Origin of the sequence: Streptomyces sp. NPDC088732 (assembly GCF_044751205.1) — a bacterium.
Classification (GTDB): domain Bacteria; phylum Actinomycetota; class Actinomycetes; order Streptomycetales; family Streptomycetaceae; genus Actinacidiphila.
The window spans coordinates 166,153-220,930 of the sequence record NZ_JBIVLI010000014.1 but is presented as its reverse complement, the minus strand read 5'-3'; the positions used below and the strand labels follow the sequence as shown (position 1 = coordinate 220,930).

Sequence of the window (54,778 nt, the reverse complement as noted above, 5' to 3'; positions counted from 1 at the left end):
CGGGGTCGAAGCCCTTCAGTCCGGCCAGGTAGAGGATCATGATGTAGCCGGTGTGCCGCCAGGCCGAGGCGACCAGCACGGACCACAGGTTGAGGTCCGGGTCCCCGAGCCAGTCGATGTGGTGGCCGGGGGCCGCGGCGTTGATGATCCCGTCGAGCAGCCCGGTGTCGGGGTTGTAGATGATCTCCCAGATCAGGCCGACCACGGCCAGGGAGAGCACCATCGGCAGGAAGATCGCGGTCTGGTAGACCCGGGTGAAGCGCAGTTTCCGGTCCAGCTGGTAGGCGAGGAAGATGCCGAACGGGGTCGGCAGCAGCGCCGTGAACAGCAGCCAGGTCACGTTGTGCCGCACCGCGGGCCAGAACGGCGGGTAGTTGGTGAAGATCTGCCGGTAGTTCTCCAGCCCGGTCCAGTGGATGTCGGACAGCGCGATGCCGTCCCAGCTGGTGAACGACAGGCCCATGGAGGCCAGCGCGGGCAGCCAGACGAAGAACAGCAGCGCGACCAGCGGGATGCCCACGGCGACGGTCAGGAAGAGGCGGTCGCCGGGGCCCAGCCGGCGGGCACGGGACCTTGCGCGCGCGGGGGGACGCGAGGAGGGCTGCGCAGAGGGGGGAGCGGACGGCACGGTGTTCCTTCCGGTCCGGGTCAGGCGGTGAAGAAGCGGGACCGCTGCGACTCGATCTGCTTCAGCAGGGACGAGGCGTCGTCGGGGTGGCCCAGCCACTGCGTGAGCCCGGGCAGCACGACCGTGGAGACGAAGCCGGGGTCGCTGTCGCGGTCCGCGAACTGCGTGATGTGCTTGGCGGAGGCGATGAGTTCGGCGGACTTCTTCTGCAGCGGGTTGTACGAGCCGGTGTCCGCCTTCGCGTGCACGGCGACGTTGCTCGGGTCCACGCCCATGTAGAGGTTCTCGGCGCCGGCGCTGCCCAGGAACTCCAGCAGCTTCTTCGCGCCGGCCTCGTTCTTCGGCTTGCGGCTGAGCATGAAGCCGTCGGTGGGCGCCTCGACGGCGTCCTGGCCCTGCGCCGGGTCGATCTCGGGGAAGGGGAAGAAGTCGATGTCGTCGCGGAGCTTCTCGTCGGAGATCTGCTGCCCGACGAAGAGCCCGATGATCGCCATGCCGGACTTCTTGTCCAGCAGCGACTGGGCGGCGTCCTGCCAGGAGCGGCCCGCCGCACCCTGCTGGTAGTACGGGGCGATCTCGCGCCACAGGTCGAAGACGGCGACGGTGCGGCGGTCGGTCCAGGCGACCTCGCCGCGCATCAGCTGCATGTGGAAGTCGTAGCCGTTGGCCCGCAGGTCGAGGTAGTCGAAGGCGCCCAGGATGCTCCAGGCGTCGCCGCCGCCGTAGCCGGAGGCGATGGGCGACAGGCCGTCCTTCTTCATCCGCTTGGCCAGCGCGGTGAACTCCGACCAGGTGCGGGGGGCGGTGTAACCGCGCTCCTGGAACAGGCTCTTGCGGTAGAAGACGGCCCACGGGTAGTTGTACAGCGGTACGAAGTAGTACTTGCCGTCCTCGCCGCGCGACAGCTGCTTGGTCGCGTCGCTGAAGCCGTCGCCTATCTTCTCCCACACGTCGTCCAGCGGCGTGCACAGGCCCTTCTTGGCGAAGTACTGCATCCGGTACCCGGCGAACCAGGTGAAGACGTCGTCCGGCGTGCCCTGGAGGTAGGTGGAGATGCTCTTCTGGAAGCTGTCGTGGTCCACGGTGTTGGTCTTCACCGTCAGACCGCTGTCCTTGGTGAAGGCCTTGGTCACCGCCGCGTAGGCGGACTTGGGCGTGGCGTCGGCGCCGTTGGACCCGAAGGTCACCGTCTTGGGGTCGGCGCCCGCTCCCCCGCCGCAGGCGGTGAGCAGCGGCGCGGCCAGGGCGGCCGCCCCGAGGCCGAGCATCCCGCCGACCACGCGGCGGCGGCCGGGCTGGGAAGCGGTGGGGGAAGTGCGGCTCTGCAGCGTCATCGCTACTCCTTTGGCGTGTCTGATCTGATGAAGGACTGGATCGCGGTGGCCGCGGCCCCGCGCGCCCACTCGTCGAAGGGCAGCGGTCGGGTCTGCAGGTCGCACTGCGCGGCCGTACCGAAGGCGGAGGCGGTGAAGGCGTCGCGGATCTGGTCGGCGAACAGGTCGTAGGCCGCCAGGCCCTCGCCGGAGATGATCACGCGTTCCGGGCCCAGCAGGTTGGCCACGGCGCCGATGGCCCGGCCGATCGCCTCACCCGCCCGCGCGTACACCGCGCGGGCCCCGGGGTCGCCCCGGTGGGCGAGTTCGAGGGCTTCGGCGGCGTCGGCCACCTCGACCCCGGTCGCCGCGCGCACGTCCCGGACGATCGCGGGATCGGCGGCGATGGCCTCCACGCAGCCGCGGTTGCCGCAGTGGCACAGCGGTCCCGCGGGGTCGATGGCCAGGTGGCCGATCTCGCCGGCCACACCGTAGGCGCCGGAGACCACGGTGCCGTTGACGACCAGGCCGCAGCCGATGCCGGCGCCCACGGTGACGACGGCGAAACCGGTGAGCCCGACGCCCGCCCCGAACCACTGCTCGGCGACGGTGAGGGCCCGTACGTCGTTTTCGACGGTGACCGGCAGGCCGGTCACCGTCGCCACGATCTCGGCCAGGGGGATATCCCGCCACTCCAGGAACGGCGACCAGCGCACGACCCCGGCCACCCGGTCGACGTCGCCCGAGACGGCCACGCCCAAGCCGCGGACCTGAACGCCGAAACCGTCCGCCTCGGTGCGCAGTTCCTGCACCAGGCCTGCGAGTTCGGCCAGCACAGAGCCGGGATCACGGCTGGTGAGCGGCACGTGCCGGGCGACCCGGATGCGGCAGCACAGGTCGGTGAGGACGCCGATGATCTCGTCACCGGTCACCTTGACGCCGATGAACAGCGCCCGTCCGGCGTCCACACGGACCTGGTTGGCGGGCCGCCCGAGTGCGGTACGGGCTGCCCCGTCCGCCTCGTCCACCAGGTAGCCGGCCTCGATGAGGGGCCGGACCGCCTTGGTGACCGCGGCGGCGGACAGCCCGGCGCGGCGGGCGATGTCGGCCCGGGTCAGGGGCCCGTGCGACAGCACGATGGTGAAGATCTGCGAGGCGGCCGGGGTTTGCGCCGGTATCGCCTCGCCGGGTGGGGTCGAGCGCATGGCCGGGAACCTAGGTCTGTTCTTTTCTGCTGTCAATGAAAGAAACGAGGTTGGTCGGAAGCTGCGGTTTTGAACCTGCCCCGGCTTGCAAAGGACAGCACCTGGTGGGTGTTGACATCTGATCAAAGGTCACGATTGGCTTTCGCCATTCGCCTCGTGGCGTCGACCGAACGTGAGGACCCATGGCCCTGATCTCCTTCGCCCCGCACACCGGGGTCTGGCTGCTCTCCACCGCGCGCACGTCGTACGCGCTGCGGACCGACGAGACCGGGGCACCGTGTCACGTCGCCTGGGGACCGCGGCTGACTCTCGCGGAGGCGGCGGAACTGGCCGTTCCCCTCGCTCCGCCGGCCAGCAGCTTCGAAGGGCGCCCCGCGGTGGGCGAGGAGCTTCCCGTCGACGGCGGCGCACGCTACGGGGTGCCGTCCCTCCAGGTCCGCCTCGCCGACGGCTCGCGCGCCTTCGAGTGGGAGCCGGCCGGCCACCGGCTCGACGAATCGACGCCCGGCACGGCCGAGTTGGCGCTCGCCTACCGCGACCGCGGGTACCCGCTGGAGGTGACGCTCCACTACCGGGTCCACGAGGACACCGATGTCGTCGAGCGCTGGACCGTCCTGCGCAACGCCGGCGACCAGGAACTCGCCCTGCCGCGCGCCGACTCCGCCGCCTGGACGCTGCCCGCGCTGCCCGGCCACCGGCTCAGCCACGTCACCGGCCAGTGGTCCGCGGAGAACGGGCTGCACCGCGAGCCGCTCCCGGCCGGCGAGACCGTCCTCACCAGCCGGCGCGGCGTCACCAGCCACCACGCGAACCCGTGGGTCATGCTCGACGCGGGCGACGCGACGGAGGATCAGGGCCGGGTGTGGAGCGCCGCCCTGGCGTGGAGCGGCAGTTGGCGCATCACCGCGCAGCGCACCCCCGACGGCCGGGCGGGCTTCACCGGCGGCGCGGGCCACGACGGCGCGAGCCTGCGGCTGGCACCCGGCGAGGAGTTCACCACCCCCGTCATGGCCGGGCTCTTCAGCGAGGGCGGTTTCGGCGCGGCGAGCCGCGCCTGGCACGCGTACACCCTCGCGCACGTCCTGCCCCGGCCGCGCGAGACGGCGCCCGTGCTCTACAACTCCTGGGAGGCGACGGGCTTCGACGTCGAACCGGCCGCGCAGGCCGCGCTCGCCGCGCGCGCCGCGGCGCTCGGCGTCGAGCTGTACGTGGTCGACGACGGCTGGTTCGGCGGACGCCGCCACGACCGCGCGGGACTGGGCGACTGGACGCCCTCACCGGACCGCTTCCCGGACGGGCTCGGCCCGCTGGTCGGCGAAGTGCACCGGCTCGGCATGAAGTTCGGCCTCTGGGTGGAACCGGAGATGGTCAATGCCGACAGCGACCTGTACCGCGAGCACCCGGACTGGGTGCTGCACGTCCCCGGCCGTACGCGGACCGAGCTGCGCAATCAGCTGGTGCTCAACTTCGCCCGCAGCGACGTCGCCGACTGGGCGTACGGCTGGCTGACCCGCCTGGTCGCCGAGCACGGCATCGACTTCCTCAAGTGGGACATGAACCGCGCCTTCAGCGAGGCGGGCTGGCCGGAACGCGACGGCGGCGCCGACCGCCTGTGGACCGGTTACGTGCACCACCTCTACGGCGTCCTCGACCGGCTCCGGGCAGACCACCCGAATCTGCGCATCGAGGCGTGCAGCGGCGGCGGCGGCCGCGTCGACCTCGGCATCCTGGCCCGCACCGACCAGGCGTGGACCTCGGACAACACCGACGCCGCCGACCGCACCCGCATCCAGCACGGCCACACCCAGGTCTACCCCGCCCGCACCATGGCCGCCTGGGTCACCGACGTCCCGAACCAGCTCACCGGCCGTACGGTCCCGCTGCGCTTCCGCTTCCACGTGGCGATGGCCGGCCTGCTGGGCATCGGCGGCGACCTGAGCCGCTGGCCGGAGGACGACCTCGCCGAGGCGGCGGAGCTGGTCGCGGAGTACAAGACGGTCCGTCACATCGTCCAGCACGGGATCCTGCACCGCCCGGCCGGACCGGACGGCAACGGACCGACCGTCGTCCAGTACGCCTCCCCGGACGGCGAGGAGGCGCTGCTGCTGGCCTGGCGCCCGCCGCTCCCCCACGGCACGCCCCAGCGCCCCGTGCGACTCGCCGGCCTCACCCCCGGCGCCCGCTACCGCGACGCCCGCACCGGCGCCGTCCACCACGCCGCGGTCCTGACGGGGTACGGGCTCCCGCTGGGCCTTCCCGCGCGGGACTGGGCGAGCACCGCGGTGCACCTGGTACGCGTACCGGAGGGCGGGACCGCCTGACCGGCCCCGCCCTCCGGTACGCCCGTGAGCCCGCCCCGGACCCGGTCCCCGGGGCGCGGCGCACGGTCAGTTCTTGACCGCGAGCACCCATTCGTCGACGGAGACGACGGCCGCCTGCCGCGGGAAGACCTTCTCCGTCAGCACGCGGTGCACCTCCGGGTCCGCGTCGAGGCAGCCGTCGGACAGCACGGTGAGGCCGAAGTCCAGGTCGGCGGCCTGGCGGAGGGTGGACAGCACGACCCCGCTGGTGGCGATGCCGCTCAGGACGAGGCTGTCGATACCGCGGGCGCGCAGGACCATGTCGAGGTCGCTGCCGGCGAAGGCGCTGACGCGCTTCTTGGTGACGACCAGGTCGCCGGGCTCGGGGGCGACGGCGGGGTGGATCTGCGCCGCGGGGTCGCTCTCGGCGAACGCGCCGGTCCCGGCGAGCGCGCTGAAGGTCTTGTTGCGGGGGCTGACCTCGGGGTGCCCGTCGCGGAAGCCGATGACGACGTACAGGACCGGGATGCCGGAGGCGTGGGCCGCGTCGACGGCGCCGCGCAGGCGCGGCAGGTAGTCGCTGTCGGTGGCGAAGCGGTCGACGATGCCCCGCTGGACGTCCATCACGAGGAGTGCGCTGTGCGCCATGCTTCTGTTTCCTGTCCTTCGTCGGTGCCGGCCGGTGTGCCCGGTGCGGCCTTGTGGTGCTTGCCGCGGAGCGCCGAGGCGGCGGCGGCGATCAGGGACATCGCCGTGGCGGCGGTGAAGACCGTGACGAGCCCGTGGTGGAAGGGCCCGGAGACCAGTTCGGGGAAGAACCCGGTGCCGGTCAGGGCGTCGACGTTGGGCCGGGGCAGGGAGTGCAGCACGCCGCTGGGCCCGAGCAGGTGGCTGATGGGGTTGTTGCCGAGGAAGGTGGCGAACAGCGTGCTGACCGGAGGCAGTCCGGCCACCTGGCTCGCGGTGCCCGCGGGCACGCCCTGGCTCCGCAGACCGCTCTCCAGCGCACCGGGCAGCGAGCCGGCCAGGCCGGAGATCATGAGGGAGAAGGACAGCCCGATGGACAGGGCGGTGCCCGAGTTCTGGAACGTCGAGCGCATGCCGGAGGCGACCCCGCGCTGGTCCGGCGCCACACTGCCCATGATCGCGGAGGTGTTGGGCGCCGAGAACATGCCCTGCCCGATGCCGCTGAGCAGCAGCAGGCCCGCGAAGGCCGGATAGGGGAAGTTCACGGGCAGCATGAGCAGCCCGACGAATCCGGCGGCGACCAGCAGCAGTCCGGTCGTGGAGAACAGCCGCGCGCCGAAGCGGTCCGACAGGTAGCCGGAGGCGGGGCCGGCGATGAGGAACCCGACGGTGAGCGGCAGCATGAAGATGCCCGCCCACAGCGGGGTGTCCTCGAAGGCGTAGCCGTGCAGCGGCAGCCAGATGCCCTGCAACCAGATGATCAGCATGAACTGCAGCCCGCCGCGGGCCACGGAGATGAGCAGCGCCGCCAGGTTGCCGGCCGCGAAGGCCCGGATACGGAAGAGGCCGAGACGGAACATGGGTTCGGCGATGCGGGTCTCGACCACGCAGAACACCAGCAGCAGCGCGACCCCGGCCGCCAGGCCGCCGAACACCCAGGGGTTGGTCCAGCCGGTGGGGTGACCCCCGTAGGGCTGGATGCCGTAGGTGATCGCGGCGAGCAGCCCGCCCGCCCCGGCGGTGAAGGTGATGTTGCCGATCCAGTCGATGCGGCCGGGTCTGCGGACGCCGGTCTCGCGGAGGCTGCGGTACGACCAGACGGTGCCCACGATGCCGATGGGGACGCTGATCCAGAACACCGCGCGCCAGTGGATCGTGGCCAGCAGCCCGCCCGCGAGCAGTCCGAGGAACTGCCCTGCCAGGGCGGTGATCTGGTTGATGCCGAGCGCCATCCCGCGCTGTCTGGAGGGGAAGGCGTCGGTGAGGATGGCCGCGGAGTTGGCCGTGAGCATCGCACCGCCGACGGCCTGCACGACGCGGAAGCCGATCAGCCACAGCGCACCCGAGCCGCCCTTGAACGGGTCGAGCGACAGCGCGAGCGAGGCGCAGGCGAAGATCGCGAAGCCCATGTTGTACATGCGGACGCGGCCGAACATGTCGCCGAGCCGGCCGAGCGCGACCACCAGGACCGCGGACACCAGCAGGTAGCCCAGGATCATCCAGAGCAGGTAGCCGATGTTGCCGGGCGCCAGCGGGTCCAGGCCGATGCCGCGGAAGATCGCCGGGAGCGAGATGATCACGATCGAGCCGTCGATGGTCGCGATCAGGACGCCCAGCGTGGTGTTGGAGAGCGCGACCCACTTGTAGCGGCCGTCGTCCTCCGGCCGTCCGGTGCCTTCGGGGCGGGCCGTCGTGCCCGCCGCCGCGCCCTTCACAGCCGCTCCGAGAGCCGGTCCAGCAGCGGCAGCACGGCCAGCAGCCGGTGCCGTTCGTCGTCGGTGAACTCGGCCCGGATGACCGCGCCCAGTCGCTGCACGGACTCCGAGCGCCGGTCGGCGAGCACCTTGCGGCCGGCGTCCGTCACCGTCACCACCGCGCGGCGGCCGTCGGCGGCGTCCGGGCGGCGGCTGACCAGTCCCCGTTCCTCCAGGCCCGCGAGGGTCGTGGCCATGGCCTGCGGGCGTACGCGCTCCAGTTCGGCGAGCGACCCGGGGGAATCCGGTCCCTCGCGGTCCAGCCGGGCCAGCACGGACACCTCGGAGAGCGTCACGTCCCCCACGGCGTGTGCCTGTCGCAGTCGGCGGGCGATCCGGCCCACGGCCAGCCGGAGTGCCGCTCCGACCTCCGTGGGGTCGTCCGCCACCGGCGGAATGTCATCCATGATTAATTACAATAGCTTAATCAATTGCCCGTAACTACCCCGCGCCGACGGGCCGGGGCGGGCGCGGACACCGGGCGGCCGTCACCCCGGTCCTGACGTCCGGGTGGTCGCCGGGACAGGTGCGCCCTACGTTGGAGGTGGGAGCGGCGCCGCTCAGGCGCTGCTGCGACGCCGCTCCACGGCCTCGCAGTCCACCGATGGTGAGGTACCCCATGAAGATCCAAGGGTCGGCCGCTCTGGTCACCGGCGCCAACCGCGGACTCGGAGAGCAGTTCGTACGGGCGCTCCTGGAGGCGGGAGCGGCCAAGGTCTACGCCGGGGCGCGCGATCCCGGGAAGGTCACCGTGCCCGGGACGGTTCCGGTCGCCCTGGACATCACCGACCAGGAGTCCGTGCAGGCGGCGGCCGAGCAGGCCCAGGACGTGACGCTCCTCGTCAACAACGCGGGGTCGACGACCCGGGCGCATGTGCTCACCTCCGACCTGGACTCGTTCCGCAAGGAGTTCGAGACGCACGTCCTCGGCACCCTCGCGATGTGCCGGGCCTTCGCGCCGGTCCTCGGCCGCAACGGCGGTGGCGCGATCGTCAACGTCCTGTCCGTGCTGTCCTGGGTGTCGGTCCCGGCCAGCGCCGGATACGCCGCCGCCAAGTCCGCCGAGTGGTCCGTGACCAACGCCCTGCGGGTGGCGCTGGCCGAACAGGGCACGCAGGTCACCGCCGTGCACGTCAGCTACCTCGCGACGGAGATGGCCGCCCGGATCCCCGGGCCCAAGGCCGATCCCGCCGTGGTGGCCCGAACGGCCGTCGACGGGGTCGACGCGGGACTGGACGAGGTGCTCGCCGACGACGTCAGCCGGCAGGTCGAGGCGGCGCTGGCCGCCGGACCCGAGGCGCTGTACCCCCAACTGTCCGGCGGGCCCCCGCTGGTCTGACCGCCCGGCTCGGCCGGTTCAGTGGGGAAGGAGCTGCTGGCCGCCGTCGATGTCGTAAGTCGCGCCCGTGAGCGCGTCATTGGCCATGATGTGCAGCGCCAGGGAGGCGACGTCGCCCGGGCCGACGACCCGCCGGATGGGCAGCCTGGAACGCAACTCCTCCCGCCGCGCGTCGAGTTGATCGCCCAGCAGTGAGGCCGACAGCGGTGTGTCCACGAATCCCGCCGCGATGGCGTTGACACGGACCGGCGCGATCTCCAGCGCGAGATTGGCGACGAGGGCGGGCAGCGCCGCCGTCATGGCACCGACGACGGACATGCCGATGCCGGGGCGCCGGGCGCCGGTGCCGCCCATGAACAGCAGCGTTCCCCCGGCCCTGACCTTCCGGCGGCCGTGCAGGGCGACCGCGAGCGTCATCCCCAGGCGGTCGCTGAACTGCCGGCGGGCCGCGGTGAGGTCCATGCCGCCGAGCGGCATGTAGGCGGGACTGCCGGCGGTGACCATCACGTGGTCGACCGGCTCCCGCAACGCCTCGAAGAACTCCTCGACGCGGTCGGTGTCGTTGGCGTCGAACGCCGCCGTCGCCTGCGGCCGGAGCTCGACCGCGGCCCGCTCCAGCCGTTCCGGGTCGCGCGCGACGAGGATCAGCCCGCCGCCCGCCGCCCGTACCTGGCGCGCTGTCTCCAGTCCGATGCCCGCGCTCGCGCCGATCACCACGACCGTACGGCCGGCAAGGCCCGAGGGACCGTGCGGACCGGACACGCCGGGCGCCGCGGTCATCGCGCGACCTCACGGCCGTGGTCGCCGCCGCCTTCGCGGACGCGGTGCGGCTCGCTGCTCATCCGTGCCTCCCCGGGGTCGGCTTCCGCTCCATCGTCCCGCCTCGGCCGGCCGATCGCCCGTCGGCCGCCCGCGGCGCAAGGGGCGGTGTCGGTCCCCCCGACTATCGTCACCGCCCGTGACCGAGAGTTCCCACCTGGACGCCGTGCGCACCTCGTACGACACCGTCGCCGCCGACTACGCCCGGTTCTTCGGCGCCGCGCTCGCCGAACCCCCGCTCGACCACGCGATGCCGGCCGCGTTCGCCGACCTCGTCCGCGCCGGCGGCTCCGGCCCCGTCGCCGACCTCGGCTGCGGACCGGGCCGGGTCACGGCGCACCTCGCCTCGCTCGGGCTCGACGCGTTCGGCGTCGACCTGTCGCCGGGCATGGTGGAGGTGGCCCGCCGCACCTACCCCGGTCTGCGGTTCGAGGTGGGCGCGATGCCGGCGCTCGACCTGCCCGACGGCGGGCTCGGCGGCGTCCTGTCCTGGTACTCCACGGTGCACACCCCGCTGCGGGAGCTGCCGGCCGTCGTCGCCGAGTACCACCGTGTCCTGGCGCCCGGCGGCCACCTGCTCCTCGCCTTCAAGGCCGGCGACGGGCACGTCCGGCTGGAGCACGCCTACGGCCACCCCGTCACGCTGGACGTCCACCGCCACCCGCCGGACCGCGTCGCCGCGCTGCTGGCCGAAGCGGGATTCACCGAGACCGCGTGCCTGGTGCGGGCGGCACGCGGCGACGAGCGGACGCCGCAGGCGTTCCTGCTGGTCCGCAGGGCCGACGGCTTATCACACACGGTGGCATCGGTGGCACACGAATCCACGTGGACGCCCGGCGGTCCGCTGTCATATGTTCCTGCCTGCCCGCCCGCGGCGGGCGCACCACTCGCACACGATCCCTTGGGGGGGATTTCGTCATGTCCATCAGCCCTGCCGGTCCGCCGGGCGGTGTCCCGCACTACCCGTCCGGCCTGACACCGACGCCGCCACCGCAGACTGTTCCCGGCGTGCTCCGGTCGCCGCTCGGCCTGGCGAACGCGGTCACCGCGCTGCTGGCGCTGGTGCTGGCGTGCGACGTGTTCTCGATCGCCGCCGACATCAACCTCTGGTCGGTCGCCGGCTCGGTCGTGGCGGACGGCCCCATGTCGGTCAGCGTCGACGACGCCGACCGTGCGGAGCTGCTGCTGTCCGTCACCGCGCTCTTGCAGGGACTCGGCTTCCTGGCCACGGCGGTCGTCTTCATCATCTGGTTCCACCGGGTGCGCGGGAACGGAGAGATCTTCTCGCCCAACGGCTTCGACAAGGGCCGCGGGTGGGCCATCGGCGGCTGGTTCGTTCCCTTCCTCAACCTCCGCCTCCCCTACCGCATCGCCCGTGAGACCTGGACCGCGAGCACGCAGGCCGCCCCGGACGGCTCGTGGCGTCCCATCCGCACGGGGATCGTCACCGTCTGGTGGGTCGCGCTGGTCGCCGACCGGATCGCGACGCAGCTGACGTCGCAGATGTACTCCAAGGCCGAGTCGTCCGACGCTCTGCGGGACTCCGCGGTCGGCATGTCCCTCTCCGACGGGCTGGACATCGTCGCCGCTGTGCTGGCGATCCTCTTCGTCCGGCGGCTGACCGCCATGCAGCACCTGAAGGCCACCCAGGGCCCGGTGGCCGCTTTCTGAGCTTTCCGGACCCACGCGTCCGGGCGCCGGCCGCGTGCCGGCGCCCGGACGCTTTTCCATCCCGGGTTGCGAGCGGCGCGGGCCCGCGGGGAGGCTGGCAGGGGGAAGGTGCCACGAAGGCGGTGGTGGGACGTGGAGCGCCAGGTGTCGGTGGAGATGACCGGTGAGGGCTATCGCGTCGCGTGCCGGGACACGGGCGTGGTCGGGCTCGGCATGACCGAGTCGGAGGCGTGGACGGACTTCTGGCAGGCGCTGCACGCGGTGTGGAAGGCGCCGGAGGACGCGCGGGCCGCCGCCGAGCGGCGGGACGCGGACCGTGCGCGGCCCCGGATGGACCGGGTGCGCGGCCTGCTGAGCTGAACGCGTCCGCGGCTGACGGGACCGGGCCCCGCCGGTGGGCGCAGGGGCCGCCGTCCCTGCGCCCACGTACGCCGGCGCTCAGCAGGAGAGGTTGTTCCCCGCGGGGACGCCGAGGATCTGGGTGAAGCGCTGGTAGTTGGCCACCCGGCTCTGGACCTGTGCGGGGTTGCGTCCGTCGCACTCCAGGGAGCCGTTGATGGAGCGGATCGTCTGGCCGAAGCCGGCCTGGTTGACCATCGCGTTGTGGCCGGTCATGGTGCCGGGGCCGCTCTGGGTGTTCCAGTACCAGAGGCCGGTCTTCCAGGCGACGGCCGCGTCCTGTTCGACCAGCCAGGGGTTGTGCAGCAGGTCGATGCCGAGTGCGTCGCCGGCGGCCTTGTAGTTGAAGTTCCAGCTGAGCTGGATCGGGCCGCGGCCGTAGTACGCGGACTGCCCGGCGGGGCAGCCGTAGGGCTGGCTGCTGTCGCAGTAGTGGGGGTAGTTGGCGGTGTTCTGCTCGACGATGTAGACGAGGCCGCCGGTCTCGTGGGCGATGTTGGCGAGGAAGGCCGCGGCCTCCTGCTTCTTGACGGTGTCGCTGCCGGTGTTGGCGAAGCCGGGGTAGGCGGACAGGGCCGCGACCAGGCCGCTGTAGGTGTAGAAGCCGTTCCGGCCCGGGAACATCTGGTTGAACTGGGCCTCGCTGACCACGAATCCGGACGGGTTGCCCGGGTTGCCGGGGTCGGTGCCACCGCCGCCGCAGGTGCCCTGGTCGGCCCAGACGCCCCACTCACCGGTGGTGCCGGGCGTCTCGTTCTGGGTCCACCACTTGGCCTGCCAGTTGTGGCCGCCGTAGGCGGCCGTCATCCCGTTCGTGTAGACCGAGGATGCGCTCCACGGGGCCGCGCAGGTGGCGGCGGAGGCGGTTCCGGAGGGGATGGCCACTGCCATGCCGGCGGCGGCCGCGAGGGTGGTGAGGAGTGCCAGAGTGCGTCGCATGACCGTAACTGCTCCTTGCGTGGGGGGAGTTGCATCTCGCACTGAGCAATGAACCGGATTGGCCTATACCTGTCAAGGTCTAGACCAACGCACGTTCCGCTTGAGGTCGCGCCCCAGCGGCGTAGCGTGAGTGGAGTGCGGGGGGACAGCGGCAGGGGGACCTCGGCGCTACGAGGAGCGTGGGCGATGGGCAACCCCTCGGCCGGCCGGCTGCGCGAGCGTGTCCGCGGCCAGGTGATCACCCCCGGCAGCGAGGACTACGACCGGGCGCGCACCGTCCGCAACGCCATGATCGACAAGCGCCCCGCGGCCGTGGTGCGCTGCGCCGGCGCGGACGACGTCAGGGCCGTCGTGGACTTCGCCCGGGACAACGGGCTCGAACTCGCCGTGCGCGGCGGCGGGCACAGTGTGCCCGGCTTCGGCACGTGCGACGGCGGTGTCGTCGCCGACCTGTCGCCGATGCGCGCGGTGCGGGTGGACCCGCGGACGCGCACCGCGCGCGCCGAGGGCGGGGCCACCTGGGACGACTTCAACACGGCGACCCATGCCCACGGACTGGCGACGACCGGTGGCATCGTCTCCACCACCGGCGTCGGTGGGCTGACCCTCGGCGGGGGCATCGGATACCTGAGCCGGGCGCTGGGCCTCAGCTGCGACAACCTCGTCTCGGCGGACGTCGTGACCGCGGACGGGAACCTGGTCGTGGCGAGCGGCAAGGAGCACGAGGACCTGTTCTGGGCGCTGCGCGGCGGGGGCGGCAACTTCGGGGCCGTGACCGCGTTCGTGTTCCGGCTGGCACCGCTGACCGACGTGTACGGCGGACTGATGCTCTACGAGATGGACCACGCCGCCACGGTGCTGCGCGCCTACCGCGACGCCATCGCCGCCGCACCGGAACGGCTCTGCGTCTTCCCCGCGTTCCACATCGCGCCGCCGCTGCCGTTCATCCCCGAGGACCGGCACGGCGACCGGTTCGTCGCCCTGGTGGCGTGCTGGACCGGGCCGCCGGAGGAGGGCGAACGGGTCCTGCGCCCGTTCCGCGACGCGGCACCCGTGGCCGCCGAGCACGTCGGCCCGATGCCCTACCCGGTGATGAACAGCCTCTTCGACGCGATCCTGCCGCCCGGCCTCCAGCACTACTGGAAGGCCGCGTTCGCCGCCGAGCTGACCGACGAGGCCTTGGTGGCCCATGTCGCGCACGCCCCCGGACTGCCCGCGGTCAACACGGCCGTCCACATCTACCCGATCGACGGCGCCTGCCACCGGGTCGCCCCGGACGCGACCGCCTTCGCCTACCGCGACGCCTCCTTCGCGGCCGTCATCGCCGGAATGTGGCCCGACGCCGCGGCCAACGACGCCAACATCGCCTGGGTGCGCGGCTACTACGAGGCGATCGCACCGCACTCCCAGGAGGGCGGCTACGTCAACTTCATGGCGGGCGACGACCAGGGCCGCGTCCGGGCCAACTACCGCGGCAACCACGACCGCTTGGTGGAGGTGAAGAGGGCCTGGGACCCGGGCAACCTCTTCCACCTCAACCAGAACATCAGGCCTTGACGGGAGAGCCCTGAGGCGCGGGCACCGGAAGGAAGATGCCGCCGCGCGCGGCGGCCCGCGCCGTACGCACCGCCACCGTGGTCCATGCCACGACGAGCAGGGTGCCGAGCACGACGGCCGCGCCCTGGAAGGCCGTTGCGTGCAGGCGCAGCGCGAGCGCGCTCGTGCCGGTGACGCAGGTGCCGACGGGGAAGGTGAAGCTCCACCAGGTCAGCGAGAAGGGCAGGCCGCTGCGCGCGGTGCGCACCGTGAGGGCGGCCGCCAGGACGAGCCACATCATCGCGAAGCCCCAGACGGGCACCCCGTACAGCAGGCCGAACACCTCGGCGCCGGAGGCGTACGGACGCGGCAGAACCGAGGGTGCCACCCCGCCGAGCAGATTGGCGGCGGTCACCGACTGGCCGAGCGGTCCGAGCACGATCCAGAGCGTCGGCACCATGGCGGCGGGGCCCGTCTTGTGGTGCATGAGCCGGCTCCACACCTGGGTGATGATCACCAGGCTCGCGATCAGGCTCATACCGAACATCGCGTAGCACGCCAGCAGCAGCGTGAGCCGTCCCTGCCCCGGAGCGAGGTGCGGGATCAGGGCGGCACCGGTGGCGGCCGACACCATCGGGGGCACGACGGGCATCAGCCAGCCGCCGAAGGCCGCGTCCTCGGTCACGCGGTGGTCGGTCATGGCGCGGTACGGGATCCACACCCAGGTCACCAGGCCCAGCAGGGTGCCCGCCGACCAGAGCACCACGTCGACGACGAGCGCCGGGCGCTCGCCGATCCACGCGGAGCCCAGCGTCAGGGTGCCGACCCCGACCGTCATCAGCGCCATCGCGGGGGCGCCCCAGAAGTGCGCCATGACCGGGTGGCCGGCGTGCGCGCGGCCCCGCTCGGGGTGGCGCGTCCAGTGCACGGACCAGGCGGCGGTGAGCACGAGGAGCCAGGCGGCGGCCAGGGCCCAGACGACGGTGGCGAACGTCCGCAGTCCCGGCACGTGCACGGGGAGGCCGGCCGCGGCGACGGCGACGATGCCGGTGCCCATGACGGAGGCGTACCAGTTGGGACCGAGGTCGCGGAAGAGCTGGGAGGGGTGGTCCAGCTCCCGCAGCAGGCCGGTGCGCGGGTGGGCGCCGGCCCTTGGCGGGGCGGTGAGCGAGGTGTGCATGGCCTCAGCCTCCCGTCGCCCCGCGGACGCCGGTAGGGATCATTCGGCGATGGGGTCATAGACTCGGCCTATGCCCCTGCCCGAGCGAGTGAGCGACCTGGCGGCGTACGACCTGCTGCTGTCCGTCGCCCGCCTGGGCAGCGTGGGCGCGGCCGCCCGCGCGCACGGCATCAGCCAGCCCTCCGCCAGTTCCCGGCTCCGCCATCTGGAACGCCGGCTCGGGCTCCCGCTGCTGGAGCGGTCGCCGCGCGGTTCGCGGCTCACCGAGCAGGGCGCGCTGGTCGCCGACTGGGCGCGCACCGCGGTCGACGCCGCGGCCTCGCTGGACGCGGGCGTGACCTCGCTGCTGGGCACCACCGGGAGCCGGCTCCAGGTGGCGGCCAGCATGACGGTGGCCGAGTACCTGCTCCCCCAGTGGCTGGCGGTGCTGCGGGTCCGTGCGCCGCACACCTCGGTCGCCTTGACCGCGGGCAACTCCGACGAGGTCGCCGCCGCCGTACGGGAGGGCCGGGCCCATCTCGGATTCGTCGAGGCCCCCGACGTCCCGCGCGGGCTGACCGCCCGCACCGTGGGACACGACGAGCTCACGGTGATCGTGGCCCCCGCCCACCCCTGGGCGCGGCGCCGCTCGGGGATCACCGCGGGCGAGCTGGCCGCCGCACCGCTGGTCGCCCGGGAGCGCGGCTCCGGCACCCGGCGCTATCTGGAGCGGGCCCTCGACGGGGTGGGCGCGGTCCCCCTCGCCGCGCCGCTGCTCGAACTCCCCTCGACGACCGCCATCAAGACCGCCGTCGCCGACGGGGTCGCCCCCGCGGTCCTCAGCTCGCTCGCGCTCACGGCCGAGCTGGCCAACGGCACCGTGGTCGCCGTCCCGGTACGTGACCTCGATCTCACCCGCGCCCTGCGGCTGGTCCATCCCCGGACCAGCCCGCCCACCGGCGCGGCCGGCGAACTGGCGGCGATCGCCCGGCACGGCGGTCCGTCGGCCGCCGCCTGAGCCACCGCCACGACCTATCATTGAAGGGCGGCAACGATCCGCTCCGACGGATGGTTTCCCGCTTGATACGGTGACCGACGTGACAGGACACGAGAACGCGAACCGGGACCCCGCATCCGATCCGCTGGACCGGCTCGGCTTCCTGTTGGCCCGTCACGGAGCCGTCGCCAAGGACCGTGTGCACCATGCGTTCGCCGTCTGCGGACTGGCCCCCCGTCAGGGCACCACGCTGATGCTGCTCGGCAGGTCGGGCGACATGAGCCAGCAGGCGCTCGCCGGTGAACTGGGCGTCGACCCCAGCATCATGGTCGGCATCCTCAACGACCTGGAGTCCTGCCACCTCCTGGAGCGCCGCCGCGACCCGGCCGACCGCCGGCGCCACATCGTCACCATCACCGAGGCGGGCGCCGACACCCTGACGCGGGTGGAGAAGGCCCTGCACGAGGTGGAGAGCGAGCTCTTCGCCGACCTCGCCCCCGAGGAGCTCACCGCACTGCGCGGTCTCCTGGCCCGGGTCAGGACGTCTCCGGCCGCTTCCCCGTGCGACGAGGTCTGAGGAGCCCCGGCCGGCTCCGGCCCGCACCGCGGGCGGTACGCGAAGAGCGGGTGGCCGTCACATCCGAGCGTCCCCACGCGCGATGACGGGCCACCCGCCCTGGCGGACAGGGCGACAGCCGTGTCCTGTCAGCCGCACTTACCGTCCCCACGGGCGCGGCCTCCTGCGCCTCCCTCACAGAGCGCAGGGCCTTCACCCCGGCCTCACAGGTTCGGGGCGAAATTGAACGTACACGACGGTTGATCCATATCAATGATTATGGGCGTGTGACCATGGCCTCAGCCCCTCGCCCCCCGGAGGCGGAATAAAAGGCTCCGCCCGGCGGACGGCCCGGCCCGACCGGCGTGGGGCACCTCACATCGCGCCACCGGGCACCACGATCATCGCCCTGACCTGCGCTTTCACGGAATCACACCTGGTGGGACCGCCGTGCACCGACCCCAGGGCCTTGCGCTCCGCGCGCCCACTGCCGCAGAGTCCACACATATCCGGCCTCGTTCGCTTACGCGGCGATGGGGCAACCGGGCGGGGGGCACATTCGAAAGGGTCCTTGTCCTCCCATGGTTTCCCCACGCAGCAACCAGGCAAAGCACCGCCGCGGTCGGTCCCTGCGGTGGAAGGTGACGACGGCGGCCGTCGCCGCGGCGGCCGCGCTCGGCGGAACCGCCTGGGCGCTGCAGCAGTCCTTCCAGGAACCCGCGGAGGCCGCCGGAAAGCCGCGGCCCGCCGCCGTCTCCCCGGCGCCCGCGTCCCGTACCACCTCGCCCAGCCCCGACGCCGTACCCGGCAAGGGCCTCGACCGGCCGGTCCACGGCGAGCGGAAGGCACCCGGCAAGAAGGACGGCAGCACCACGAGCGGCAGGCCCGCGCACGAGTCACCGTCGCCGAAGGCGGCACCGTCCACCACCCCCGCGAAGGCGACCCATCAGCCCGCCAGGTCCGCCACCCCTGCCAAGCCGGCCGCGCCCACGCACCACCCGTCCCCGAGCGCACCGCACACGACTCACCCGGCCCATCCCTCGGCCAGTCCGTCACCGGTGGTCACCCACCCCGCGCACACACCCCCGGCCACCCCGCCCGCGCCCAGCGAGCCGGCACCCAGCACCCCGCCGGCGAGCCCCGATCCGACGGACACGCCGCCCCCGGCGACGCAGCCCCCGGCGACGGACACGCCGGCCGACGATACGGCCGGCACGGCACCCACCACCGCCACTCCGGAGCACCGGGTACCGCGCGCGCACGGCGAGTGGTGGCAGCACCGCACGCCGAGGTGACACCGCGGGCGCGGGTCAGTGCCCGCGCCCCGAGAAGCGCTCGACGGCCCGCAGGACGGCCTGCTCCATCGCGGGGCTGCCGGTGTGCCCCGAGTCGTCGATGACCTGGAGCTCCGCGTCCGGCCACACCTTGGCGAGTTCCCACGCGGTCGTGAGCGGGCTGCCGAGGTCGAGCCGCCCGTGGATCAGCACTCCGGGGATGCCCGCCAGCCGGTGGGCGTCGCGCAGCAACTGCCCGTCCTCCAGCCAGGCGTCGTGCGAGAAGTAGTGCGCGCAGATCCGTGCGAACGCGATCAGCGCGTCGTCCGCCCGGTCGCTGTAGGCATCGGGCTTCCCCAGGCTCTCGTGGGCGATGACCGCGTCCTCCCAGGTGCACCAGTCCCGCGCGGCCTTGGCGCGCACGGCCTCGTCCGGGCTGTTCAGCAGCCGGCTGTAGGCGGCGACCAGGTCACCGTCCCGGTCCTCGGGCGGCAGCGCGTCGCGGAAGGCCTCCCAGGGGCCGGGCAGCAGGCGGCCGACGCCGCGGTACAGCCAGTCGGTCTCCTCGGGGCGCGTCGTCGTGACGCCGACGATGATGATCTCGGTGACCCGCTCCGGGTGGCGCTCGGCGTACGCGAGGATCAGGGTCGACCCCCAGGAGCCGCCGTAGAGCAGCCAGCGCTCGATGCCCAGGTGCTCGCGCAGCCGCTCCATGTCGGCGATCAGGTGCTCGGTGGTGTTCTCCGCGAGGCTCACGCCCGGGTCGGAGGCGTGCGGCAGGCTCTCCCCGCTGCCGCGCTGGTCGAACATGACGACCCGGTAGAGCTCCGGGTCGAAGCCGTTGCGGGCACCCCGCTTGCCGCCGGAGCCCGGGCCGCCGTGCACGCACACCGCGGGCTTGCCCTCCGGGTTGCCGCTGACCTCCCAGTGGATCAGCTGGCCGTCGCCGACATCGAGCTGTCCCTGTGCGTACGGTGCGGAATGCCTGTACGGCGATGCCACGGCGGTCTCCTCCGGTGAGATGCGGAACGGGCGCGGAGCGCCCGGGTGAGGCTACTGCCCACCCCTGCGCGCTTGGGTGCCTTCGGGCGAATGACGCCCGCGGCACGTTGCGGGGGCGCGGAGCGGTGGTACGAGCCCAGGCGTACGGGAGGTGGTGGCGGGCACATGCCCAGGCGAGCGCACACGCAGGGCGGCCCGGGCCCGGGCATGCCGCCGGGAGACCGCCGCGACCGCATCCGCACGAGCCGCCGGGCGGCGGCCGGCCATTCCCCCGGCACGGCCGGGCTCCGGGTGCTTCCGGCGCTCAACACGGCCGCCGCGTACAGCTGGCGGCTCATCGTCGTCGGCGTGGTCGTCTACGGGATCTTCTCCGTCCTGGGGCGCTTCCACGAGATCGCGGTCGCGGTCTTCCTCGGGCTGGTCGGCACGGCGATACTCCGGCCGGTGGCGGACCTGCTGGCGCGGTGGATGCCCCGGCCGCTGGCGGTCGCGGTGTCAGTGCTCGGCAGCATCGTGCTGGTGCTGGGCGTGCTGGCCCTGGTCGGTGAGGCGGTCGCCCAGGAACAGGAGGGACTGCAGAAGGAGTTCGGGGCCGGGCTGTCCAGAATCGAACGCTGGCTGGAGGCACCGCCGTTCCGGCTCGACCCGAAGGCCCTCACGGACCTCCAGTCCAAGATCGGCGACTGGCTGTCCAGCCACCGCTCGACGCTCATCAGCACCGCGCTGAGCGGCGCCGGACGGCTCATCGAGGTCGGCACGGTTCTCGCGCTCGCCCTGTTCTGCTCGGTCTTCTTCCTGCACTCAGGCGACCGCCAGTGGACCTGGTTCTGCCGTCAACTGCCGCTGTCGGTGCGGGAACGGGTGGCGGTGGGCGGCACGGCGGCGTGGCGCACCTTCACCGGGTACACGCACGGCATCGTGCTCGTGGCCGGCACCAACGCCGTCCTGGTGGGCCTCGCCCTCTACGCGCTCGGCGTGCCGCTCGCCCTCCCACTGGCCCTGCTGGAGTTCTTCGCCGCGTTCGTGCCGCTGATCGGCTCGCCGATCGCGCTCGCCGTGGCCGCGGTGGTGGCCCTGGCCTCCAAGGGCCCCCTGGTCGCGCTGGTCGTCATCGCCCTCATCGTCATCATCGGCCAGATCGAGGGCCACGTCCTGCACCCCCTGGTGATGAGCTGGGCGGTCCGGCTGCACCCGGTCGTGGTCGCCCTCAGCGTCATCGGCGGCGCCATCGCCGCCGGTGTCATCGGCGCGGTCGTCGCCGTCCCCCTCGTCTCCGTCCTGTGGTCCGTCCGCCAGGCGCTGCGCGCGGCGGGAGCGCAGCGGGCGTAGCCCTGCGCGAAGCGGCCGTCGGCCGCCGCCCCGCACCGCGCCGGAGGCACGTCGCTCGACGACTGATCCGCACCGCCGTCAGAGCGTGGGAAGTCGGTCCGCGGCTGTCGGGGAACGTCGCTCCTCGAGCCAGAAGAGGTAGACCCTGAGGTGCGCTGCCAGTTCGCCGTCGAGGTAGTCGGCGTACGCCAGGGCAGCGGCGGCCACTCCTTGCCCGTTACAGGCGTCGTCGGCCTCCCAGTCGGCGCGCCGGTCCGCCAGATACTCCTTGATCCGCTGTCGATCGCGCCACCATTCCCGGGCCGCTGCGGGTGTACCAGTGGGCGTCGCCGTCGCAACCGTAGCCGGAGAAGGCCTCCTCCTCGGCAGCGTCGACCAACCGCTGGAGCTCCTCCGGCGTCCGGGGCTGCCGGTACACGTACTCGGTGAAGTAGTCGGCCTCGTAGAGCACGAGCCCTGGGGCGTGGATCCGGCCCGTACCGCAGTTGTCGGTCTCGGCCCCGTAGAACGGTCCGGGCACGTTGAGCCACTTCCGCTCCGACCACTTCCCCAGGAACGCTCCGCGCGCCTCGCCGAGCAGAGGCACCGGGTCGAAGTAGAGGTCCACGGCAGAAGGCCAGCCCCGCACTGAACCCTTCACCGGACCCCGAGCGAACCGCCCCGGAAGGCGCGCATCGCGCGCGGCGGGAAGGGCGCCGCCGGCCGGAACGTGGGCGTCCGAACATGCGGACGAGGCCGTGCCGGAAGCCCAGGGAGCGTAGTGAAGGCGACTGGCCGAGGCAAGGGCAATTGCGAATTGCGCAAAATCTTGCATGCATGCGCAAGTACGTGTCGGCTGCACGGCACAGCCGCGCAAGCCTGTCGCGTCCATATCAAAAGGCCCGGTCGTAGGCATGGACGCCCGCAATCTGCTCTGCAACTATCGCCACGGTTAACGCAATTTAATGAGCGATCAACGCAACTTCTCGGCCACCGACACACGAGAGGCACAGGGACGACATGCGAAGGAAGCACATGGTCCAGCGGCTGGTGGCGGGGGTGATCGCGGCGGGCATGGTCGTCCTCGGCCTGTCCGCGCCGCCCGCCTCGGCCGCCGGCGGGCCGAACCTCGCGGCGGGCAGAACGGCCACCGCCAGCAGTTCGCACGCCGAGTACGGGGTCGCCAACATCACCGACGGCAGCCAGGACACGTACTGGCAGAGCGCGGGGAGCACGTTGCCGCAGTGGGTCCAGGTGGACCTCGGCAGCGGCGTCAACGTCGACGAGGTGGTCGTGAAACTGCCCGCGCCGTGGGGCGCGCGCGACGAGACCTTCGCCGTGCAGGGCAGCACGGACGGCAACACCTTCTCCACGCTCTCCGGCTCGGCGGCGCACACCTTCGCGCCCGGGGCGGGCAACACGGTCACCATCGGCTTCTCCGCCGTCACCACCCGGTACGTGCGGCTGAACATCACGGCCAACACCGGCTGGTCCGCCGCCCAGGTCTCCGAGCTCGAGGTGCACGGTGCCGCCTCCTCGACGGACAACCTGGCCCAGGGCCGGACGCTGACCGCGAGCGGCAGCAACGCCCCCTACACCCCGGCCAACGCCAACGACGGCAACCAGGCCTCGTACTGGGAGAGCGCCAACAACGCCTTCCCGCAGTGGCTCCAGGCCGACCTCGGCTCCTCGGTGGCCGTCAGCAAGGTCGTGCTGAAGCTGCCGCCGTCCTGGGAGGCGCGGACGCAGACGCTGTCGCTGCGCGGCAGCACGGACGGGTCGAACTTCAGCGACCTGGTGGCGTCCCGCGACTACGCCTTCAGCCCCGCGAGCAACAACACGGTCACCGTCAACCTGACCTCGGCGACCGTGCGCTACCTGCGGGTCAACGTCACGGCCAACACCGGCTGGGGCGCCGCCCAGCTCTCCGAGCTGGAGATCTACGGTCCGGCCACCGGTGACACGACCGCGCCGTCCGCGCCCACCGGCCTGGCGTACACGCAGCCCGCGTCCGGCCAGATCCGGCTGACGTGGAACGCGTCCACCGACAACGTCGGCGTCACCGGCTACGACATCTACGCCAACGGCATGCTGCGCACGAGCGTCGCCGGCAACGTGACGACCTTCACCGACAGCCAGCCCGACTCCGCCACGGTCACGTACGCCGTGCGCGCCAAGGACGCGGCGGGCAACCAGTCGGGCAACAGCAACACCGTCACCCGCACCGGCGACACCGGCGACACGCAGGCGCCCTCGCAACCCGGCAACCTCGCGTACACGCAGCCCGCGTCGGGCCAGGTCAAGCTGACCTGGACCGCCTCGTCGGACAACGTCGGCGTCACCGGCTACGAGGTGTACGCCAACGACCAGCTGCGCGGCACGGTCTCCGGCAGCACGCTGACCTACACCGACAGCCAGCCGGACTCGGCGACCGTCGCGTACTACGTCAAGGCCAAGGACGCCGCCGACAACCGCAGCGTCGCCAGCGCCACCGTCATCCGCAACGGGTCCCCCACCGGCCCCGGTTCGAACATGGCCGTCGGCAAGCCGATCACGGCCTCCTCCACCACCCAGAACTTCGTCGCGGCCAACGCGAACGACAACAGCGTGACGACGTACTGGGAGGGCGCGGGCGGCAGCTACCCCAACTCGCTGACCGTCTCGCTCGGCGCCAACGCCGATGTGTCCTCGGTGGTGCTCAAGCTCAACCCCGACGGCGCCTGGGGCACGCGTACCCAGAACATCCAGGTGCTCGGCCGCGAGCAGGGCGCGACCGGCTTCACCAGCCTCAAGGCCGCGACGGACTACACGTTCAACCCGGCCTCGGGCAACACGGTGACCATCACGCTCAGCGCGCGCGTCGCCGACGTGCGGCTGACGTTCACCGCCAACAGCGGCGCGGGCGGCGGGCAGGTCGCCGAGTTCCAGGTGATCGGCACCCCGGCGCCGAACCCGGACCTGACGGTCTCCGCCATGGGCGTCACCCCGAGCGCGCCGGTCGAGACGGACGCGGTCACCCTGTCCGCCACCGTCCGCAACATCGGTGAGCTGGCGTCGGGCGCCACGAACGTCAACTTCTACCTGGGCACCACCAAGGTGGGCACCGCCTCGGTCGGCGCGCTGGCCGCCGGCGGCCAGGCCACCGTGACGGCGAACATCGGCACCCGTGACGCGGGCAGCTACCCGCTGAGCGCGACGGTCGACGAGGCGAACACTGTCATCGAGCAGAACGACACCAACAACTCCTACGCCAGCCCGAGTCCGCTGGTCGTCAAGCCGGTCGACAGCTCCGACCTGGTCGCCGCGCCGTCCAGCTGGACGCCGGGCAACCCGGGCAAGAACAACACCGTGACCTTCTCGGTCGCGATCAGGAACCAGGGCACCGTGGCCTCCGCGGGCGGCGCGCACGGCATCACCGTGACCGTCACCGACACCGCCTCCGGCAGTGTCGTGAAGACCCTCACCGGTTCCTACAGCGGTGCCATCGCGGCGGGCAGCACGGCGAGCCCGGTGAACCTCGGCACGTGGACGGCGGTCAACGGCAAGTACTCCGTCAAGACGGTGATCGCCGCGGACGCCAACGAGCTGGCGGTCAAGCAGCAGAACAACACGAGCACCCAGTCCCTGTTCGTCGGGCGCGGCGCCAACATGCCGTACGACATGTACGAGGCCGAGGACGGCGTCCTGGGCGGCGGCGCGCAGGTCGTCGGCCCGAACCGCACCGTCGGCGACCTCGCGGGCGAGGCGTCCGGCCGCAAGGCCGTCACGCTGAACAGCACGGGCAGCTCGGTGGAGTTCACCACCAAGGCCAGCACCAACACCCTGGTCGTGCGCTACTCCATCCCCGACGCCGCGGGCGGCGGCGGTATCAACTCCACCCTGAACGTCTACGTCAACGGCACGTTCCTCAAGGCCATCGACCTGACCTCGAAGTACGCGTGGCTCTACGGCAACGAGACCGCCCCGGGCAACAGCCCCGGCGACGGCAGCCCGCGCCACATCTACGACGAGGCCAACATGATGCTCGGCACCACCGTGCCGGCCGGGGCGAAGATCAAGCTCCAGAAGGACTCCGCCAACAGCACCACCTACGCGGTCGACTTCGTCAACACCGAGCAGGTCGCGCCGATCGCCAATCCCGACCCCGCGGCGTACACCGCGCCCACCGGCTTCAGCCAGCAGGACGTGCAGAACGCCCTGGACAAGGCGCGCATGGACACCACCGGCACGCTCAAGGGCGTCTACCTGCCGCCGGGCGACTACGACACCTCCAGCAAGTTCCAGGTCTACGGCAAGGCCGTCAAGATCATCGGTGCCGGCCCCTGGTACACCCGCTTCCACACCCCGTCGAGCCAGTCCAACACTGACGCGGGCTTCCGCGCGGACTCCACGGCCAACGGCTCGTCCTTCTCGGGCTTCGCGTTCTTCGGCAACTACACCTCCCGCATCGACGGTCCCGGCAAGGTCTTCGACTTCGCCAACGTCGCCAACATCACCATCGACAACGTCTGGAACGAGCACACGGTCTGCCTCTACTGGGGCGCCAACACCGACAACGTCACCATCACCAACTCCCGCATCCGCGACACCTTCGCCGACGGCGTCAACATGACCAACGGCAGCACGGACAACCACCTCGACAACATCGAGGCCCGTGCCACGGGTGACGACAGCTTCGCGCTCTTCTCCGCGATCGACGCGGGCGGCGCGGACGAGAAGAACAACCTGTACGAGAACCTGACGTCCCTGCTGACCTGGCGTGCCGCGGGCATCGCGGTCTACGGCGGCTACGCCAACACGTTCCGCAACATCCTCATCGCGGACACGCTGGTGTACTCCGGGGTCACGATCAGCTCGCTGGACTTCGGCTACGCGATGAACGGCTTCGGGACCGAACCGACCAACATCCAGAACGTCTCCATCGTCCGCGCCGGCGGGCACTTCTGGGGCGGTCAGACCTTCCCGGGCATCTGGCTCTTCTCGGCCTCGAAGGTCTTCCAGGGCATCCGCGTCAGCGACGTGGACATCGTGGACCCGACGTACAGCGGGATCATGTTCCAGACCAACTACGTCGGCGGTCAGCCGCAGAACCCGATCAAGGACACGGTCCTCACGAACGTGACCATCAGCGGTGCCCACCGCAGCGGTGACGCCTTCGACGCCAAGTCCGGCTTCGGCCTGTGGGCGAACGAGATGCCGGAGTCCGGGCAGGGTCCGGCGGTCGGCTCGGTCACCTTCAACAACCTGCAGTTCAACGACAACTTCCAGGACATCAAGAACACCACGTCCACGTTCACCATCACCCGCAACCCGTAACGGGCAGCAGGCAGGACGCACAAAGGCGGCGTGCCGCGACTGGATGTCGCGGCACGCCGCTCGTTCACCGGGCGCTGCCCGGTACGGGCTCAGCGGTGACGACGGCCGCCCCACTCCTTGCTGTCCACGAAGCCACCGCGGTCGTTGCGCAGCGTGGCGCTGTCACGGTTGTCCCAGACACCCTTGCGGCGGTCCTGGAAGACGTCGAACCGGCTGTCGCGGCCCTGGCCGGTGTGCACGCGCACCTTGGAGTGGCCGGGGAGGCGCAGGAAGTTGAAGCGGTAGCGGTTGCCGTCGCTGTCGCTCAGGGTCCAACCGCGCAGGTTCACGGTGTCGCGACCCCGGTTGACCACCTCGACCCACTCGGTGTTGAGCGCGCGGTTCGAGCGGACCCCGCGGCCGCCTTCGTCGTGCCGGACGTCGCCGATCGACACCGAGGTGCGGGGGGACGGGCCGTGCCCGTGGCCGCGGCCGTTGTCCGCGGAGGCCGGCATGGCGGCGGCCGCCACGACGGCGCCGGAGGCGAGGACGGTGGCGATGACGCGACGGGCGTTGAACGAAGCAGACATGATGCCCCCTCATCAGGGTGCGTCCCGGAACTCCCGTGCTCCGGTGACGCGGTGCGGTTACCTCGGCGGTTGGCCGATGACCCAACTCTGACCTGCCGCGACGGCAAAATCCGGAAGATCCGCTTCACGTTACGAAATGCGGACATATCCGTAACCCTCACCTGTAGGCGACATCTGTCAATGTCATAGGACACTCCCCGTCATTGCCTGATACATCGACCCGGTCGGCACACGTCATCCGCGCGACGACGTGTCACTCACAGGGGTAAGCGACCCGGGCGCGACGTTGACGCGGCGGCCCGAGGGCCTTTGTAACGGCACCGTCTGCGAACATCGCGTCATGGCGACACACGAACCCGGCACCGGCTACCTGCTCGACAACCGGCAGTCCGAGGCGGGCGTCCGCTTCGGGGCCCTCGCCGAGCTCTTCGACCCCGTGACGTTCCGCCACGTCGACGCCCTGGGGATCGGCTCGGGGATGCGCTGCTGGGAGGTGGGCGCGGGCGGCCCGTCCGTGCCGCTGGGGCTCGCCCGGCGTGTCGGGCCCGGCGGCACGGTGGTCGCCACCGACATCGACGTGTCGTGGGCGCGGGAGGCGGCCGGCGGCGTGATCGACGTACGGCGCCACGACGTCGCCGCCGACCCGCCGCCGGAGGGCGGCTTCGACCTGGTCCACGCGCGGCTGGTCCTGGTGCACGTCACCGACCGGGCCGAGGCCCTGCGGCGGATGGTCGAGGCGCTGCGCCCGGGCGGCGTCCTGCTGCTGGAGGACGCCGACCCGGGCCTGCAGCCCCTGCTGTGCCCGGACGAGTCGGGGCCCGCGCAGGAGCTCGCCAACCGCCTCCGGTCCGGATTCCGGACGCTCATGGCGGAGCGCGGCGCCGATCTCGCGTACGGCAGGACACTGCCCAGGCTGCTGCGCGAGGCGGGCCTGGAGGACGTGCGCGCCGACGCGTACTTCCCGATCACCTCCCCCGCCTGCACGGTGCTGGAAGCGGCGACGGTGCGGCAGATCCGCGGCCGGCTGGTGGCGGCGGGCCTGGCCACGGACGAGGAGATCGACCGTCATCTGGCCCATGTCGCCACCGGCGCCCTCGACCTCGCCACCGCCCCGATGATCTCCGCGTGGGGACGCCGGCCGCTCAGCGCGGCGGACGCCACCCCGGATCCCGTCCGGTGAGCGCGACCAGCCGGTCCAGCGGCGGCGCGCTCGGCGGCACGGGGACCGGGCGGCCGAAGGGCCCGGAGCCGTCCGATCCCGCGGTGAACGGGGTGAGCAGCGCGAGCGCCGCCTCCAGGCCCGCCGGGTCCGGCCGGTAGTCCTGGCCGGTGGCACGGGCCAGGTCCCAGCCGTGCACCAGGAGCTCGTTGAGGGCGAAGCACCCGGCCGCGCCGGCCGGCAGGTCGACCCCTCCGGCGCGGGTGCGGCCCTCCCACGCGAGCGGGCTGCGCCAGGCGTCCGCCATGCCGGCCAGCAGGTCCGGCAGGCCGGAGCGCCACCGCGCCGGCGGGTCCGGCGGGAGCGCGCCGGCGGGTCCGGCGGGAGCGCGCCGGCGGGATCGCTGTCGGTGGTGGGCCCGAGGTCCTTGCGGGCGGCGTCGCGGAAGGCCGCGCACAGCCCCGCGACATGGCCGATGAGACGGCCCACGGTCCAGTCGGGGCACGGGGTGGGAGCGCCGAGCCGGTCGTCGCCGATCCGCTCCAGCACGGCGGCCACGCCGAGCGCGGCAGGTCGGAGGTCGGGCTGCCCCGCGGTATCGGGGCCGTGGAACTGCTGCGTCATGGGACTCCCCTGGATGTCGGTTTTCCTCACCGACAGGGACCGCGGCGGCGCACGGAACTCATCGGTGCGGGGGCCCGGCGGGACCCCGGCCGCGGTGGGCCGCCAGCGGGTGCTCCAGATCTTGCCTGAAGGCAGTATTGAGCTGTGGAGGTCCTTGCTACGAGGCACCGCCGCCCGGACCGGCCGCGCGGACGCGGGCGGCGCGGTGCTCCCTGACGCCTCGGGCGGCTCGCCCGTGAAGGGTGACGCGTACGCCGTGCTCGACGACCGCGGCGCCATCGCGAGCTGGAGTCCCGGCGCGCAACGGCTGCTCGGGCACCCGGCCGCCCAGGTGATCGGAAAGCCCGCCGTCCATCTGCTGCACACCACTGCGGACGCGGACGAAGCGGCCCGCGTCATGGAACGCCGCCGCAAGGACCGCTCCGTCGTGCTCGGCATGGCGGGTCTGCGCCACCTCGACGGCCACCGGGTCGACGTGGTGCTGTGCGCCCATCCACTCTTCCTGTCCGGACGGCAGCACTGGCTGCTCCAGGTCGAGGACGCCGAGACGGTGCGGCGCGGCGACCTGCGTCACGCTCTGCTCCAGGGTGTGTTCACCGAGTCGCCGTTCATCATCGACGTCTTCGACCGGGACCTGCGCTTCGTCGCCCAGAACGACTCGCGCAAGCGCGCGCCGGGATTCGACGACGTCGTCGGGCGGACGATGCGGGAGGCCGCGCCGCCCGGTCTGCTCGACGTGGACGCCCTGGAGAGCCGGCAGCGGCAGGTCCTCGCCACGGGGAAGGCGCTGATCGGCACCGAGGTCCGCGGCCGCGACCCGCGCGACCCGGACCGGGACACCGTCTGGCAGGAGACCATCCTGCCGCTGCGCGGCGCCGCCGGTGACGTGGTGGCGCTCGCGCACATGGTCACCGACACCACCGAGGAGTCCCGCGCCCGTGAGCGGCTCGACCTCGTCAACGAGGCCAGTGCCCGCATCGGCAGCCGGCTGGACGTCTTCTCCACAGCGCAGGAGCTCACCGACGTGGCCGTGCCGCGCTTCGCCGACCTCGCCTACGTCAATCTGCTGGACCCGGTCTTCGGCGGGGCCGAGCCGGTGACCGGCCCGCTGCACGAGACGGTCGTACTGCGGCGGGCGGCGAGCACCATGGAGGCCAGCGACCTGGCGAAATCCATCCTCACCACCGGCGACGTGGACACGTTCGCCTCCGCGCCCGACTCCCACACCCGGCGCGCCCTCGCCGACGGGGAACCGGTCCGTCTGAGCGGCGAGGAGGTCACGAGCGAGCTGGCGGCGTCCGATCCGGCGCGCGCGGCCCTGGCCGCCCGGTACGGCGTCCATTCCTGGCTGCTGGTCCCCATGTTCGCCCGCGGCGCGCCGCTCGGCTCCGCGGTCTTCGTCCGGATCACCCGGGCGCACCCCTTCGAGGACGACGACCTGCCGCTGGCCAGGGAGATGGTGACCCGCGCCGCGGTGTGCATCGACAACGCCAGCCGCTACACCCGGGAGCGGACCACGGCGCTGACGCTGCAACGCAACCTGCTGCCGCGGAGCCTGCCCGAACTGCGCTGCGTGGAGGCAGTGTCGCGCTGCCTGCCGTCCGGCGAGCAGGCCGTGCTCGGCGGCGGCTGGTTCGACGTGATCCCGCTCTCCGGCGCCCGGGTCGCGATGGTGATCGGCGACGCCGGCGGCGAGGGACTGTACGCGGCGGTGTCCATGGGGCGGCTGCGGACGGCTGTGCGCACCCTCGCGGACCTCGACCTGTCGCCCGAGGAACTCCTCACCCATCTCGACGACCAGGTCAAACGCACCCTCAACGACCGGTCCGCCCCGCTGGAACCCCCCGAACAGGCCGCCCGCACCTGCCTGTTCGCGGTCTACGACCCGATCTCCCGCAAGTGCCGCTTCGCCGGCGCGGGCCACCCGCTGCCGGTGCACGTCGGCGCGAGCGGGCAGGCCTCCTTCGTGGACGTCCCGGTCGGGGCCCCGCTGGGCGTCGGCGCGGTCCCGTACGAATCGGGAGAGGTGACCCTCGCCGACGGCGATGTCGTGGCCTTCTACACCGGCGGGCTGCTCGGCGCGCCGGGCGAGCGTGACCGCGGGGCGGGTTCCGCGCGGCTGCGCGAGGCGCTGTCCGACCCGGCCATCGTGTCGGCCCTGCACGCCCGCGGCGGGCTCGCGTCGCTCGGCGAGGCGGGCGACGCCGTCCTGAACCGTCTGCGGGCAGGTTCGCCTGTTCTTCAGGGTTCACCCGGTTCGGCCGGGAACAGCGACGTGCTGCTGCTCGCGCGCGTGCACGGGCTGGAACCCGACCGGCACGTGACCTGGGAGCTGCCCTCCGAGCCGGAGGCCGTCGGGCGGGCGCGCACGCTCACCGTGGAAAAGCTGGCCGAATGGGGCCTGGGCGAGCTGGAGTTCACCACCGAGCTACTGGTCAGCGAACTGGTCACCAACGCCATCCGGTACGGCAGGCCCCCGCTCCGGCTGCGCCTCATCCACGAACGCACCCTCATCCTCGAGGTCTCCGACGGCAGCAACACCTCGCCCCGTGCCCGCCGTGCGCTGGAGACCGACGAGGGCGGGCGCGGTCTCTTCCTGGTCGCCCAGGTCGCGAAGTTGTGGGGCACCCGCTACGAGGTGCGCGGCAAGACCATCTGGGCCGAACAGCCGCTCGGCGAACCGGCGGACGGGACCGGCGGCGCGCTGTGAACCCGGCGCACCGCCGCGTCACGAGGCGGGCATGTTCCGGCATCTCCTCCAGGAGCGGCCGGTGCCGGAACCCCGCCCGCGCTTCCCTATGCTGAGTGCTGCTCAGGAGGGCGGGGCGGCGTGGAGGGAGCGCACAGGTGACGCTGCTGGACGGCGATCCGCGGTCCGTCGGGGGGTACCGGCTGGAAGGCAGGCTCGGCGCCGGGGGCATGGGGGTCGTGTTCCTCGCCCGGTCGGTGTCGGGACGGCGCCTGGCCGTCAAGGTGATCCGCCCCGAACTGGCCACGGACGACGAGTTCCGGGTCAGGTTCCGGCGCGAGGTGGCGGCCGCCCGCCGGGTCAGCGGGGCCTTCACCGCACCCGTCGTGGACGCCGACGCCGACGCGGAACAGCCCTGGCTCGCCACGCTCTTCGTCCCCGGTGACTCCCTGCACCGGCGCGTCACCGCACAGGGCCCGCTGCCCGCGCGGGAGGTGCGGCAGCTGGCGGCCGGGCTGGTCGAGGCGCTGCGCGACATCCACCGGGCCGGTCTGACCCACCGCGACCTGAAGCCCGGCAACGTGCTGCTCTCGGAGGACGGCCCCCGGGTCATCGACTTCGGCATCGCGCACGCCGCCGACGGCGAACGCCTCACCCAGACCGGTGTCGTGGTCGGCACGCCGGCCTTCATGGCGCCCGAGCAGTTCACCGCGGACACCGCCGGTCCCGCGGCGGACGTCTTCGCGCTCGGCTCGGTGCTCGCGTTCGCGGCCACCGGGCACGGGCCTTTCAGCGGCGACAACTCGCACGCCATCGGCTTCCGCGTGGTCTACGAGGAGCCGGACCTCGGCGGCCTGCCGGAGGAGTTGCGTCCCCTGGTGACGTCCTGCCTCGCCAAGGACCCGGAGCGGCGGCCCACCGTGGAGGGCCTGCACGACTCGCTCATGACGCCCGTCCCGGACGCCCCGGGCGCCTCGGACATCGCAGACGCGGTCCCCTTCGACGCCCCGCCGGCCCCCGCCCCGGTGCCGGCGCGGCTGCCGACCCCGACCCTGCGTCCGGCCGTACCGCCGCCGCCCGCCGGGGAGTTCGGCCCCGCCCCCGGTGACCCCACGGGACCGCCCGGGGAGCGGGCCCGGCCCTCCCGGACCCGCGTCGCGCTCACCGTGGGCGCGGCGCTGCTGCTGGTCGCGGCGGCCGCCGTCACCGTCCCCCTGCTGGTCGACGGGGGCGACGGCGACGGAGGGAGGCGGTCGGGCAGGGGCGGCCCGAGCGGGGTCACGTCCTCCGGGGCGTCCAAGGCGTCCGCCGCCGCGTTCTCGTGCGCGGGCGCGAACGGGGACCTGCGGGGCAGCGGCGCGAGCAGCGTGGACCCCGTGGTCACCGCGTGGACCAGCGGCTTCGCCAAGGCCTGCCCCGGCGCCGACGTCCGGTACAACCCGACGGGAACCGGCGCAGGCGTGCTGGCCTTCACCAGCGCGACCACCCACTTCGCCCTGACGGACAGCCCGTTGAGCGCCGCGGACCGGACGCGGGCCGACCAGCGGTGCCCGGCCGGGGGCGCCCTGGTCCTGCCGCTCGCCGCCACCCCCGTGGCCGTCGTCCACCACCTTCCCGGCGTCCGTGACCTGGTCATGGACGCGCCCACGCTCGCCGCGGTCTTCGACGGCGCGATCACCCGGTGGGACGATCCGGCGATCCGGCGGCTCAATCCCGGCACGGCACTGCCGTCGCAGGCGATCACCGCCGTCCACCGCTCCGACGCCTCGGCCACCACCAGGACGATCACCGGCTACCTGGCCGGAGCCGCCCCCGCCGCGTGGTCGCACGGCAGCGGCACATCGTGGCCGGGGCGCGGCGGCCGGGGCGCCCAGAGCTCGCAGGGGCTCCGCGCCCAGGTGACGCAGGTCCCCGGGGCCATCGGCTATCTGGACCTGGGTGACGCCGCCGGGCTGGACACCGTACGGCTGGCGACCGGCGCGTCCAAGCCGGTGGCGGCGACCTCCGCCGCGACCACCACGGCGGTCGGCGCGGGCGACCCGTCCCTCGCGACCGTCGCACTGGACCCCGCCACCCACGCCGAGGGCGCCTACCCCCTCGCCAGGGTCGACTCCGCGCTCGTGTGCGCCAAGGGCAACGACGCCCGCTCGCTCGCCACGCTCAAGGCGTTCCTGTCGTACACCGTCGGCGCACAGGGCCAGGAGACCGCGGTGCGGCAGGGGCACGCCCGGCTGCCGGAGGCACTGGCCGCGCGCGTCCGTACCGCCGTCGGAGGGCTGGGCTGAGTACCTGGGAGGGAGCCTTCCGGAACGGCGGACTATCGTGTCGATCATCCGTCACCTCGAAGGGAAACCCCTTTCATGTACGACGCAATCCTGGCCGAGACGATCACCGTCACGGGCCACGACGACGACCCGATCGAGGCGTACGCGGCGCGCCCGATGACCCCCGGTCCGCTGGGCGGCGTGGTGGTGATCCACCACATGCCGGGCTACGACGCCCCGTCGAAGGAGATCACCCGCCGCTTCGCCGCGGAGGGCTACGCGGCCGTCTGCCCGAACCTCTACAGCCGTGAGGCCCCCGGCGCCTCCCCCGACGACGCGGCCGCGACGGCCCGGGCCCGGGGCGGCGTGCCCGACGAGCGGCTGCTCGGCGACGTGGCGGGCGCGGCCGCGTACCTGCGCGGGCTGCCGTCGTCCAACGGGCGGGTGGGCGTCATCGGTTACTGCTCCGGCGGGCGGCAGGCGTTCCTGGTGGACGCCTCGCTCGACGTGCAGGCGGCCGTCGACTGCTACGGCGCCTTCGTCGCGGGCCGGCCGCCGGAGGGCTTCCCCCTCCAGGTCGAGCCGCTGCTGCACCTGACGAAGGACCTGCGCGCCCCGCTGCTCGGGCTGTTCGGCGTGGAGGACAGCTATCCCTCGCCCGAGCACGTCGCCGAGCTGGAGGCCGAGCTCAAGGCCCACGGCAAGCCGTACGAGTTCCACAGCTACGAGAACGCGGGCCACGCCTTCTTCGCCGCCGACCGGCCCAGCTACCGGCCGCAGGCGGCCGTCGACGGCTGGTCCCGGATCCTCACGTTCTTCGGGGAGCACCTCTGATGTGCACCTACCTCACGGAGAAGGTCCGCATCGAGGGCAGCGGGAAGGGCGCGCAGGGCTACTTCGCGCTCACCGACGCGATGGTCTACGTCGACCATCCGCAGCACGCGCCCTTCGAGCACACCGTCAACATCGACTTCATGAACCCGGAGCTGGGCCCCTCGGCGCGGGTGGCCGTCGAGCTCACCGAGGAGGCCGCGCTCGCGCTGGTCGAGGCGATCCGCTCGGCCCTCGCCGCGGCGCCCCCCGGGCTCGCCTCGGCGTCCGCGGGCCGCTGAGGGCCCTGGCGGGGGCCTAGCCGGGGATCCCCACCTGGATCAGCGCGTGGGTGCCGGTGGTACGCCAGGGCGTGCCGGTGGCGTCGAGACGGGCGACGGTCCGCGCGTCGACGCCGGTGAGGGTGTCCGACTTGAGGGTGCGCAGGGCCGCGAACGGGCCGGGGAAGTACGCGGTGACGTCCGCGAACGGCACGGTCGCGGCCCACTGCCGGTCGCCGACCAGGCGGCGGTAGTTGAGGTCGCCCTTCATCACGGTGACGGCGGCCGCCGCGAAGCGCTCGCGCAGGTCGCCGGGCAGGGCGTCGTACGGCAGCGGCGCGCAGGCGAACGGGTGGGTGGACAGCGTCAGGCGGTCCGTGCGCAGGGCTTCGGCGAGCCGGTGCCCGATCGACCCGGCGGCGCCGGGCGCGTGCGCCATACGGCGCAGGCACGTCAGCACGTCGCGGGGAGTGGCGTCGGAGACAAAGTAGGGGCGCGGCTTGAGCATGAGCTCGACGTGCCCCGCGCGTCCCGCGGCCAGCAGGTGATCGATGAGCACAAGGTCGGCGAGGATCTCGCGGGCGCTGTTGTCGGCGACCACGACGACCCGCCCGCCGTCCAGGAGCGGCCACAGCCGGTCGGACTCGTCGGCCACGTACGTCCCGGACGGCTCGGGGGCGCCCCCCGGCTCGCCCGCGATGGTGAAGCCCAGGTCGGCCTGGTTCCCCCAGACGGCGGCGGTCAGCAGGCGGTGCTCCCGCTCCTCCTGGGTGAGCGCGGCCAGGTCGTCGAGGGCTGCGAGGTCGCCGGCGAAGCCGTGGCCGTCCAGCTCGGCGTCCTTGAACGGCGCGAAGAAGTCCAGACCGTGCCAGGGCCCTCCGGCGAGATGGCCCGTGGCGTCGAGCAGCCTGCGGTAGAAGTACGACTCCGCCCACAGGAACGGCAGTTCGGGCCACCCTCGGCCGTACATCCCCTGTCCCCAGCGCTCCCACACGGCCGCGTCCTCCGCGTCCGCCGGCAGCGGGGCGACGGTGCCGTGGCGGGACTCCTCCAGGAGCGCTGCGCACGCCTGGCGCTGTGCGCCGCCGAAGGGAACCGCCTCCAGGATCCGTCCGATCAGCACCGGGTGACGGACCTGGAAGACGTTCCAGGCGAAGGAGCCCGGCTCGTCGCAGGTGAGGGGAGGCGCGTCCGGGGGCGTCGAGCCGTGCGCTTGGTGGGGCATGCGTGGTCCTCCAACGGTGGGAACGCAATTCTCACAGGAAGCGGCGCGAAATCACGGACCGCACGCCCGTCGGGGCAGGGCGTCCTCTACGCTGCGGACCCCTATGACCCCACCGAATCCGCTGGAACGCGCTCTCGGCGACCCGGGCGACCCGCCGATGCGCCCGCTGCCGCCCGCGGTGACCGCCCTCCTGCTGCGCCTTCAGGCCCCGCCCCGCCTGGCGGCGCACCTGCGGGCCGTCCACGACGTCGCCCATGAGCTGGCCGGCTGGACACGGGAGCACTGCCCGGGCCTCCCGCTGGACCGCGAGGCGGTGCTCTTCGGCGCGGCGACGCACGACATCGGCAAGACCGTCCACGAGGCCGAGTTGTCCGGCCCGGGCTCCGCGCACGAGGAGGCGGGCCGGGAGCTGCTGCTGGCGCACGGCTTCCCGGCGGAGCTCGCCCGCTTCGCCGGGACCCACGCGTCCTGGGCGCGACCGGCGGTGACGACGGAGGAGTTGCTGGTCAGCACCGCCGACAAGGTGTGGAAGAACAAGCGGGTCCCGGATCTGAAGGACCGCCTCGTGGCACGACTGGCCGAGGCCAACGGCACGTCCCGTTGGGAGGAGTTCCTCGCGCTCGACGACGTCCTCGGCCGGATCGGCGAACAGGCGGGACGCCGCCTCGCCTTCCAGGCGTCCTTCCCGGTACGGGGCTGACCCGGCGAACCTGACGTCCGTGACGAGCGCCTACCGGGGCGTCCACAGCGTGAACTCGTTGCCGTCGGGGTCGAGCAGCAGCATCCGCTCGGCGTCCCCGATTCCGGTGCCGGCACCAGTGCCGGCGCGTGTCGCGCCGAGCGGGACCAGGCGGCCGGCCTCCGCCTCCCCGTCGGCGTGGGCGGGGATCTCCAGCTCCAGGAACAGCCTGTTGGGGCCGGTCTTCGGCGGTATCGGAGGACCACCCCAGGTGATCTTCGTCCCGCCGTCGGGCGACTGGATCGCGGTCTCCTCGTCCTGGTCCCAGACAAGCGGCCACTTCAGGGCCTCGCTCCAGAAGCAGCCGGCCTCCCGCGTGCCGTCGCAGGACAGCGCTCCGACGAGGCCCGTGCCGGCGAGGAACATGTTGCCCGCCTCGATCACGCAGAACTCGTTGTCGTCCGGATCGGCGAGGACCACATGCTCCTCTTCGGGGAGTTGGCCCACGTCGACATGGCTCCCGCCCAGTTCCAGTGCCCTGGCGACGGTCCGGCGCTGGTCCTCCGGGGAGGCGCTCGTCAGGTCGAAGTGCGCCCGGTTCCGCCCGGTCCTCGGCTCCTGGCCCCCCGGCACGAAACGCAGCGGGAAGCCGGCGTCGTCAGGGGGCAGCACGGCGACACCGTCATGCCCTTCGACCGGCTCCCAGCCCAGGACCCCGGACCAGAACCGCGCGAACCGCGTCCCGCGAGCGCAGCCCTGGGGGGACCGTGACCCGCCCGCACCCGGTTTCCACGGGGCCCGGTCCACCCAACCGGGCAGTCACCGTGCAGGGTTGGCGTGTGCCGCCGGTTCCCGGTCCGGTCCTCGCGCGGGCGGGCCCATCGCCGCACGGGTCCCCGCCGATCGGGTGCCACGCTATGATCCTGTCATCACTGAAGCCTTCCCGGTCGGATACACATCCCCGGGGAGGCTTTCTTCATGCCCCCTCGGGAACCGCCCGGGGCATGACCACCTTTCTCGGGCGACAGCCCGCGGCACCGACCAGTGAGTTCGGCATACGCATGTCCGACGGTCGGTCCCCTGTCCAAAGGAGTGCCATGCCAGACGTTTCCGTGCGCCTCGCGACCGCTGACGACCGTCCTGCCGTCGAACGGCTGTGGCTCATGTTCCGCCACGACATGTCGGAATTCAGCGGCCGGCTCCCCTTCCCGGACGGCACGTTCCGCGGTGAGCGGCTTGAAGCCGCCTTCACGGAGACCGGCTGGGCGCCGTACTTGCTGACCAGCGACGATTGCCCTGCCGGTTTCGCGTTCGTTCGTGCTCTGACTGAGCCGACGCATGTGCTGAACAGCTTCTTCGTGGTTCGCGGAGCACGCAGGGCGGGGATCGGCCTGCGTGCCGTTCAGAAGGTCGTCGCCAGCCATCCTGGGCGGTGGGAAGTCGCCTTCCAAGACGCCAATGCGGCCGCAGTCCGCTTCTGGCGGCGTGTCGCAACCGAGATCGCCGGCGAGGGCTGGTCCGAGGAGCGCAGGCCCATTCCTGGTCGGCCGGACCTGCCGCCCGATGTCTGGATCTCCTTCCGTGCCGACTCGTAACGGCGACCGGCCGACGGGCGGGGCTCGGCCGTTCAGCGCCCCGCGGTGCCCTCTGACCCACGCTGGTTCAGGGCTCTGGTGAGGTCTCGGTCGGCCCGCGCGGCGTCGAGATCGGACGGCACCTCGTCCAACCGGGCCGCGAGTTCGGGGCTGTGCTGCTCCAGCCCAGTGACGCCCGCACCACCGGCTGCGACCGCCGCTGGTACCTGGAGCTCGACTGATCAGGGTCGATGGGGATCCGTGAGGCGGCACCGTCGCTTCCCCATGCACAAGCCGCACATGACCATGCGGTCCACGTTGAACCCAACGTACGGGATCCGGCGTGGCGTTGAATCCTCGGACCGGTCGTCCTCTCCTCGGCCCAGGTTCCCGTCCGCCACCGCATGGGTCCCCTCCGATCGGGTACCCGACGTCTCACGGCAGAGTCCGCAGCACTCCGTACGCGTCTCCGGAAGGAGTTGTCATGGGCTGGTGGCGAAGCGCCGCTTGTTCCGACGAGGATCCCGAACTGTTCTTCCCGGTCGGTGCGTCAGGACCGGGGGCCGCCCAGGAGGAGCGGGCCAAGGCGGTCTGCGAGCGGTGCCCGGTGGAGGAGCAGTGCCTCCAGTGGGCCCTGGACAGCGGGCAGAACCCGGGCATCTGGGGCGGTACGACCGAGGACGACCGACGGGCGATCAGGCGCCGCCGGGCGCTGCGCCGGTCGCATTCCCCGTCGTCGCCGTCCTCCCCTCGCAGGGACCGCCGGCCGGCGGTCCGCTGAAGCCCGCACGTCGCGTCGTCACCCGGTGCGCGGTCTGAAGTTCCGCGGCGGGGCCGCCCCCGGCCGCCGGAAGGCCACCGTGACGGCGAGCAGCCAGCTCACCCCGAAGGCCGCCGCGAGGCCCGGCTGCCAGGTCACCACGGTCGCGACCAGCAGGGCGAGCGACACGGCCACGAGCACCGCGACGAGCAGCACCCGCGGCCGGAACCGCCACGTCCCCCGGTCCCGCAGGGCGTCCATCGCCCGGTCACGGGGCGTCAGACGCATGGTGCGCAACCGCCGTTCGAGGACCGCGTCGGCGCTCAGCAGCCGCTCCATCCCCGCCAGCGTGCGCCTCTCCCGGTCGGACAGTTCCGAGCTCCCCATTGCCGGCACCTCCGCTGCTCGCCACCACCCATGCCTGCCATCTACCCCGAATGGAGGCGGGGAAGGCGGGTAGCCGGTTTCCGGTGGCCGTCCTTCGGTCCCCCGCCGGCCCCGGAGCGCGGCCGGCGGTGGAAGGAGTCCGATCATGCTGGTGGCGCATCCCGTGGTCCTGTACATGCTCGTCGAACGGTACGAGTCGCTGTGCACGCGGCCGGCCGGCGAGGACGACGACGAGACCCGCCGCAGGCACAGGGAGGACCTCGGCACCGCCTTGTGCGCGGCCACCGGCACACCGACCGTGGAAGCGGCGCTGCACGTGGCCCGCCGCCTGCTGCCGGGAACAGGCGGTGAACCCGGCGAACCCGGCGAACCCCCCGGATCCTGAGGATCCTGAGGATCCTGCGGACGACCGGTCGGCACGGCGTGGCGGTGTCGTGAAAGGGCCGGTCCGCGCCCTGTCTCGCTTGACGCGACCGGCGGGCGGCCCGAACCTGAAGGGGATCGAGCGTTCCACCCCCACTGGGAGCTCCCCGTGTCGCCCCTCCCCCCACCCCGTCCCGCATGGGCCGCTCACCGGCTCACGGTCCGCTTCGGCGGTGCCGAGGACCGGCCACTGGCCATCGTCGCCGGTGAGATCGACCAGGACGGCGCCGAGGCACTGCGGCACGCGCTGGAGTCCGTACTGGGCGACGGCACGAACGGCCCCGGCGGCCTCGACGTCGATCTGCGCGAGGTCTCCTTCTGCGACTGCGCCGGGCTCAACGCCCTGCTGCGGGTCCGCCTGCACGCCCTGGACAGCGGCCGCACTGTCACGCTCAGCGCGGTCAGCGGGCAGGTGGGACGGCTGCTGTCGCTGTCCGGCACGGAGGAGCTCTTCGCCGCCGCGGCATAGGGCGCAGCCGCGACGGGCCGTGTCACCGCCGCGGCTCCGGGTACGCGGTCCTGGAGAACCCCTCGATCCACGTCCGAGGAGGACCAGGTCATGACCGACCCCGTGCCCCCGAGCCCCGTCCCCTCGCCAGGTCCCACGGGCCCCGGCCCGGGCCCCTCGCCCGGCCCCCTGCCGCCGCCCGTCGGCCCCGACCCCGTACCGCCGGAGCCGCCGCGTCCCGGCCCCGATCCGGTGCCGCCGGACCCGGCACCGCCGGGTCCCGGACCGCAACCCGGCCCGCTGCCCGACCCCGGTCCGAGCCCCGCGCCCGCCACCTGACCGCGGGAGCGGAGAACGCCACGGCCCCCGGCGCTCGGCTGACGGAGGGTCATCGCGGGCCAGGGATCCGGACGGCGCGCCGCGGTTCGTCGTCCGGATCGACGGCGCGTTCAGGAACTGGGACGTCCCCCAGGGCCCGTCCGGCAGACTCCCGCCGAGGACCATCGGCCGGCGTACGCCGACGTCGAGGAGGTCGTCCTCCGGGACACAGGGACGGACCGGCCGCGGACGACCACCCCTTCGCGGCCGTGCCCCGTCCCGGCTCGACGGCGCCGAACCCGCCCCGCAGGCGACTCCGCCGCGCGGCCGCCGGACGGGCGCCGATCTTCGGAACCTGGGGCCGTCCTGGTTGGATGGGTGGCATGAGCAGCCATCAGACCATAGACGCCCCATGGGGCATATCCGTGTTCGGTGCGGCCAGTGTGGACGCCGCGCCCGATCTGGCCCGGCTGCGCCTGGCCGTCGCACAGACGCGACCGACACCCGGTGAGGCGTTCGAGGTCACGCGGGGCGGCACCAACCGGATCCGGGAGGTGCTGCGCGGACACGGCATTCCCGACGCGGCCGTGTCCTCGTCGCGCCTGAACCTGCGATCGTCGTGGACCTACGGAAACGAGCGCACGTTCCTCGGTTACGAGTGCACGGCGTCGTTCGTGATCGAACTGCGCGAACTGGACCTCCTGGAGACCGTGCTCATCGACGTCGTCGAGGCCGGGGCGAACCATGTCGAGGGCGTGGAGTTCGACGTGAGCACCAAGAAGGACCTGCGTGCGCGGGCCCGCAAGGCCGCTGTTGCCGCCGCCCGGGAGAAGGCGGCCCTGTACGCGGAGGCAGCCTCCGTCCGGCTCGGCCCGGTGATCCACGTCAAGGACGTGGACTCCGAGCAGATGCGCAACACCCACCGCAGTCACAGCAGTGGCAGCGGGGCCGACGGCGAGGGCGATCTGACACCGGGGAAGATCACGGTCTCGGCCGGTGTGGTCATCGGGTTGTCGATCATCAGCGGCTGAGGAGAGCGGCGAACGCGGCGCCCGGCCGCGAGAGCGGCCGGGCCCGTCGCGGCAACACACCTCCCGTACAAACGACTTGGGAACAGCGGATTGACAGTGCGCGCTGTGACGCGGAGATTTGAGAGCGCTCTCATCGGAGCGCCCGCATCCTCCACCCCCCACACGAGGAGGAACCACATGCACGCCCGAGTCGCACAACGCAGAGCCCTCGCGGTGCTGTTCGCCGCGCTGCTGGTGGCCGTGGGCCTGACGGCCCTCGGCAGCACGTCCCGTGCCGGCGCCGCCGTCCCGGCCACCATCCCGCTGACCGTCACCAACAACTCCGGCCGGACAGGGCCGGTGTACCTGTACGACCTCGGCACCCAGCTGTCGACCGGACAGCAGGGCTGGGCCGACGCGAACGGTACGTTCCACGCCTGGCCCGCCGGGGGCAACCCGCCGACGCCGGCACCGGACGCGTCGATCGCCGGGCCGGCCAACGGCCGGTCGGTCACGATCCGCATGCCCAAGTTCTCGGGGCGGCTCTACTTCTCGTACGGCCAGAAACTCGTCTTCAAGGTCACGACGGGCGGCCTGGTCCAGCCCGCCGTGCAGAACCCGAGCGACCCCAACCGCGACATCCTGTTCAACTGGACCGAGTACACCCTCAACGACGCCGGGCTGTGGATCAACAGCACGCAGGTGGACATGGTCTCGGCGCCCTACGCGGTCGGCGTCGGGCTGGCCGACGGCTCCGTGAGGACCACCGGGCACCTCAAGCCCGGCGGGTACACCGGCTTCTTCGACGCGCTGCGGGCCCGGGGCGGCGGCTGGGCCGGCCTGATCCAGACCCGTTCGGACGGCACGGTCCTGCGCGCCCTGTCCCCCGGCCACGGCATCGAGACCGGCGCGCTGCCGCGCACGGTCATGGACGACTACATCAACCGCGTCTGGCAGAAGTACACGACCTCCACCCTGACCGTGACCCCGTTCGCGAACCAGCCCGGCACCAGGTACTTCGGGCGCGTCTCGGGCAACGTCATGAACTTCACCAACTCCTCCGGGTCGGTGGTCACCTCCTTCCAGAAGCCCGACAGCGACAGCGTCTTCGGCTGCTACAAGCTGCTGGACGCCCCCAACGACCTGGTGCGCGGCCCGATCTCACGCACCCTGTGCGCCGGGTTCAACCGTTCGACGCTGCTGGTCAACGCCGGCCAGCCCGACACGAGCGCGGCGAACTTCTACCAGGACGCCGTCACCAACCACTACGCCCGCGCCCTCCACGAGCGGATGGCCGACGGCAGGGCGTACGCCTTCGCCTTCGACGACGTCGGCAACCACGAGTCACTGGTCAACGACGGCAATCCGCAGCAGGCGTACATCACCCTGGACCCGTTCAGCTAGACCGCGGCTGGACGTCCCCGACGAAGGAGGCGAGCGTGCCCGCCGGTGCGGCGCGCTCGTCCGGGGGCATCCCGGGGTGGTGCCCGGCCGGTGCGGGCCCCGCCGGTACCGTGCCGGCCAGTGCGAGCCGGGACACGATGCGGTAGCGGTCGCCGCGGTAGAGCGAGTGGACGTACTCCACGGGCTGCCCCTGCGCGTCGCAGGTGAGGCGGTCGAAGAGCAGCGCCGGGGAGAGCACGGGCACGGCGAGCAGCCGTGCCTCCTCCTCGTTGGCGACCGTGGGCTCGATGGACTGGACGGCCTCGTGCACCTGCACGCCGTGCCGGTCGCGCAGGAAGGCGTAGAAGTCCCCGGACTCCATGTCGGCGGCGCACAGTCCGGGCACCAGGCCGGCGGGCACGTGCAGGTACTCCACGGCCATGGGCTCGCCGTCGACCAGCCGCAGCCGGGCGATGTAGACGATCTCGGCGGCGGGCGAGATGCGCAGCTTGCGGCCGACGCGCGCGCCCGCCCGCACGGTGGCGAACTCCAGCACACGGCTGAGCCAGTCGCCCCCGGCCTGCGGCAGGGTGAAGACGGAGGCTCCCTGGGCGAGTTCCTGGGTGATCTTGGCCGGGGCGACGAACATGCCGCTGCCGTGCCGGCGGACGAGCAGGCCGGTGTTGACGAGTTCGTCGACGGCGGAGCGCACCGTGGGCCGCGAGACGTCCAGCCGCTCGCACAGCGCGCGTTCGGACGGGATCGGCGTGCCGGGCGCCTGGGACTCGACGAGCTCCAGCAGATGGTCGCGGACCTTCTCCCGCTTCAGCGGCGACCGCGGCGCCTCGCCCGTCATGGATCATCCCCCGTTCCCTGCCCGGCAGTCGCACCGTGCGGCGCTGCGCCGTACGGTGCGAGGCTAGCCAGTTGCTGACCAGTTCACCAGTGGTTCCGGCCCAACCTGTCGACAGGGGGCCCGCGGTCCCTTGCCTCCCGGCCTCTTGACCCCCCATCAGGTCTATGCCATTTTCCCTTACCAGTGGAAGACCAGTTGCCAAGTGGTAAGCCCCACGCGCTCCACCGACTGGAAGGGATCACCATGTCAGGAACGTCCCGCACCACCGGCCCGGGCCGCGGATCCGCCCGGATCCGCACGGCCATGGCCGTCTGCGCCGCGGCCGGTCTGGCCTGTGCCGGGCTGACCGCCCTGCCCGCGTCCGCCGCGGTGGGCACCCTCAGCGCCCAGTACCGCACGAGCGCCCCGGGGGCGACCGCCGACCAGGCAGAGCCCTGGTTCGAGATCACCAACACCGGGAGCACCGGCGTCCCGCTCAGCGAGGTGACGCTGCGCTACTACTTCAAGGCCGACAGCCCCTCGACCGCGTACCGCTTCGCCTGCTCCTGGGCGGTCAAGGGGTGCGGCAACATCACCGGCACCTTCGGCACGCTCGCCAACCCCACCGCGACCGCCGACCGCTACCTGGAGATCGGCTTCACCTCCGGCGCCGGCACGCTCGCCCCGGGCCAGAACACCGGCGACATGCAGTTGCGCTTCTACCGCGCGGACTGGCAGCGGCTGACGCAGTCCGACGACTACTCCTTCAGCGGTACGCAGACCGCGTACGCGGACTGGAGCAAGGTCACCCTCCAGCGCGGCGGCTCGGTCGTCTGGGGCACCGCCCCGGCCGGCAACGACCCGACCGATCCCCCCACCGACCCGCCGACGACTCCGCCGACCGACCCGAACGCGCCCGCGCTCTTCGACGACTTCCGCTACGCCTCCAGCAGCGACGCGGCGCTGCAGAGCCACGGCTGGACCGTCAAGTCCGGCCAGGGCGGCCCGGGCGTGCCCGGCGCGACCTGGTCCCCGCAGGACGTCACCTTCGTCGCGGGCACCGGCAGCGACAAGGTCATGAATCTCCGGCTCACCACCGACGGCACCGCCGCCGGCACCAAGGAGACCGAGATCCAGACCAGTGCCCGCAAGTTCCGCAACGGCACCTACGCGGCGCGGGTCCGCTTCGACGACACCGCGGCCGGCGGCCCGGACGGGGACCACATCGTCCAGACCTTCTTCGCCTTCACCCCGCTGAACGCGCCCATGGACCCCAACTACAGCGAGCAGGACTTCGAGTACCTGCCCAACGGCGGCTGGGGCGAGCCGAGCAACATCATGTACACGACGTCCTGGGAGACCTACAACCCGGACCCGTGGAACGCGGTCAACACGCACTCGGAGAACCGCGCCGGCTACGACGGCTGGCACGACCTCCAGGTGACCATCGACAACAGCGCCATCACCTACTCCATCGACGGCCAGGTCTTCGGCACGCACGGCGAGCCGTACCTGCCCGAGACCAGCCAGTGGATCGACTTCAACCACTGGCTGATCGACCTCACCGGCCAGACCGGCAGCACCGCGCGCTCGTACGACCAGCAGGTCGACTGGGTCCTCTTCGTCAAGGACCAGGTGCTGACCCCGGCACAGGTCGCCGCCAAGGTCGCCGCCTACCGCTCGGCGGGCACGGCCTTCACCGACACCGTGCCCGGGAGCTGACCCCCGAACCCGCGCCGCCGTCCACCGCCACAGGGGCGTGGTGGACGGCGGCGCGGACCCAAAGGAGCCCGGGGCGGACTTTGTTGATTGTTCGTCATGAATTCTTGCGGCCGGTCCGGCGGCCGCCCGCGATCAGTCCCTGAATTCCCGGGATTCCCAGGATTCGCGGGACGGATCGCCCTGGGGACCGCCGAACGAGCCGTGATTCACCGGGCCGGAAACGGGCTCCTGATAGGCCGCGGGCGCCGCCGGTGCCGCGGCGGGTGAAACACGGGGGCCATTCCACGACGCGACCCGGAATTCCTCCGCCGGGACCACCGGGACCTCCGCGGCCTTCGACGCGTCCTCGACGGGACTCATGAGGACGGCGAAAGTGATCAGCATGAGTTCGAGGCCGAGTCCGATGATGAGCGGTGCGACCAGGACCAGGCCGGTGACACCGGTGTCGGTGTGGACGCCGGACACGTTGTGCACGTTCACGGCCGCCATTCCCGTGTAGTGCATTCCGCTGATCGCGACGGCCATCACCAGGGCCGCGCCGACCGTCGCCCAGGTCCCCTTCACCCGCAGGGTGAACCACAGGGCGGCGGTGGCCGCCACGACGGCGATCACCACGGAGAGCACCACGAGCGAGGTCGTGTAGGCGACCTGGCCGGGGAACAGGAGCGCCTGCATGCCCATGTAGTGCATCGCGGCGACACCGATCCCGGCGCCGACACCGCCGGTGAGCAGCCCGGACCAGGACCGCCGCACTCCGGCGACGAACATCCCGAGTCCGACGATCACGATGGCGACCAGCAGGCTGACGATGGTCAGCGGCACGTCGTAGCGGAACTCCACGCCGTCGACGGCGAAGCCGAGCATGGCGATGAAGTGCATTCCCCAGATGCCCGACCCGAGGGTCAGCGCCCCGGCGGCGAGCCACGACCAGCCCCGGGCCAGTCCCCGGGCGTGGAAACGGGCCGCGCAGGCGAGCCCGAGTCCGGAGCCCACGGCCGCCATGAGGTAGGCCAGCACGGGATACAAGGAATGCGAATAGAGATGCTGATGCTGCCCCACGAAGGAAACTCCCCACCTGGCTTGGACGGTACGCGCTGTACCGGGAAAGGAAAGGGGGGTGCGGACCATGGATCGCCCGGCACTTGTACCCACACACCTCGCCGGCGTACCGCCCGCAAATTCCTCATCGGTATCCCGCGACGGCGTCCTTGCCGTTCCACGGGGCACGGCCGCGGCGACTCCCCCCGTCGCCCGGCCACCGATGCTTGAACCTTATATTAAGTCCCTCCAGGTGCCGCACGCCCACGGCACCGGAAACACACCGTTCCCTCGGGGGGAATTCTCACCCACCGAAAACGCGCCGTCCGACGGCGCTCAGGCGCCCGGGGAGCGGCGCAGTGTGCTCGCGTACGCGCCGGCGAGAGTGCCCAGCGCGGCGGCGACCGGGCGTCGGGCCGGCCCCTGGAGCAGCGCGGAGCCGGCGCGTTCCGCCGCGCGCAGCCGGTGGCCCTGGAGGTCGATCAAAGCGCGCGTCATGGGCCGGTGCGGCGCGGGGACGAGCTCGATCAGCGGCCGGGAGTCGGCGAGGCCGCGCCGGGCGGTCGCGGCGACCTCGCGCACGAGCCCCGCGAAGTCGCCCGCCGGCGCGCCGTGTTCGAGGCCGTCACGGCTCAGACCGTGGCGGGCGAGGGCGTCCTCGGGAATGCCGAGACGGCCGGCGCGCAGGTCCTCGGCGACGTCCTCCAGGAAGTCCAGGCGCTGGGCGGCCTCGACGAAGGTGCGGCAGGCGGCACGGTAGCCGTCGTACCCGGTGGCCGGTGCCAGCAGGCGGGCGACGAGCAGGAAGGCGGGCAGGGAGTACGCGTCGACGTAGGCCTGGAAGTCGGCCTCGGCGGCGAAGCCCCGCCATCCGGCGTCGGCCGGGGCGGCAACGAGGTACTCGGCCACGACGTCACCGAGCTCGGGCCGCCGCGCGACGGTGTGGGCGAGGGCCCGCAGCAGCCGGTCGCCGTCCCCGTCGCCACCGGCACCGCCGCGGTCGCCGCCGCCGTCCGCCAGGGCCCCGCGCACACGGCGCTCCCAGGCCGTGAACGCCGTGCGGGCCGCCCCGCCGTCGGCGTCCTGGTCGAGCAGATTGTCCGTGTGGTGCATGAACGCGGTCGCGGCGACGACGTCGGGGACGAGTTCGGCCGGAAGAAGGAGCCGGACCCCGGTGAAGGTGGCACGGTCGAAGCGGGTGACCAGGCGGCGCTGGGCGGTGTAGGCCTCGCGCAGCGCCGGGTCGGCGATGCCGGCCCGGTCCAGGGTGTGCCGCCAGGTGGTCATCGTTCCGCCGCTCCGTTCGTCCGGCCACGGGGGCCCCGGCGACGAGTCGAACGCAGTAGAACCGGCAAACTCACTGCCCGGATGCCGCCGGACACCCTCTGAGCTGGGACTCACCGTACCGGGTCCTGCTCCCTGTACGGGCCGACCACTGGCCCGCGCCCACGGCGGCACACCACCCGGACAGCCCCAACCGGGCGCCCGATGACCGAAGTTGCCCGAACGGGTCCGGGGTGTCGTCACACGCCGCGCCGCCGCGCAGCCATGGCAGCGCAGGTGGCCGAGCTGACGCGCGCGCGGGGTGCCGATCCGCCGTTCCTGGCGGAGGTGGCACGGGCCGCCGCCGTAGGATGACCGGGCCGGCCCACTCCCGTGCAGAAGGCGAGCGAGACGATGCGATCCCGTGCAGTCGGCGCGCCGGGCAGGCGCGTCCTCCCCGTGGCGGGGTAGCGCCGCCGTGCGGATCCGGATCGAGGGCCACGACCTGCCCGGGCGCACCCAGAGGTGCGGCCCGGAGGGCTCGGTGTACGAGGACGTCCATGTCGCGGTCCAGCGCCGCAACCGCCCCGGGGAGCTGCTGGACCTCCAGCCGGCGGACGCCGCGGCGGTCACCTGGACGCTCGACTGCGTCGCCGTCCCGGCCGCCGGGGGCACGGACGTCAAGGGGCCCCATGTGCAGGGCGGGCCCGGTGGGCGGTTCGTCTATCTGACGTGGGGAGCGCTGGACGGCGCGGGCGGCTTCACGATGTTCCGCCGGGCGAAGCTGATGCTGGACGCCGTCGACCCCGACGTGCTGGCGGCGGCGGCCGGGTCGGGCCTGCTGGTGGGCAACCTCGGCCTCACCGACGGCGGAGGTCACCCTCTGTGCGCCGCCGTGCGGCCGCCGCGCATCGTCTGGTCGGCCGGATAGGCGGTCACGGCCGGCTCAGGGGGGCGGGGCTCAGTCCTCGCCCCGGACGATGTTCCAGTCCGTGCTGTTCTCCTGGTCCCGCTCCAAGGTGTCGGCGCGCTTGCCGGTCTTCACGATGGCCGGCCGGCAGGTACGTATCTGCTGGTCACGTGGTATTCGGGTACTGATGGGGTGGCCGTTCCTGTTGTCCACGGTCCGGTGCCTCCTCGATTCCTCTCGAATGTCGACATACCCACTTGAATAGTACATACACGAACAACCTCAGCCCTGTGCGGGCACGCTGCGTCACGGGCCACCGCCCGCGGTGACACCGGTGCGCCCGGCTCCGGACGGGATCACGGAGGGCAACGCCCGCCACGACCGCGCCTGCCCCGTCCCTCGGGGGCGGAAACCGGGCCCCGGCCCGGGAGCGGAAGACCACGAGTGGCCGACAGTCATCGGTTCCAGAAATCCCCTTGTTCCAGCAAATTGAGTGTCATATCGGGCGCGCCGCCCCGACCGCCGGGTCGCGGGGGCCGAGGCTTGCCCTGTCCAACCCCGCGGATGCCCCGGCACCCGCTGAGACAGGAGGTCACCATGCGTCTTCCCCGCTTCGCCACCGCGGTCGGCGTGGCCGTCGTCGTTGTCCTGGGCGGTGCCGCCTCCGCCGGCGCCACCACCCCGGAACTGGCCGGCACGCACGCCTCGCACTCCTCGCACGACGGCCACGGGCGGCACGGGCACCACGCCCGTCACCACCTGCGCCACCTGCCGAAGTGGCACGGTCACCGCCACCAGCGCGACAACCACCGCCACCACTCGTTCGCCAAGCACCACCACCACCGCTGATCCCTGGCGGACCGCCCTGGGGCGGCGGCGGGCACCAAGCCGGTGCCCGCCGCCGCCTCAGGCCGTCTGGGCGCTGCGCAGCGCCGCGTACGAGCCGCCGGAGCGCAGCAGTTGGTCGTGCGTCCCGGTCTCGGTGATCCGGCCGTCCTCCATGACGACGATCCGGTCGGCGTTCCTGATCGTGGACAGCCGGTGCGCGACGACGAACACCGTCCGGTTGCGCACCAGCCGCTCCAGCGCCTGCTGCACCAGTGCCTCGGACCGCGAGTCCAGAGCCGAGGTCGCCTCGTCCAGCACAAGGACACGGGGGTCCCGGATGAGGGCGCGGGCGATCGCCAGGCGCTGCTTCTGCCCGCCCGACAGACGGGCCCCGCGCTCCCCCACGATCGTGTCGAGACCGGCCGGCAGGCGCTCCACGAACTCCATCGCGTTGGCCGCCCGCAGCGCCTCCCGCACGGTCTCCTCCGCCACGCCCGGCATGCCGTAGGCCACGTTGTCGCGGATGGTGCCCTCGAAGAGGATCGACTCCTGCGGCACCACCGACAGGAAACGGCGGTAACTGCGCAGGTCCAGGGACTCCATGTCGGCCCCGTCGAGGAGGATGCGGCCCTCGGCCGGGCGCAGGAAGCCGATGACGAGGCTGAGCACGGTCGACTTGCCCGCGCCCGAGGCACCCACCAGCGCGATGGTCTCCCCGGGCCGCACGGAGAGCGTGAAGTCCCGTACGGAATGGCGTCCGGCGTCCTCGTAGACATGGCCGACGCCCTGGAAGTCGATCCGGCCGCGGACCGCCGCCACCTCGGTCTTGCCCGCGTTCTGCTCCAGGTCGGGGGCCTGGAGCACCTCACCGGCCGAACGCACCGACTCCAGGCCCTTGCTGACCACCGGGGTGAGGCTGAGCAGCGTGGTCACGGCGGCCGTGAGCGAGGAGAAGTACGTGGTGAGCATGACGACGTCGCCGGGGGTCACGCCGAGCCAGCCGTGGTACGCGGCCAGGGCGGAGCCGAGCAGGCAGCACGTGCCCAGGACGTTGAGGATGATCCAGGCGAGCGAGCCGAAGCGGCCGTTGAGCCGGTCCAGACGCAGTCCGGCGGTGAGCACCTGGCTGAGCGTGCCGTCGACCCGCCGCAGAGCTGTGGACTCCAGCCCGTGCGCGCGCGTGATGGGGATCAGGGTCGTCATCTCCGTGACCCTGGAGGACAGTTGCTCGACCTCCTGGCGGAACGACTCGTTGGACTCGCGCAGCCGGCCGCGCAGCCACATCACCAGGGCGGAGGTCGCGGGCACCACGACCAGGAAGACCGGCAGGAAGGACGGGGTCTGCACGGCGATGACCACGAGCGCCCCGCCGAGGGTGGCGAGGGCCGACAGGCCCATGTCGCCGGTCTGCTGCACGGCCTGCTCGATCGCCTCGACGTCCCGGATCACCTTGGTCTGCAGCACCGCGGAGTTGACCCGCGCGTGGTAGCCGATGGACAGCTGCTGCATCCGCTGGCACAGCGCCGAGCGCAGCCGCATGCCGGTCCGCCGCGCGCTGCCGTACCAGCAGCGCACATAGAGCAGGTGGAAGGGGTAGTTGAGCAGGAGCATCACGAGCAGCACCGCGGTGCCGAGCATCATGCCGGACAGCGGCCGGTGCTGCACGATGACGTCGATGACCTGCGCGGTGACCAGCGGGGTCAGCCAGATCGGCGTGTGCTTGACCATGAAGGCCAGCACCGCCACGGTGAGCCGGCCGCGGTCGTGGCGGAAGAGGTAGGCGAGGGTGCGGATCGGGTGTTCACCGCGGTAGCGGTGGTCGAGCGGGCCGTGCGGCGACGCCATACGGGGACTCCGGGAGCACGTGGGTGCGGGGGATGAGACGGCGCTGGCTCATCGTCCGGTCAACGCGGGATCTTAGGGTGTGCACGTTCGCACGGTCACGGTGCGGAGCACGGGCTGTCCGGTCCCGGCCGACTGGAGGCGTCCTCCGGGGGAAGCCGGAGAGGGACAGGGCGCGATGTGGCGCCCGAAACCCCTGGGGAGTCAGCCATGTTGGCCGTCATCGCGACCGTCGTCTTCGCGGTCGCCTTCGTCATCAACGCCACCGGTACCGACACCGCCGCGGTGTTCACGCCGACGAGCCTGCTGCTGGTCGGGCTCGCGCTGGTCGCCGCCCACCTCGGTGGACTGGGCAGCGGTGCCCGCTGGTCCGGTTACCGCGGCCGGCGGCGCTGAGAGCGCGGAGGGGAGACGACGATGACCGACCGCCGCGAGGAACCCGCTCCGGAGGAGTCCGACCCGCACCGGCCGGGCTTCTCCAGCCCCGGCTTCTCCACGTCCACCGGCGGGGAGGAGGCGGGCCGTGTGCCGCCGGCCCCGCCGGTCCCAAAGTACGAGGTGCCGGAGCCCGAACTGCCGGACGCGGAGGGCAGCGGCCACGCGTCGCCCGCGTTCGGGTCTCCGGGCTTCGAGTCGCCCGGCTTCTCCAGCCCCGACTTCAGCAGTCCCGATTTCAGCAGTCCCGGCCCGCTCGGCGGCGAGGACGGCGGCGGCGATGACAGCGACGACGGCACGTCAGGCGGAGGGCTTTGAGGCCTCGTCGGCCATCCGGGCCCGGCACTCGGCGATGACCCGCTGGGCGTCCCGCTCGATCTCGACGGGGTCCAGTCCGAGCGCCCGCCCTATGTGCGTCGACCAGACCTCCGAGCGCACATTGGTCTCGAAGTCCAGGTCCGCACGGATGCTGTCGCGCGCGGCCTGCCGGTTCTGGCTCACCATGACGAAGGTCGACAGGAAGATCGCCTCCAGGCTGACGACCATCGTGAGCAGCCCGAAGGGGAACCGGTCGAAGACGGCGGCAGGGCCGAGGACCCCCTCGTTGGCGAGGATCCAGCCCGCGAACCAGACCACGTGCACGTAGACGAAGCCCATCGACCCGGCGAAGCGGGTGATCACGTCCGCGACCCGGTCCTGGAGCCCGCGGCCGCGGGCGAGGAGGGCCTGCTCGTGCGACAGGGCGCTGATCACGTGCGGCAAGGGGCCGGTGCGGTGGGACGTCATGGGCACATCCTGCCCGGGCGGTGCCGACCGGCTGCGCACCGGGTACCGCGACGGGAAGAAGCCGGCCCCCTCATGCGTTGACATGCTCGTATCTCCCGCGACAACGGAAGGAGTCACCGTGAAGGTCCGTGCCTCACTGCGCTCCCTGAAGAAGGCTCCCGGCTCGCAGATCGTCCGCCGCCGCGGGCGGGTCTTCGTGATCAACAAGAGGGACCCGCGCTTCAAGGCCCGCCAGGGCTGAGCCGCCGCTCCGGGAACGGGCGCCGCGGACCGTCGCAGGACGGCGCGGCGCCCGTCCGCGTGTCCGGGCGGATCACACGACCGGCGCTCGCGCGCGCAGCAGGAGCAGGACGACGTCGTCCGTCCGGCCGCGCCTCCCGGCGGTGTGCGCGAGCAGGCCGTCGGCGACCTCCTCCAGCGACAGGTGCCCGGTGAGGGCGAGGTGCTCGGCGAGGTCGGCGAGCGCGTCGTCGATGTCCGTGCCCGGGGCCTCGACCAGGCCGTCGGTGTAGAGGGCGAGCACCGAGCCCGGTGGGAAGGGGACCTCGGTGGTGGGGTAGCACGCGTCGGACTCCACCCCGAGCAGCGGCCCGCCGGCGAGGTCGAGCACGCTGACCCGGCCGTCCGGCTCGCGCAGCAGCGGGTGCGGGTGTCCGGCCCGGGCCACGAGGGCGCGCCGCCCGGGTATGTCCAGGTGGAGGTGCACACAGCTGGCGAACAGCCCCGCGTCCAGGTCGACCAGCAGCCGGTTGGTGGACTCCATGACCTGGCCGGGCGACTGGCCGGCCGCGCTGTACGCCCGTACCGCGGTGCGCACCTGGCCCATCAGCCCCGCCGCCTTGACGTTGTGGCCCTCGACATCGCCGACCACCGCGGCCACCCGGTCGCCGACGCGGGTCATGTCGTAGAAGTCGCCCCCGATGTCCATGCCCTCGGTGCCCGGAAGGTAGCGGGCCGCGACCTCCAGGCCGTGCGGCGAGGGCAGGGTGTGCGGCAGCAGGGCCGCCTGCAGCCCGTGGGCGAGCCGGTGCTTGATGTCGTACAGCCGGGCGCGCTCGGCCGCCTGCGCGATCAGGCCACCGAGCGCGGTCAGCACGGCGCGCTCGTCGGCGGAGAAGGTGTGCGGCTCGGGGTAGCCGAGCACGCAGGAGCCCACCGCCCGTCCTGAGGCGATCAGCGGCAGGAACGCCCACGAGGCCATACCGTCGCTGACGGCCGGCCGGCCCGGGTAGAGCTGCGCCAGCCGCTCCGGCGACTCCACGAAGGACGGCGTCCCGCGCACGAGCACCTGCACACTCGCGGTCGGCGCGGACACCGGCAGCCCCTCGAAGTGGTCGAGCATCCGCGGGTCCGGGTAGCCGCGGTGTCCCAGCACCCGCATCCGGCCGCCCTCCGAGGCCAGCAGGGCGACCGTCCGGCCGCCGATGGCGGGCATGATCTCGCCCGCCAGCAGGTCCACGACGTCCTGCACCCCGGCCGCCCTGGTCAGCGCGACGGCCAGGTTCAGCACATGGGAGATGGTCACCAGCCGGGCCGCGCCGCGCGGCCCGGGGTCCGGGGATCCTCCGTGGCCGCCGTCCTCACTGTGCTCACCGCGGTGGCTGTGGTCGTTGTGGTGGCTGTGGACGGCGGGCGCGCCGGCCGAGGCCGTCGGGGCGGGCGCGACCCGCACGGTCACGCCGTCGGTGCCGGGGTGCAGGCAGAAGCGGAGCCAGTCGTTCGGCGGGCGCAGGGCGACGAACGACATGGCCCGCTGGCTGATCAGCGCACCGCGGAAGCGGTCCTCGTACGCCGGGTCGTTGAGCCAGGGCATCGCGGTCCACAACCGGGCGCTGACCAGCGCCTTGACGGGCACGCCGAGGAGGGTCGCGGCGGCGGTGTTGGCGTAGGTGACACGGCCGTGGACGTCGAGCGCGCACAGCCCGTCCGGCAGCCGGGCGACCATGTGCTCGGCGTGGACGAGGGGTGACGCGGCGGTCCGCGGGGCGGCCTCGCCGGCCTCCGCGGTGCCGGGCTCGCGGCGGACCGGCCGCCCGGCCACGGCCTCGCGCTCCAGGCGCAGGGCGAGCCGCCGGCAGGCCGAGGTGAGCAGGTCGCGTTCCAGCCCGCCGAGTTCCGGCGGGTGCGAAGCGGCCAGAACGAGGAAGACCGCGCCGTAGGGGGTCTCGTCGGTGGCGACCGGCAGCGCCGCCATGGTGTACGGGTACGGCAGCACCAGCGCGATCCGCGGGTAGACGCGCGCCATCTCGCTCTCACCGCCGATCCAGACCAGGCGGCGCTCGCGCAGGGCGTCGGCCACAGGGAGCCGCGAGGC

At 72.6% G+C, this 54,778-nt stretch carries 53 protein-coding genes and 1 pseudogene (2 of these 54 running past the window's edge); 29 read left to right on the top strand and 25 right to left on the bottom strand.

Translation table 11 applies throughout. The features are described 5' to 3' along the window. The 3 genes in view from ACIP9H_RS24210 to ACIP9H_RS24200 are tightly spaced (at most 20 nt apart) and all read right to left on the bottom strand, a layout consistent with a single transcriptional unit that may run on beyond the window. On the bottom strand, positions 1 to 628 hold the 5' portion of the coding sequence (locus ACIP9H_RS24210) for a carbohydrate ABC transporter permease (protein WP_401586003.1). It extends 329 nt beyond the left edge of the window; 628 of the gene's 957 nt are visible here — the first part of the coding sequence; it begins with the start codon at positions 626 to 628; its stop codon lies off the left edge, out of view. A 20-nt stretch (positions 629 to 648) separates the two neighbouring features. Beyond that, on the bottom strand, positions 649 to 1,962 hold the full coding sequence (locus ACIP9H_RS24205; RefSeq protein WP_401586006.1) for an ABC transporter substrate-binding protein: 1,314 nt from the start codon (positions 1,960 to 1,962) through the stop codon (positions 649 to 651). A gap of 2 nt (positions 1,963 to 1,964) precedes the next feature. After that, positions 1,965 to 3,146, bottom strand: a complete 1,182-nt coding sequence (locus tag ACIP9H_RS24200) for an ROK family protein (protein WP_401960734.1) — start codon at positions 3,144 to 3,146, stop codon at positions 1,965 to 1,967. A gap of 182 nt (positions 3,147 to 3,328) precedes the next feature. On the opposite strand from ACIP9H_RS24200, the gene ACIP9H_RS24195 reads away from it, so the two are divergent. Beyond that, positions 3,329 to 5,467 carry an alpha-galactosidase gene (locus ACIP9H_RS24195; protein ID WP_401960732.1) on the top strand — a complete coding sequence of 713 codons (2,139 nt, stop codon included), beginning with the start codon at positions 3,329 to 3,331 and terminating at the stop codon, positions 5,465 to 5,467. A gap of 66 nt (positions 5,468 to 5,533) precedes the next feature. Here ACIP9H_RS24195 and ACIP9H_RS24190 read toward each other — a convergent pair whose 3' ends face one another. Genes ACIP9H_RS24190 through ACIP9H_RS24180 form a run of 3 tightly spaced genes read right to left on the bottom strand, consistent with a single transcriptional unit; the run spans position 5,534 to position 8,294 of the window. Beyond that, positions 5,534 to 6,094, bottom strand: coding sequence for a cysteine hydrolase family protein (locus tag ACIP9H_RS24190; protein ID WP_401586014.1), 561 nt, complete (start codon positions 6,092 to 6,094; stop codon positions 5,534 to 5,536). Next, the gene (locus ACIP9H_RS24185; protein WP_401960730.1) at positions 6,070 to 7,848 is read right to left on the bottom strand and encodes an MFS transporter; all 1,779 of its coding nucleotides are present in this window, start codon (positions 7,846 to 7,848) and stop codon (positions 6,070 to 6,072) included. Before ACIP9H_RS24185 ends, ACIP9H_RS24190 begins: the two co-directional genes overlap by 25 nt. After that, positions 7,845 to 8,294: a MarR family winged helix-turn-helix transcriptional regulator gene (locus tag ACIP9H_RS24180; protein WP_401586020.1), complete on the bottom strand. Its 450-nt coding sequence runs from the start codon at positions 8,292 to 8,294 to the stop codon at positions 7,845 to 7,847. Before ACIP9H_RS24180 ends, ACIP9H_RS24185 begins: the two co-directional genes overlap by 4 nt. A 212-nt stretch (positions 8,295 to 8,506) precedes the next feature. On the opposite strand from ACIP9H_RS24180, the gene ACIP9H_RS24175 reads away from it, so the two are divergent. Next, complete coding sequence (locus tag ACIP9H_RS24175; RefSeq protein WP_401960728.1) at positions 8,507 to 9,226, top strand: SDR family oxidoreductase; 720 nt, start codon at positions 8,507 to 8,509, stop codon at positions 9,224 to 9,226. Between the two features lie 18 nt (positions 9,227 to 9,244). On the opposite strand, the gene ACIP9H_RS24170 is transcribed toward ACIP9H_RS24175, so the two are convergent. Further along, entirely contained in the window at positions 9,245 to 10,006 is a 762-nt protein-coding gene (locus ACIP9H_RS24170; protein ID WP_401960725.1) for an SDR family oxidoreductase, read from the bottom strand. Positions 10,007 to 10,184: 178 nt separating this feature from the next. On the opposite strand from ACIP9H_RS24170, the gene ACIP9H_RS24165 reads away from it, so the two are divergent. The 3 genes from ACIP9H_RS24165 (at position 10,185) to ACIP9H_RS24155 (ending at position 12,076) form a co-directional block, all read left to right on the top strand. Then, positions 10,185 to 11,021: a class I SAM-dependent DNA methyltransferase gene (locus ACIP9H_RS24165; RefSeq protein WP_401586029.1), complete on the top strand. Its 837-nt coding sequence runs from the start codon at positions 10,185 to 10,187 to the stop codon at positions 11,019 to 11,021. Further along, the gene (locus ACIP9H_RS24160) at positions 10,964 to 11,716 is read left to right on the top strand and encodes a DUF4328 domain-containing protein (RefSeq protein WP_401960722.1); all 753 of its coding nucleotides are present in this window, start codon (positions 10,964 to 10,966) and stop codon (positions 11,714 to 11,716) included. The genes ACIP9H_RS24165 and ACIP9H_RS24160 overlap by 58 nt, the downstream gene beginning before the upstream one ends. A 132-nt stretch (positions 11,717 to 11,848) precedes the next feature. After that, positions 11,849 to 12,076 carry a hypothetical protein gene (locus ACIP9H_RS24155; RefSeq protein WP_360908317.1) on the top strand — a complete coding sequence of 76 codons (228 nt, stop codon included), beginning with the start codon at positions 11,849 to 11,851 and terminating at the stop codon, positions 12,074 to 12,076. A 78-nt stretch (positions 12,077 to 12,154) separates the two neighbouring features. Here the strand turns inward: ACIP9H_RS24155 and ACIP9H_RS24150 are convergent, their stop codons facing one another. Next, on the bottom strand, positions 12,155 to 13,054 hold the full coding sequence (locus ACIP9H_RS24150) for a glycoside hydrolase family 19 protein (protein ID WP_401586034.1): 900 nt from the start codon (positions 13,052 to 13,054) through the stop codon (positions 12,155 to 12,157). A 186-nt stretch (positions 13,055 to 13,240) separates the two neighbouring features. Here ACIP9H_RS24150 and ACIP9H_RS24145 point away from each other — a divergent pair, with 186 nt between their 5' ends. Further along, positions 13,241 to 14,611 carry an FAD-binding oxidoreductase gene (locus ACIP9H_RS24145; protein ID WP_401960718.1) on the top strand — a complete coding sequence of 457 codons (1,371 nt, stop codon included), beginning with the start codon at positions 13,241 to 13,243 and terminating at the stop codon, positions 14,609 to 14,611. On the opposite strand, the gene ACIP9H_RS24140 is transcribed toward ACIP9H_RS24145, so the two are convergent. Next, positions 14,601 to 15,770, bottom strand: coding sequence for a TDT family transporter (locus tag ACIP9H_RS24140; protein ID WP_401586040.1), 1,170 nt, complete (start codon positions 15,768 to 15,770; stop codon positions 14,601 to 14,603). The genes ACIP9H_RS24145 and ACIP9H_RS24140 overlap by 11 nt on opposite strands. A 70-nt stretch (positions 15,771 to 15,840) precedes the next feature. On the opposite strand from ACIP9H_RS24140, the gene ACIP9H_RS24135 reads away from it, so the two are divergent. The 3 genes from ACIP9H_RS24135 (at position 15,841) to ACIP9H_RS24125 (ending at position 18,597) form a co-directional block, all read left to right on the top strand. After that, the gene (locus tag ACIP9H_RS24135) at positions 15,841 to 16,767 is read left to right on the top strand and encodes a LysR family transcriptional regulator (protein ID WP_401586043.1); all 927 of its coding nucleotides are present in this window, start codon (positions 15,841 to 15,843) and stop codon (positions 16,765 to 16,767) included. A gap of 79 nt (positions 16,768 to 16,846) precedes the next feature. Next, positions 16,847 to 17,323 (top strand): MarR family winged helix-turn-helix transcriptional regulator, encoded by a 477-nt coding sequence (locus ACIP9H_RS24130; RefSeq protein ID WP_401586046.1) that lies wholly within the window; start codon positions 16,847 to 16,849, stop codon positions 17,321 to 17,323. A gap of 620 nt (positions 17,324 to 17,943) precedes the next feature. After that, positions 17,944 to 18,597, top strand: a complete 654-nt coding sequence (locus ACIP9H_RS24125; protein WP_401586048.1) for a hypothetical protein — start codon at positions 17,944 to 17,946, stop codon at positions 18,595 to 18,597. Positions 18,598 to 18,612: 15 nt separating this feature from the next. On the opposite strand, the gene pip is transcribed toward ACIP9H_RS24125, so the two are convergent. Beyond that, positions 18,613 to 19,578: a prolyl aminopeptidase gene (gene pip / locus ACIP9H_RS24120; RefSeq protein ID WP_401960714.1), complete on the bottom strand. Its 966-nt coding sequence runs from the start codon at positions 19,576 to 19,578 to the stop codon at positions 18,613 to 18,615. A gap of 165 nt (positions 19,579 to 19,743) precedes the next feature. Between pip and ACIP9H_RS24115 the strand changes: the two genes are divergently transcribed. After that, positions 19,744 to 20,907, top strand: coding sequence for an AI-2E family transporter (locus tag ACIP9H_RS24115; protein ID WP_401586052.1), 1,164 nt, complete (start codon positions 19,744 to 19,746; stop codon positions 20,905 to 20,907). Positions 20,908 to 20,985: 78 nt separating this feature from the next. On the opposite strand, the gene ACIP9H_RS24110 is transcribed toward ACIP9H_RS24115, so the two are convergent. Then, entirely contained in the window at positions 20,986 to 21,114 is a 129-nt protein-coding gene (locus tag ACIP9H_RS24110; RefSeq protein ID WP_401586054.1) for a hypothetical protein, read from the bottom strand. A gap of 10 nt (positions 21,115 to 21,124) precedes the next feature. After that, complete coding sequence (locus ACIP9H_RS24105; RefSeq protein ID WP_401586057.1) at positions 21,125 to 21,514, bottom strand: ferredoxin; 390 nt, start codon at positions 21,512 to 21,514, stop codon at positions 21,125 to 21,127. A gap of 392 nt (positions 21,515 to 21,906) precedes the next feature. Between ACIP9H_RS24105 and ACIP9H_RS24100 the strand changes: the two genes are divergently transcribed. Beyond that, positions 21,907 to 26,202, top strand: a complete 4,296-nt coding sequence (locus tag ACIP9H_RS24100) for a discoidin domain-containing protein (protein WP_401586059.1) — start codon at positions 21,907 to 21,909, stop codon at positions 26,200 to 26,202. Positions 26,203 to 26,291: 89 nt separating this feature from the next. Here the strand turns inward: ACIP9H_RS24100 and ACIP9H_RS24095 are convergent, their stop codons facing one another. After that, positions 26,292 to 26,771: a lamin tail domain-containing protein gene (locus tag ACIP9H_RS24095; protein ID WP_401586062.1), complete on the bottom strand. Its 480-nt coding sequence runs from the start codon at positions 26,769 to 26,771 to the stop codon at positions 26,292 to 26,294. Positions 26,772 to 27,111: 340 nt separating this feature from the next. On the opposite strand from ACIP9H_RS24095, the gene ACIP9H_RS24090 reads away from it, so the two are divergent. Next, entirely contained in the window at positions 27,112 to 27,951 is an 840-nt protein-coding gene (locus ACIP9H_RS24090) for a class I SAM-dependent methyltransferase (RefSeq protein WP_401586064.1), read from the top strand. Here the strand turns inward: ACIP9H_RS24090 and ACIP9H_RS24085 are convergent. Together ACIP9H_RS24085 and ACIP9H_RS24080 are read right to left on the bottom strand one after the other, a co-directional pair. Continuing rightward, positions 27,914 to 28,246: a TIGR03086 family metal-binding protein gene (locus ACIP9H_RS24085; RefSeq protein WP_401960794.1), complete on the bottom strand. Its 333-nt coding sequence runs from the start codon at positions 28,244 to 28,246 to the stop codon at positions 27,914 to 27,916. The two genes, ACIP9H_RS24090 and ACIP9H_RS24085, sit on opposite strands and share 38 nt — an antisense overlap. After that, positions 28,195 to 28,554, bottom strand: a pseudogene (locus ACIP9H_RS24080) (maleylpyruvate isomerase N-terminal domain-containing protein); the annotation flags it as partial. The pseudogene ACIP9H_RS24080 and the gene ACIP9H_RS24085, both read right to left, overlap by 52 nt. Positions 28,555 to 28,708: 154 nt before the next feature. Here ACIP9H_RS24080 and ACIP9H_RS24075 point away from each other — a divergent pair. The 4 genes from ACIP9H_RS24075 (at position 28,709) to ACIP9H_RS24060 (ending at position 34,619) form a co-directional block, all read left to right on the top strand. Further along, positions 28,709 to 31,264 carry a SpoIIE family protein phosphatase gene (locus ACIP9H_RS24075; RefSeq protein WP_401586070.1) on the top strand — a complete coding sequence of 852 codons (2,556 nt, stop codon included), beginning with the start codon at positions 28,709 to 28,711 and terminating at the stop codon, positions 31,262 to 31,264. A 137-nt stretch (positions 31,265 to 31,401) separates the two neighbouring features. Next, positions 31,402 to 33,528 carry a substrate-binding domain-containing protein gene (locus ACIP9H_RS24070; protein WP_401960708.1) on the top strand — a complete coding sequence of 709 codons (2,127 nt, stop codon included), beginning with the start codon at positions 31,402 to 31,404 and terminating at the stop codon, positions 33,526 to 33,528. A 75-nt stretch (positions 33,529 to 33,603) separates the two neighbouring features. Then, positions 33,604 to 34,341 (top strand): dienelactone hydrolase family protein, encoded by a 738-nt coding sequence (locus ACIP9H_RS24065; RefSeq protein ID WP_401960706.1) that lies wholly within the window; start codon positions 33,604 to 33,606, stop codon positions 34,339 to 34,341. Then, the gene (locus ACIP9H_RS24060) at positions 34,341 to 34,619 is read left to right on the top strand and encodes a DUF6295 family protein (RefSeq protein ID WP_401586076.1); all 279 of its coding nucleotides are present in this window, start codon (positions 34,341 to 34,343) and stop codon (positions 34,617 to 34,619) included. The genes ACIP9H_RS24065 and ACIP9H_RS24060 overlap by 1 nt, the downstream gene beginning before the upstream one ends. A gap of 16 nt (positions 34,620 to 34,635) precedes the next feature. Here ACIP9H_RS24060 and ACIP9H_RS24055 read toward each other — a convergent pair whose 3' ends face one another. Beyond that, complete coding sequence (locus ACIP9H_RS24055) at positions 34,636 to 35,823, bottom strand: damage-control phosphatase ARMT1 family protein (protein WP_401960703.1); 1,188 nt, start codon at positions 35,821 to 35,823, stop codon at positions 34,636 to 34,638. 103 nt (positions 35,824 to 35,926) lie between these two features. Between ACIP9H_RS24055 and ACIP9H_RS24050 the strand changes: the two genes are divergently transcribed. Further along, positions 35,927 to 36,523, top strand: a complete 597-nt coding sequence (locus tag ACIP9H_RS24050) for an HD domain-containing protein (RefSeq protein ID WP_401960700.1) — start codon at positions 35,927 to 35,929, stop codon at positions 36,521 to 36,523. A gap of 30 nt (positions 36,524 to 36,553) precedes the next feature. Here the strand turns inward: ACIP9H_RS24050 and ACIP9H_RS24045 are convergent, their stop codons facing one another. Continuing rightward, positions 36,554 to 37,309: a VOC family protein gene (locus ACIP9H_RS24045; protein WP_401960697.1), complete on the bottom strand. Its 756-nt coding sequence runs from the start codon at positions 37,307 to 37,309 to the stop codon at positions 36,554 to 36,556. A gap of 290 nt (positions 37,310 to 37,599) precedes the next feature. Between ACIP9H_RS24045 and ACIP9H_RS24040 the strand changes: the two genes are divergently transcribed. Then, positions 37,600 to 38,097, top strand: coding sequence for a GNAT family N-acetyltransferase (locus ACIP9H_RS24040; RefSeq protein ID WP_401960694.1), 498 nt, complete (start codon positions 37,600 to 37,602; stop codon positions 38,095 to 38,097). A gap of 463 nt (positions 38,098 to 38,560) precedes the next feature. Continuing rightward, positions 38,561 to 38,857, top strand: coding sequence for a WhiB family transcriptional regulator (locus ACIP9H_RS24035; protein ID WP_401586088.1), 297 nt, complete (start codon positions 38,561 to 38,563; stop codon positions 38,855 to 38,857). Between the two features lie 18 nt (positions 38,858 to 38,875). Here the strand turns inward: ACIP9H_RS24035 and ACIP9H_RS24030 are convergent, their stop codons facing one another. Beyond that, the gene (locus tag ACIP9H_RS24030; protein WP_401586090.1) at positions 38,876 to 39,223 is read right to left on the bottom strand and encodes a hypothetical protein; all 348 of its coding nucleotides are present in this window, start codon (positions 39,221 to 39,223) and stop codon (positions 38,876 to 38,878) included. Between the two features lie 145 nt (positions 39,224 to 39,368). Here ACIP9H_RS24030 and ACIP9H_RS24025 point away from each other — a divergent pair, with 145 nt between their 5' ends. The 4 genes from ACIP9H_RS24025 (at position 39,369) to ACIP9H_RS24010 (ending at position 42,826) form a co-directional block, all read left to right on the top strand. Then, positions 39,369 to 39,608 (top strand): DUF5133 domain-containing protein, encoded by a 240-nt coding sequence (locus ACIP9H_RS24025; RefSeq protein ID WP_401960691.1) that lies wholly within the window; start codon positions 39,369 to 39,371, stop codon positions 39,606 to 39,608. 147 nt (positions 39,609 to 39,755) lie between these two features. Next, positions 39,756 to 40,115 (top strand): STAS domain-containing protein, encoded by a 360-nt coding sequence (locus ACIP9H_RS24020; RefSeq protein WP_401586094.1) that lies wholly within the window; start codon positions 39,756 to 39,758, stop codon positions 40,113 to 40,115. Positions 40,116 to 40,795: 680 nt separating this feature from the next. Next, positions 40,796 to 41,443: an SIMPL domain-containing protein gene (locus tag ACIP9H_RS24015; RefSeq protein WP_401586096.1), complete on the top strand. Its 648-nt coding sequence runs from the start codon at positions 40,796 to 40,798 to the stop codon at positions 41,441 to 41,443. Positions 41,444 to 41,620: 177 nt separating this feature from the next. Beyond that, the gene (locus tag ACIP9H_RS24010) at positions 41,621 to 42,826 is read left to right on the top strand and encodes a glycoside hydrolase family 64 protein (protein WP_401960688.1); all 1,206 of its coding nucleotides are present in this window, start codon (positions 41,621 to 41,623) and stop codon (positions 42,824 to 42,826) included. On the opposite strand, the gene ACIP9H_RS24005 is transcribed toward ACIP9H_RS24010, so the two are convergent. Then, entirely contained in the window at positions 42,819 to 43,661 is an 843-nt protein-coding gene (locus ACIP9H_RS24005) for a GntR family transcriptional regulator (RefSeq protein WP_401586101.1), read from the bottom strand. The genes ACIP9H_RS24010 and ACIP9H_RS24005 overlap by 8 nt on opposite strands. Positions 43,662 to 43,904: 243 nt before the next feature. Here ACIP9H_RS24005 and ACIP9H_RS24000 point away from each other — a divergent pair, with 243 nt between their 5' ends. Further along, positions 43,905 to 45,362, top strand: coding sequence for a cellulose binding domain-containing protein (locus tag ACIP9H_RS24000; protein ID WP_401586104.1), 1,458 nt, complete (start codon positions 43,905 to 43,907; stop codon positions 45,360 to 45,362). 132 nt (positions 45,363 to 45,494) lie between these two features. Here the strand turns inward: ACIP9H_RS24000 and ACIP9H_RS23995 are convergent, their stop codons facing one another. Together ACIP9H_RS23995 and ACIP9H_RS23990 are read right to left on the bottom strand one after the other, a co-directional pair. Beyond that, positions 45,495 to 46,421 (bottom strand): MHYT domain-containing protein, encoded by a 927-nt coding sequence (locus ACIP9H_RS23995; RefSeq protein ID WP_401960684.1) that lies wholly within the window; start codon positions 46,419 to 46,421, stop codon positions 45,495 to 45,497. A gap of 315 nt (positions 46,422 to 46,736) precedes the next feature. Then, positions 46,737 to 47,687, bottom strand: a complete 951-nt coding sequence (locus ACIP9H_RS23990; RefSeq protein ID WP_401960681.1) for a squalene/phytoene synthase family protein — start codon at positions 47,685 to 47,687, stop codon at positions 46,737 to 46,739. Positions 47,688 to 48,141: 454 nt separating this feature from the next. Between ACIP9H_RS23990 and ACIP9H_RS23985 the strand changes: the two genes are divergently transcribed. Then, positions 48,142 to 48,594: a DUF5990 family protein gene (locus ACIP9H_RS23985; RefSeq protein ID WP_401960679.1), complete on the top strand. Its 453-nt coding sequence runs from the start codon at positions 48,142 to 48,144 to the stop codon at positions 48,592 to 48,594. A 30-nt stretch (positions 48,595 to 48,624) separates the two neighbouring features. On the opposite strand, the gene ACIP9H_RS23980 is transcribed toward ACIP9H_RS23985, so the two are convergent. Further along, a complete protein-coding gene (locus tag ACIP9H_RS23980; protein WP_401586113.1) occupies positions 48,625 to 48,786 on the bottom strand; it encodes a hypothetical protein in 162 nt (53 codons plus the stop codon). 384 nt (positions 48,787 to 49,170) lie between these two features. On the opposite strand from ACIP9H_RS23980, the gene ACIP9H_RS23975 reads away from it, so the two are divergent. Then, the gene (locus ACIP9H_RS23975) at positions 49,171 to 49,422 is read left to right on the top strand and encodes a hypothetical protein (protein ID WP_360910681.1); all 252 of its coding nucleotides are present in this window, start codon (positions 49,171 to 49,173) and stop codon (positions 49,420 to 49,422) included. A 57-nt stretch (positions 49,423 to 49,479) separates the two neighbouring features. Here the strand turns inward: ACIP9H_RS23975 and ACIP9H_RS23970 are convergent, their stop codons facing one another. Beyond that, entirely contained in the window at positions 49,480 to 51,246 is a 1,767-nt protein-coding gene (locus tag ACIP9H_RS23970) for an ABC transporter ATP-binding protein (protein ID WP_401586116.1), read from the bottom strand. Between the two features lie 207 nt (positions 51,247 to 51,453). On the opposite strand from ACIP9H_RS23970, the gene ACIP9H_RS23965 reads away from it, so the two are divergent. Next, complete coding sequence (locus tag ACIP9H_RS23965; RefSeq protein ID WP_401586118.1) at positions 51,454 to 51,639, top strand: hypothetical protein; 186 nt, start codon at positions 51,454 to 51,456, stop codon at positions 51,637 to 51,639. Between the two features lie 21 nt (positions 51,640 to 51,660). Further along, positions 51,661 to 51,996, top strand: coding sequence for a hypothetical protein (locus ACIP9H_RS23960; RefSeq protein ID WP_401586121.1), 336 nt, complete (start codon positions 51,661 to 51,663; stop codon positions 51,994 to 51,996). On the opposite strand, the gene ACIP9H_RS23955 is transcribed toward ACIP9H_RS23960, so the two are convergent. Further along, positions 51,979 to 52,464, bottom strand: coding sequence for a DUF1003 domain-containing protein (locus ACIP9H_RS23955; protein ID WP_401586123.1), 486 nt, complete (start codon positions 52,462 to 52,464; stop codon positions 51,979 to 51,981). The two genes, ACIP9H_RS23960 and ACIP9H_RS23955, sit on opposite strands and share 18 nt — an antisense overlap. Positions 52,465 to 52,582: 118 nt before the next feature. On the opposite strand from ACIP9H_RS23955, the gene ykgO reads away from it, so the two are divergent. After that, positions 52,583 to 52,705: a type B 50S ribosomal protein L36 gene (ykgO, locus tag ACIP9H_RS23950; RefSeq protein ID WP_319665974.1), complete on the top strand. Its 123-nt coding sequence runs from the start codon at positions 52,583 to 52,585 to the stop codon at positions 52,703 to 52,705. 72 nt (positions 52,706 to 52,777) lie between these two features. Here the strand turns inward: ykgO and ACIP9H_RS23945 are convergent, their stop codons facing one another. Continuing rightward, positions 52,778 to 54,778 carry the 3' portion of a SpoIIE family protein phosphatase gene (locus ACIP9H_RS23945; RefSeq protein ID WP_401960792.1) on the bottom strand. The gene runs 204 nt beyond the window's last position, so only the last 2,001 of its 2,205 coding nucleotides appear in the window; the start codon falls outside the window, past its right edge; it ends in the stop codon at positions 52,778 to 52,780.

What these genes read in the sequence shown, in the direction of transcription:
- ACIP9H_RS24090 (WP_401586064.1), top strand. Translation starts at nt 27,112, where the DNA reads ATGGCGACACACGAACCCGGCACCGGCTACCTGCTCGACAACCGGCAG.
- ACIP9H_RS24135 (WP_401586043.1), top strand. Translation starts at nt 15,841, where the DNA reads ATGCCCCTGCCCGAGCGAGTGAGCGACCTGGCGGCGTACGACCTGCTG.
- ACIP9H_RS24170 (WP_401960725.1), bottom strand. Translation starts at nt 10,006, where the DNA reads ATGACCGCGGCGCCCGGCGTGTCCGGTCCGCACGGTCCCTCGGGCCTT.
- ACIP9H_RS23960 (WP_401586121.1), top strand. Translation starts at nt 51,661, where the DNA reads ATGACCGACCGCCGCGAGGAACCCGCTCCGGAGGAGTCCGACCCGCAC.
- ACIP9H_RS24100 (WP_401586059.1), top strand. Translation starts at nt 21,907, where the DNA reads ATGCGAAGGAAGCACATGGTCCAGCGGCTGGTGGCGGGGGTGATCGCG.
- ACIP9H_RS24055 (WP_401960703.1), bottom strand. Translation starts at nt 35,823, where the DNA reads ATGCCCCACCAAGCGCACGGCTCGACGCCCCCGGACGCGCCTCCCCTC.
- ACIP9H_RS24140 (WP_401586040.1), bottom strand. Translation starts at nt 15,770, where the DNA reads ATGCACACCTCGCTCACCGCCCCGCCAAGGGCCGGCGCCCACCCGCGC.
- ACIP9H_RS24015 (WP_401586096.1), top strand. Translation starts at nt 40,796, where the DNA reads ATGAGCAGCCATCAGACCATAGACGCCCCATGGGGCATATCCGTGTTC.
- ACIP9H_RS24040 (WP_401960694.1), top strand. Translation starts at nt 37,600, where the DNA reads ATGCCAGACGTTTCCGTGCGCCTCGCGACCGCTGACGACCGTCCTGCC.
- ACIP9H_RS24060 (WP_401586076.1), top strand. Translation starts at nt 34,341, where the DNA reads ATGTGCACCTACCTCACGGAGAAGGTCCGCATCGAGGGCAGCGGGAAG.
- ACIP9H_RS24150 (WP_401586034.1), bottom strand. Translation starts at nt 13,054, where the DNA reads ATGCGACGCACTCTGGCACTCCTCACCACCCTCGCGGCCGCCGCCGGC.
- ACIP9H_RS24180 (WP_401586020.1), bottom strand. Translation starts at nt 8,294, where the DNA reads ATGGATGACATTCCGCCGGTGGCGGACGACCCCACGGAGGTCGGAGCG.
- ACIP9H_RS24050 (WP_401960700.1), top strand. Translation starts at nt 35,927, where the DNA reads ATGACCCCACCGAATCCGCTGGAACGCGCTCTCGGCGACCCGGGCGAC.
- ACIP9H_RS23955 (WP_401586123.1), bottom strand. Translation starts at nt 52,464, where the DNA reads ATGACGTCCCACCGCACCGGCCCCTTGCCGCACGTGATCAGCGCCCTG.
- ACIP9H_RS24005 (WP_401586101.1), bottom strand. Translation starts at nt 43,661, where the DNA reads ATGACGGGCGAGGCGCCGCGGTCGCCGCTGAAGCGGGAGAAGGTCCGC.
- ACIP9H_RS24025 (WP_401960691.1), top strand. Translation starts at nt 39,369, where the DNA reads ATGCTGGTGGCGCATCCCGTGGTCCTGTACATGCTCGTCGAACGGTAC.
- ACIP9H_RS24000 (WP_401586104.1), top strand. Translation starts at nt 43,905, where the DNA reads ATGTCAGGAACGTCCCGCACCACCGGCCCGGGCCGCGGATCCGCCCGG.
- ACIP9H_RS24145 (WP_401960718.1), top strand. Translation starts at nt 13,241, where the DNA reads ATGGGCAACCCCTCGGCCGGCCGGCTGCGCGAGCGTGTCCGCGGCCAG.
- ACIP9H_RS24195 (WP_401960732.1), top strand. Translation starts at nt 3,329, where the DNA reads ATGGCCCTGATCTCCTTCGCCCCGCACACCGGGGTCTGGCTGCTCTCC.
- ACIP9H_RS23965 (WP_401586118.1), top strand. Translation starts at nt 51,454, where the DNA reads ATGTTGGCCGTCATCGCGACCGTCGTCTTCGCGGTCGCCTTCGTCATC.
- ACIP9H_RS24010 (WP_401960688.1), top strand. Translation starts at nt 41,621, where the DNA reads ATGCACGCCCGAGTCGCACAACGCAGAGCCCTCGCGGTGCTGTTCGCC.
- ACIP9H_RS23990 (WP_401960681.1), bottom strand. Translation starts at nt 47,687, where the DNA reads ATGACCACCTGGCGGCACACCCTGGACCGGGCCGGCATCGCCGACCCG.
- ACIP9H_RS24205 (WP_401586006.1), bottom strand. Translation starts at nt 1,962, where the DNA reads ATGACGCTGCAGAGCCGCACTTCCCCCACCGCTTCCCAGCCCGGCCGC.
- ACIP9H_RS24200 (WP_401960734.1), bottom strand. Translation starts at nt 3,146, where the DNA reads ATGCGCTCGACCCCACCCGGCGAGGCGATACCGGCGCAAACCCCGGCC.
- ACIP9H_RS23975 (WP_360910681.1), top strand. Translation starts at nt 49,171, where the DNA reads ATGCGTCTTCCCCGCTTCGCCACCGCGGTCGGCGTGGCCGTCGTCGTT.
- ACIP9H_RS24095 (WP_401586062.1), bottom strand. Translation starts at nt 26,771, where the DNA reads ATGTCTGCTTCGTTCAACGCCCGTCGCGTCATCGCCACCGTCCTCGCC.
- ACIP9H_RS24175 (WP_401960728.1), top strand. Translation starts at nt 8,507, where the DNA reads ATGAAGATCCAAGGGTCGGCCGCTCTGGTCACCGGCGCCAACCGCGGA.
- ACIP9H_RS23970 (WP_401586116.1), bottom strand. Translation starts at nt 51,246, where the DNA reads ATGGCGTCGCCGCACGGCCCGCTCGACCACCGCTACCGCGGTGAACAC.
- ACIP9H_RS24190 (WP_401586014.1), bottom strand. Translation starts at nt 6,094, where the DNA reads ATGGCGCACAGCGCACTCCTCGTGATGGACGTCCAGCGGGGCATCGTC.
- ACIP9H_RS24035 (WP_401586088.1), top strand. Translation starts at nt 38,561, where the DNA reads ATGGGCTGGTGGCGAAGCGCCGCTTGTTCCGACGAGGATCCCGAACTG.
- ACIP9H_RS24115 (WP_401586052.1), top strand. Translation starts at nt 19,744, where the DNA reads ATGCCCAGGCGAGCGCACACGCAGGGCGGCCCGGGCCCGGGCATGCCG.
- ACIP9H_RS24030 (WP_401586090.1), bottom strand. Translation starts at nt 39,223, where the DNA reads ATGGGGAGCTCGGAACTGTCCGACCGGGAGAGGCGCACGCTGGCGGGG.
- ACIP9H_RS24160 (WP_401960722.1), top strand. Translation starts at nt 10,964, where the DNA reads ATGTCCATCAGCCCTGCCGGTCCGCCGGGCGGTGTCCCGCACTACCCG.
- ACIP9H_RS24065 (WP_401960706.1), top strand. Translation starts at nt 33,604, where the DNA reads ATGTACGACGCAATCCTGGCCGAGACGATCACCGTCACGGGCCACGAC.